The sequence below is a fragment of the Variovorax sp. HJSM1_2 genome (genome assembly GCF_049316285.1).
GTDB lineage: Bacteria > Pseudomonadota > Gammaproteobacteria > Burkholderiales > Burkholderiaceae_C > Rhodoferax_B.
The window spans coordinates 115,049-172,052 of record NZ_JBMOXA010000004.1; the positions used below are offsets into that span (position 1 = coordinate 115,049).

Consider the following 57,004-nt stretch of genomic DNA (forward strand, 5'->3'; position numbering starts at 1 on the left):
CCAGACCATAAAGCCCGGCACGTCATATTCGCGACCGCCGTAATGGAAGGCAAACATGCCCGACAGGCCCCACAAAATCCCGACGAAGCTCACCAGCGTGATCAGCGCGTTCAGCAGCCCCATGCTCAGGCCTATGGTGTCGCTGGTGAACTGGTTCAAGTCTTCCTGGATACGCTGGTCCGGGTTGTCCGGCACCACGCTCACACCGTCGGCATGCGGCGTAAAACGTGCCAACTCCAGCCGGTAAAAGGCGCCATGTGCCAGCCAGCGCTGCAGATAGGTTTTGGTCATCCATGCGCGCCAGCGCATCGACAGCAGCTGGGTCAGGTAAAACTTGTAGACCGCCAGAATGATGGAGCCGAAGGCCAGGTAGCTGAAGCGGCCCAGTTGCTCCCAGAACACAGGCTGGTCCTTGTTCTGCAGCGCGTCGTAGAACACGCGGTTCCAGTCATTGAACAGCACCGCCAAGTACACACCGCCCAGGTTGAGCGCCACGATGGCGGCCAACAGCAGCCTGGCGCGCCATTTGTCCTCGGATCTGAAATACGGCGCGGAGAGCGCCCAGACTTTGGCCAACTGTTCTTTGCCCGAGGCAATACGGGAAGCCATGCGCGAGGTGATGGACATGTGGGCTTTGGTTTTGTAACGAATGCCCGCATCGTAGCCCGGCCGCAGCCCTGCGGCTTGCCTGCAGCGTGCTGTTTAAGACTGGCCTAAGAACACGTCGACGATCCAACAAGCCCGCCTCAGGACGCGGGCGAGCGCGCGTCCACATACACCCAGGCGCGCACACCCGAGGCCAGCAGCACACTGTCGCGGCGGTAGTCGGCCACCTCATAGGCATCGGCATGCATCAGCTCGGCGTGGGTGATGGCAAACACCGTGCCGTCCACCCGATCGGCCGGGTTGCCGGTAGAGGCGACCATGGGGTGATGGCTTTTGCCACTGGTGGCCAACACCGCGGGATCGGTGATCTGCAGCATCGTTTGGCCGTAGCCCACCAGTTGGTCCGCCGCGCCTTCGAGCTTGCGGCCGAAGGTTTGGCGCTGCACCGCTTCCAGTTGCAGCGTGCCATACGAGAACAAACGCTCCGAGGTATCGGCTCGGGATGAGTCCATGGTCTTCACTCCATAAAAAAACGCGAACGAAGTCAAATTCGTCCGCGTTAAAAATCATGAACCAAACTGGCCTTTAACGCAATTTGTGCTTGCGTGGCCAGCTATTGTTTTCGGAGTATTCAGCTTGAGAACAAGTTCTTAGAGCATGAATTCTTTAGCCTGGCCCTTGGCTTAGATCCGCACCACGGCAGGTGTTGCGCGCCCTGGGCTGCGCGCGCCCACCAAGGCCATGGCCAAGCGGCCTAGAGCACCCGCCGCCAGACCCAGCGCCACACCCAGGTCGCGCATAGGTTGCGCCACGCTGCCTTGAGCGGACGCAGCCACCAGGCCAGGGCTTCGGTCCGAGCTCCGTGCGGCGGCCCATTCCGGTGTCCAGCTGAAATACGCAGCGGCTTGGCTTGCACCGTTCAGGGCCCAAGGTTCCACCACGGCCTTTTGGCCCGCAGGCAGCTTGATCTGTTCACCCGCGTACAAAATGTGGTCGCCCAAACCGTTGCCAGCCCCCACAGCGGCACGGGGATCGTTGAAGGTGATCCACACCGCGCCGTGCGCCACTCGAAACACGCCTGCTTGTTGCGGCTGCAACGTGGTGGCACGGCCCGCGTCCAGTTTCCAGCAGCCTGCCAGCGCCGTGACGGGCAGGGATTGTTGCGATTCGAGTTGGGTTTGCGCCTCCATGATGGGCTCCAGAAAGTGTGTTTACGGGAATGAATGATCGTCGCCCACCCCCCTTTGGTCCAATGAAATCGAGGCCCGGCATTGATTCCATAAATGCAATAATTGGCCACTTTCTGTCATACGCCCACCTGCCCATAAAACCACGTCCATGGCCACCAGCACCGCCCATTTGCGTACCCGTCCAATTGCCGTAGGCCATCTGCGCACCTTTCTCGCCGTGGCGCGGCATCTCAACTTCCGGGCAGCGGCAGAAGAGCTGTCGCTGACCCAATCAGCGGTGAGCCGGCAAATCCAGGCGCTGGAAGACGAAGTCGGCGTGGCGCTGCTGCTGCGCCACACACGTGCGGTCGATCTCACCAGTGCGGGCGCGCAATTGATGCGCACCGCGCAATCGTCGCTGGAGCAGCTCGACAGCACGGTGCGCCTGATTCGGCGCACCGCCGGGCGCAAAAGCGTGGCCGTCACCACCTGGGCGTCGTTTGCCTCGATGTGGCTGATCTCGCGGCTGGAGGCGTTCCAGACCGAGTACCCGGACATAGACATCCGCATCGACGCCACCGACACCATGGTCGACCTGGAAACCGCCGATGTGGACCTGGCCCTGCGCTACGCCAAGCCCAATGTGGCGCCACGCGGCGCCATCCGCCTTTTTGGCGAGCAATTGACCGTGGTGGCCAGCCCCTGGCTACTGAAAACCGGCAAAAGCCTGACACGCGCCGAAGACCTGGCCAACTTTGCCCTGATCGAGGCCGGTGATGCCCACCGCGCCGTGCACCTGGAATGGCTCAGTTGGCACCGCTGGTTTGAAACCCAGGGTTTGGGCAAGCTGGAACCCAAACGCTGGATGTACTTCAACTACGCTCAACAGATCGCCCAGGCGGCGCTCACTGGGCAAGGCGTGGCCTTGGCCCGCATGCCGCTGGTGGCCGACAGCCTGGCCAACGGCGACTTGATCGAAGTGCTGCCGCACCTGCGCATGGACTCGCCCATGGCCTACTGGCTGGTGGTGGGCGAGCGCAATGCCAACCGCCCGGAAATCAAGGCGTTTTGCCAGTGGCTGCAGGTACAGGCGGCGGCCACCCGGGCGGCAGTTGGCGAAGTGCCTGACCCGGATACGGTGGACAACCTCGACTGACTGGATTCAAGGCGACTACGGCACCACCGGCGCCAACTGCGGCGCTACTTCCGGGTCGCGCAAACGCAGCAGCGCACGCACAAAACCGTGGTCGGAACGGGTGCCATCGCGGCCCTCGTGCAGGTGGTCGTTGAAGTAGTCGACACGCCGCACGTCACCCAGCTGGCGGCGGCTGCCGCGAATGAACTCTTCACTCACCAGCACCTGGTCCAGAACCTCGGGTGTGCCCTGGTAGATGTGGGAATACGCCACGTCCTTCTTCAGTGCCGACTCACCCTGTTCTTCATAAGCGTTGTACAGCGCCACGTCACGCGCCGCGCGGTCGTACAGCGCTTCCGATGTGGCCGCCACCAACTGTGTGGTCACGCTGTGTGGTGCGTCGTTGAAGTCGCCCATCACCACCAGCGGCACCTGGCTGCCTTGGAGCAGGTCAATCACGATGCAGCGCAAGGCCGTGGCCTCGGCGCCACGCATGATCAACGAGCGCAGGGCGGCGTGTGCGGCCACCTTGGGGTCGTCGCGGTCCTCCAGCGACTTGCCCTGGGCATCGAGCAAAAACTTCGGCCGCTTGGACTTGAGATGCGCGGTCAGCACGTTCACCGTCTGACCGTGTTTCATGCGCAAAGTGGCCAGCAGCGGCGGACGCTCGAAACGTGTATGTACACCGATCTGCGGCACGTCCACCTGGATATGCGCAGCAAACGCTTCAAACGACTGCAGCGCTTCGACCTCCAGCCGCGTGATGATGCCCACACGTGGTGTGCCTTGGGCGCCTATGGCCGGGGGCGTGTCTTCTGCGCCGGGCACGGCCACGGTGTCATAACGCAGACCACTGGCGGCAATGGCGTCACGCAGGGCGGACTCATCCCACACCTCTTGCACGGCCAGCACATCGGCATTCAGGCTGCGAAAACGCTCACCCAGCCAAGCGATCTTGCGCTCGTATTCGCGGTCGCTGTAGCTGTCGTGGTTGGGGTAATACATCCGGCCCGCACGGGCCAGATTCAAGACGTTGCAGGTGGCAACGAACAGGGTCGAATAATTGGAGGGTGTGCTTTGCATCATCAGCGCCCGCAAACAAAAATCACAAAGGGCACCCAGTTCACACCGGCCAGACCACTCCGTTGTCGTTCAAGATGGCGTCCAGCGGCATGTCGTGGGCAGCGGGCTCAAAGTCTTCCAGATAACCCTGTGTGTAACCCAGTCCCACGGTAAAAGGCCTGGGTTGCAACGCGGCCAAGGTGCGGTCGTAAAAGCCACCACCGTAACCCAGCCTGTAGCCGCCCGCGGCATAACCCACACAAGGCACAAACAACAAGGTGGGTACCACCACTTCGGTGTCTTTGGGTTTGGGAATGCCATAAGCATCTTCTTCCATCGGGCAGCCGGGGTACCAGGCATGGAAGGTCAGGGTCTTGGTGGTTTTGTCGACCACCGGCAGGCCTATACGCTTGAGCTTGGGGCCTTCGAGCAACTCGCCATCCTCTTTCCAGCGATGTAATGCGGGCAAGGGGTCGAATTCGCCCTTGATCGGCCAATAGGCGCCAATGACTTCGTCGGTGCGCCCAACCAGCCAGATACGCATCACCCGTTGTAACAAATCAGCGCGTTGTAGGCGGTCCGGCAGGTCCAAGCGTTGCGCTACCAGCGCCTCACGCAAAGCCTTGCGGTCTTGTGCCTTGTGGTCTTCAGAGTTGTCCATAATCCCCAACATGCAAGTTCAAGCCATTCTGACATCAATTGCGCTGGCCCTAGGCTTGGCGCAAGCCCTCCCCGCCCAGGCTCAGGTCCAGACCGGACAAGCCGGCGACCAGACCATTCTCGACATGGCCCAAGCCTACAAGGGCCGCGACAGCAAACGCCTCACCGCCCTGCTGCCCGGCACCCAAGGCCACCCACTCGAGCCCTGGGCAGCGTATTGGGAAGCACGGCTGAGACTGGACAGTTTCACCACCGCCGACATGCAGGCTTTTACGCGGCGCTACCCCAACACCTACCAGGAAGACCGCTTGCGCAACGATTGGCTGCTGCTGCTCGGCCAACGCCGCGACTGGGTGAGCTTCGCCGACGAATACACGCGCTACCGTATGCGCGACGACCGCGAGCTGCGTTGTTATGCCGCGCTGATAGAAGAGATCAGCCGCGGCCCGAATGCCATAGGCCCCAGTATGGTGGACGAAATACGCAACACCTGGTTTGCCCAGCGCGACGCCGAGGACGGCTGCACCGAAGCCGCCAGCCAGTTGCTGCTCGATCGCAAATTAAAGGCCGACGATTTCTGGCGCAAAGCGCGCCTGGCCACCGAGGCCAATCGGCCACGCTCGGCGGCCAAGGTGGTGGCCGTGGTGTCGCCCGAATCCCTGCCCCTGCTCAACGAACTCAACGACAAACCCACCAAGTTCCTGCTCGGCAAAACACTGGCCATCTCCAACACCCGGCGCGAGATTATTGTGCTGGGCCTGACCAAGCTGGCCGTGGGTGACCCGGACAACGCCGCCGTGCTGATGGAATCCAAGTGGAACATCCAACTCAACGCCGAAGAGCGCAACTGGGTCTGGGGCGTGATTGGCCGCCAGGCCGCGCAAAAGCTGCAGCCCAACGCCAGCGAATACTACGCCCGCGTCACCAAAGACAGCGACCTGACCGACGAACAACTGGTCTGGAAAGTGCGCGCTGCGCTGCGCACCGGCCAGTGGAAACAGGTGACCAGCGCCATTGCCGGCATGAGTGCCGAGACCCAGAAAGACCCGGCCTGGGTGTATTGGAAAGCGCGTGCGCTGCAAGCCCAGGCCAAGTCTGATCTCGACCGCGTGGAGCCCCAACAGTTGTTCCAAAGCATTGCCAGTGTGCGCGGCTTCTACGAACAACTGGCGCTGGAAGAAATCGGCCAGAAGATCACCGTGCCACCACGCCCACAGCCGCCCACGGAAGAAGAGAAGGCCGCGGCCCGCGCCAACCCCAGCTTTCAGCGTGCGCTCTACGCGATTCAGCTCGGCCTGCGCAGCGAAGGTGTGCGCGAGTGGAACTACGCCACCAACCTGCACGACCGTGGCGGCCTGAGCGACCGCGAGTTGCTGGCGGCGGCCGACCTGGCCTGCCAAAACCAGCTCTGGGACCGCTGCATCAACACCAGCGACCGCACCAAGTCGTTCATCGATTTCGAGCAGCGTTTTCCCACGCCGCACCGTCAGGCCGTGGTCAAGCGCACCGATGAAATCGGCCTGGACCCGGCCTACGTCTACGGGCTGATCCGCCAGGAGTCGCGTTTCATCATGGACGCACGCTCCGGCGTGGGCGCCTCTGGCCTGATGCAGGTCATGCCCGCCACCGCGCGCTGGACCGCGAAGAAGATAGGCCTGTCCGACTTCAGCGTCTCGCAACTCAATGAACGCGACACCAACATCGCCATAGGCACCGGTTATCTGAAGCTGGTGCTGGATGACTTCGACGGTTCCATGGCGCTGGCCGCGGCGGCCTACAACGCAGGCCCCGGACGGCCGCGCAACTGGCGCAACGGCCCGGTGCTGGAAGCCGCCATCTGGGCCGAAAACGTGCCCTTCACCGAGACGCGCAACTACGTCAAGCTGGTGCTCTCCAACACCACCAACTACGCCGCCTTGCTGACCGGCCAGCCACAGTCGCTGAAGCAGCGCCTGGGCATGGTGGGGCCACGCGACACACGCCAACCCGAGCCCTACAAAGACCTGCCATAAATAGCAGTCAGCTCCCATTTAAGGAGCAAGCCAGGCAACCCCAAAGCGCCTGAACGTCAGGTTCTGCGCTTTTGGCTTTTATGGAACACCCTCTTCCGGTTTGCCGGCAAGCGGCGCAAAATGATTCCATGCACCGCATCCTCATTCTGGGCGGCAGCGGTTTTGTCGGCCGCCACTTGTGCGCCAAACTGGCCCTGCTGCCATGGCAGGTCACCGTGCCCACGCGTCGCATTGAAAGCCATAAGGCGCTTGCGATGCAACCGCGGCTGAATCTGCTGCAAGCCGACATCCACGACAAGGCCACACTCGCACGACTGCTGCAAGGCCAGGACGCCGTGGTCAATCTGGTAGCGCAATTACACGGCAGTGAAGCATCTTTTGCCAAAGTGCATGTGGAACTACCGCGTCGCCTGCTGCAAGCCTGCGCCGCCGCAGGTGTGCGGCGCGTGTTGCACGTCAGCGCCCTGAGCGTGCCCAACCAGCAGCCCGACATGGCGCCTTCGCGCTACCTGCGCAGCAAAGCGCATGGTGAATCTCTGCTGCACGCGGCGGCACAGTTTGGCGCCATTGACCTGACCGTGCTGCGCCCCAGCGTCATCTTCGGCGCCGACGACAAGTTCCTCAACCTGTTCGCCCGGCTGCAACACGCTTACCCCGCCGCCCTGCCCCTGGCCGGCGGCAAAGCGGTGTTTGAACCCGTGTGGGTGGAAGACGTGGCCCAGGCCCTGGTGAACGCACTGCAGCAAGCGCAAAGCATGGGCGAGATCTACGAAGCCTGTGGCCCGGAGCGCTACACCTTGACCGAACTGGTGCAACTGGCTGGCCGGCTCAGCGGTGTGCGCGGCGGCCGCGGCCATCCGGTGATCAACATGCCGCCCGTGCTGGCACGGCTGCAGGCCTTGCTGGCCGAATGGGCGCCCGGTCCCACGCTGCTCAGCCGCGACAACCTGGATTCGATGCTGCTACCCAGTGTGGCCAGCGGTGTGTTCCCCGGCCTGCAAGCGCTGGGCATTAACCCCAGTGCGCTCAGCGCCATCGCCCCCACCTACCTGCGCCCGGTGGACCCCGCCACGGCCATTCGCAGCCGCCCGCACAAACATCGCTTCTAGGACTTTTTCTCCCGACACCGAAGGCACACGGGTGGAAACCCGCGTGGGCGCACCACTATCATCGGCGGCTGCACAACCGCTTCGCGCCATGAACCTCAGGCAGCTCAAATACTTCGTCAAGATCGTTGAAACCGGCAACATGACCCGCGCCGCGGCCGACCTATTGGTGGCGCAGCCCGCATTGGGCAAGCAGGTGCGCCAGTTGGAAGAGAGCGTCGGCGTGCCGCTGCTGCTGCGCCATTCGCGTGGCGTAGAGGCCACCCCCGCCGGGCAACTGCTCTACGCCCGCGCGCAAGCCATTCTGCAACTGGTGGAAGACACACGCCGCGATGTCGCCGCACTCGATCCGCACGCCGCCGCCACCATGATCCGCCTGGGCATGACGCCCAGCCTGATGCTGGCCCTGGGCCCCGAGATCGCAGTGCAAACCCGCGAACAACTGCCCCAGGTTTTCTTGAGCGTGGCCGAGGAAATGAGCCATGTGTTGGTCGAGCTGCTGGCGCGCGATGCGCTCGATCTGGCGCTGGCCTACGAAGCGCCCGATGTGCCCCAGCTCACCCGCATACCACTGCAGCAGGAAGACCTGGTGCTGGTCACCCTGCCCGGGCCGCTGGCCGGCCAACCGATCACGCTTTCTGAGGCATTGGAAGAGCGCCTGGTGCTGGCCGAACGCCGCGACGTGGTGCGTGAACTGGTAGAGCGCGCGGTGCACGAAAACGGCCTGGAGATGACGCTGGCCTACGAGGTGCGCTCCATCGCCGCGTTCAAAAGCCTGATCCTGCGCGGCGAGGCCACCAGCATCATGCCCTACGCCTCGGTGATCCAGGAAGAGCAGCAAGGCCTGCTGCAGGTGCGTCCCATCGTCGAACCCACTCTGCGCCGCACGCTCTACCTCGTCGCGCCGCAACGGCGCGCCGCGCTGCGCCACGAAGACCAGTTGGTGGCCATCATCCGCAAAGCGCTGGCCGCATTTGCCGCGCAACTCGGGGCCCAGGTGCACCCGCTGCACGTGCCCCACTGATCCCTTTCGGCCGCCTGCGCAAAGAAAAGCTTTGCGCAGCCCTCGCCTAAAAAGTATTGGACGCAGGCCCCCCTGCAAAGCTCCAATAGCGCTTGCCGAAACTGCTATCCCGCGCGGCACTTTTTCAAGAGACAACGGTCCCGATGCCGCAAGATTTATTACCCGAAGCGCTGACGCGCGACCTGGCCCTGGCCAACCGCATCCTCTACGACCAGGGCGTGGTCGACGCCATGGGCCACGCCAGTGTGCGCCATCCCGAACATCCCGAACTGTTTTTGCTGTCGGCCAACCGTGCGCCGGGCCTGGTACGGCGTCGCGACATCTACTGCTACCGGCAGGATGGTTCACCGGTCGACACAGAGGGTCCACGCCCTTATCTGGAACGCTTCATCCACGCCGAAATCTACCGCTCGCGCCCGGATGTGCAGGCGGTGGTGCATTCCCACTCGCCCAACGTGATTCCGTTCGCCTGCACACACACGGCCTTGCGCCCGCTGTTCCATATGTCGGGTTTCCTGGGCAGTGGCTCGGCCCATTTCGACATCCGCGACGAAGCCGGTGACACCGACATGCTGATACGCAATAGCACGCTGGGCCGCTCACTGGCCAGCGCGCTCGGTGCGCAGAGCTGTGTGCTGATGCGCGGTCATGGTTCCACGGTCGTTGGCGATTCATTGCCGCAAGCCATTTACCGCGCGATCTACACCGAGATCAACGCCCGGCTGCAACTCGCGGCCAGCGGATTGGGCGAGGCCCAGTTCCTGAACCAGACCGAAGCACGCCTGGCTTCAGAAGCCAACGACACCCAGATCCCACGCTCATGGGCGCTGTGGGTACAGCGCCTGGGCGCCACCGACGTTGACGAATAAAGAATTCATTAAAACCACCAGGAGACTATGCAATGCCATCTTTGAAATCAACCGTCTGCAAAGCCATCACCGGCATCGCAGCGCTGGCCTCGGTGTTCTTCACCGTAGACCACGCGTCAGCACAGGGCGACACCTACCCCACACGCGCAGTACGCATCGTCGTGCCCTACGCCACCGGCGGCGGCTCTGACATCCTGGCGCGGCAAATCGGCGCCAGCCTGCAAACCATCTGGGGCCAGGGCGTGGTGGTCGACAACAAGGCCGGTGCGGCCGGCAACATCGGCAGCCTGGAAGTGGCACGCGCGCCGGCCGACGGCTACACCCTGGTGCTGCAGAACAACACCATGATCACCAACCTCGCGGTCAACGGCAAACTGCCTTACGACGCCGAGAAAGACCTCACGCCCATCATGCTGCTGGGCGTGACGCCCTTGGCCTTGGTCGCCCATCCCAGCCTGCAGGTCAACAACATCAAAGAGTTGCTGGCACTGTCCAAGGCCAAGCCCGATACGCTGGCCTACGGCTCGTGCGGCATAGGCTCGCCACACCACTTCGCCATGGAGTTGCTGAAAGAAAAAACCGGCATCACCGCCGCACATGCGGGCTACAAAGGCTGCTCGCCCGCCGTGACCGACGTGTTGGGCGGACAAATCCCGCTGGCGGTGGTGAGCGCCAACCTGGTCGTGCCACATGTCAAAAGTGGCAAGCTCAAGGTGCTGGGCGTGACCACCCCACGCCGCTACAGCCTGCTGCCCGACACCCCGACATTTGAAGAACAAGGCTACAAACCGTTCGACCTGGGCAACTGGTTCGCGCTGATGGGGCCAGGCAACCTGCCACCCGCCGTCGTGAAGAAGATCGCCACCGATGTGGAAAAGGTGCTGGCCGATCCGGCGGTGCAGAACAACCTGACGCTGGCCGGCGTCGAGATCACCAAGGGCTCGGCGCCCGAGCTGGCCAAGCTGATTCAGGCAGATACGGTGAAGTTCAAGCAGGTGGCGAAGAGCGCCAACATCAAGCCTGAGTGAGGGGAGCTTCATTTGCGCTGTCGGCCGGGTCTCGCCCCGGCGGGCGACTGACTTCTTTTGCTTCGCCAAAAGAAGTCAGCAAGAAAAGGCGACCCCACTATCTGCGACCCTTCGCTGCGCTACGGGCGACCTGCGCTGGGGGTTTTAGGCGGGGTTCCGCGCAACTCGCTGCGCTCAGACATGCCCGGAACTGATCCCGCCTAAAACCCCCAGCGCAGGCGCAGCTAGAGGGGAGGGGGACACCAATACCGCCCTGCTCGCTGCGCATCGCGGGCCGAGCGCAGCAAAGGCCCGTTGGGTTTCACCCCGTGTGGCTGGGCCTGGGATGGGTGGCGCCGGTGGGATCAGAGCTGGAGCATGTTTGAGCGCAGCGAGTTGCGCCAGCTCCCCGCCGGCGCCAGCCGGCACAGGTTGCCCGCAGGGCCCCAGACTTCGGGTCGCCTTCTCTTTGGTTACTTTCTCTTGGCGAAGCAAGAGAAAGTGACTCGCCGCCGGGCGACTCCCGGCCAGCAGCGTCAATCAACAAGCCCTCTCAAGCAGGATCGCGCCCCAAACTGCGCACCTTCTCCACCAGCCGATTCGACACCGCAGGCGACACAAACTTGCCCACCTCACCACCCAGCGTCGCAATCTCACGCACAAAGGTGCTGGAGATGAACTGGTATTTGTCGCTGGGTGTCAAAAACACCGTCTCCACATTGGGCATCAACGAGCGGTTCATGCCCGCCAGCTGAAACTCGTAATCGAAGTCGGTCACCGCGCGCAGGCCGCGCACCATGGCTTTGGCGCCGCGCGCCACCACAAAATCGCGCATCAGGCCGGAGAAGCTTTCCACCGTGACGTGTGGATAAGGCGCCACCGCCTCGCGCACCATCTCAAGACGCTCGTGCAGGTTGAACATGGTCTTCTTGTGGTGGCCCGCCGCCACGGCGATGATCACCTGGTCGAACAACTGCGTGGCGCGCCGCACCACGTCTTCATGCCCCAGGGTAATGGGATCGAACGTGCCGGGGTAGACGGCGATGACAGGTTGCTTGTCCATGGCTTGGTTTTCTCTACTGAAGTTCGGAATTGGGCGCGATCATGCCACGCGTTGCAACAGGTGCGCTTGCACCACACCGGCCTTCATGTGGCGGCGTAACACCAGGCCTACGGCAGCCAGGGCCTCTTCCGTCCACGGCACCGAAGCTTCAAGGTAGACAAAACCATCGGCCTTGAGAGCGGCAGCCGCGGCGCGCAAGGCGGTCTCGTACAGCGGCGCGTCAAACGGCGGGTCGAGCAGCACCAGGTCCATGCTGGCCGGCGCCAACTGGCGCAGAGCCGCCACACCATCGCCGCGGCGCACCTGCACCGTCGTGGCTTCTAGCTTGGCTTGCAGGGTTTGCAACTGCGTCACCAGCGCGCCCTCTTGCTCGACCATCAACACCTCGGCGGCACCGCGCGAGGCGGCCTCAAAACCCAAGGCGCCGGTGCCGGCAAAGGCATCCACACAGCGCCAGCCGGTGAGGTCCTGGCCCAGCCAGTTGAACAGGGTTTCGCGCACACGGTCGGGCGTGGGGCGCAGGCCGGGGCGGTTGGCCACGGGCAGCTTGGTGCGTTTCCACTGGCCACCGATGATACGAATCTCGCCCGGCGGCGTGACGCCGGGGCGTTTGGTTGCGAGTTTGTTGGCGGGCTTTTTGGCCGCGGCGCCGGTTTTGCCAGGGGCCGCTGCGGCGCGTGAAGAAGATTTGCTCATGCGCCGAGCTTAACGGAGACTGAACCGCAGTTCAGTCCCCGTGGCATTAGTAGCGGCTGAGGCGCGGCAGATTCGATCCGCCGCCGGGCAGTTGAAAGGTGCCGACCACTTCCGACAGGCGCAATGCCTGTGTCTTCAAGCTGTCGGCTGCCGCCGCTGCCTGCTCCACCAGCGCGGCGTTTTGCTGCGTCATCTGGTCGAGTTGGGTGACGGCCTGGTTGACCTGTGCGATGTCGTCGCTCTGCTCGCCGGCGGCGGCGCTGATGTCGCGGATGATGCCGCTCACACGCTGCACGGCGGTGACGATTTCGCTCATGGTGCTGCCGGCGTCGCGCACCAGGGCCGAGCCCGACTGCACCTTCTCGGCGCTGGCGCCTATGAGCTCCTTGATTTCTTTGGCGGCCTGCGCCGAGCGTTGCGCCAGGCTGCGCACTTCGCTCGCCACCACCGCAAAGCCTCGGCCTTGTTCACCCGCGCGCGCGGCTTCCACCGCCGCGTTCAGGGCCAGGATGTTGGTCTGGAAGGCAATGCCGTCGATGACGCCGGTGATGTCGGCGATCTTGGCCGACGAGGCGGCAATATCGTCCATGGTGGCGACCACACGCGCCACGACCTCGCCGCCGCGCCCGGCCACGCCGGAGGCGGTGGTCGCCAGGGCATCGGCCTCGCGTGCCGAGTCGGCGCTTTGGCGCACGGTGGCGGTCAAGGTTTCCATGCTGGCCGAGGTCTCCTCCAGGCTGGAAGCGGTTTGCTCGGTGCGCAGCGACAGATCCTGGTTGCCCGAGGCGATCTCCGAGCTGGCGGTGCGTATCGATTCGCTGGCCGACTGCACACTCAGCACCACTTCGGCAAGCTTGTCCTGCATGCTGCCCAGATCGGCCACCAGGGTTTGCACTTCGTCGCGGCCGGCGTCGCGTACACGCGGCGTGGTGAGGTCGCCACCGGCCACCCGGCCGGCGAGTTGCGAGGCCTCGCCCAGCGGCGACAGGATGGAGCGTGACAAGGACCAGGCCAGCCAGACACTCAGCAGCAGCCCCAGCACGGAGCCGCCAACCAGCAACGAGATGCCCTCTTTTTCGCTAGCGTCGGCAGCGGCGCGGGCTTCAGCCACACGTTGTTTCTGGTACTCGGCCAGCGCATCCACGGCCTGGGCATAACCATCGGCGGCCGGTCGCAGCACGCTGCGTATGGCGTCATCGGAGATCGGCTGGCCCTGCTCCTTGCGCTTGACCAGGTCGTTGCGCGCGGCGCGGAATTTGTCGCCCGTGGCATCGATCTGTTTAAACAATTCCCGGGTCTTGTCGGTATCGGCCAGGTCTTCCAAGGACTTGCGCACCACTTCGGATCGAGCCGAAGTGGCCTTGCGGTCGTCGTTGATGCGTGTGGCAAAGCCCGGGTTGTCTATGAGCAACAGGGTCTCGGCACGCATGGAACTCAGCACCACGATGGCATGGAGTTCGCGCGCCAGCAGTGCGCGCTGCGCGGAGTTCCCGCCCAGATCGTCGGCAATATCCTGCAGCCGGTGCAGGCGCCAGACACCAATGCCCGCAGCGACCGAGGTCACCAGGATCACCAAGGCAAAGCACAAGGCCAAGCGTGGTGCCAGACGCATGCGCTCAAATAGTTTTTTCATGATGCGAAGCCAATGGGGTGGCGCAATATACAAATAGACACAACCTTAACCGCTTCTGATGACAAGCAGACAGCTAGCTGTCAAAGCGGCGCTAAAACTGTGCGGGCCCTAGCCCCGTCCCTCTTGCACGGCGTGGCAGGCCACCTGGGTTGTGCCAGCGTTGTGCAACACCGGGCGTTCACTGCGGCAGCGCTCATTGGCCAAGGGGCAACGCGGGTTGAAGGCGCAGCCGCTGGGCGGGTTCAGCGGATTGGGCACTTCGCCCTGCACCGGCGTACGCGCGCGGCCCGTGGCATGCATCTTGGGAATGGCGTCCAGCAGCATGCGTGTGTAAGGGTGGCGCGGCGCGGCGAACAGCGTGGCCTTGTCGGCCACTTCGATGAGCCGCCCGAGGTACATCACGCCGACAAAATCGCTGACATGCCGCACCACGGCAAGATTGTGCGAGATGAACAAATAGCTCAGGTCGCGCTTCTTCTGCAGCGCCTTCATGATGTTGAGCACCTGCGCCTGCACCGAGACGTCGAGCGCCGAGGTCGGCTCGTCACACACCAGAAACTCGGGTTCGGTGGCCAGCGCGCGGGCAATGGAGATGCGTTGGCGTTGGCCGCCAGAAAACTGGTGCGGGTACTTGCTGCGGTCGCCCTCGGCCAATCCCACCTGCACCAGCAACTCGGCCACACGCTGGCGCAGCGCGCCGGGGTCGGTGATCAGGCCGTGCTCCGACAGGGGTTCACCAACGATGGCCTCCACCGTCCAGCGCGGGTTCAGGCTGGCGTAGGGGTCCTGGAAAATCATTTGCACCCGGCGGCGCAGCAGATTGCCTGCGGGTGTGTTGAAGGCCGCATGTGCGTCCTGCCCGTCAAAGGTGAAGCTGCCGCGTGTGGGCGTGTACAAACCCAGCAGCAGGCGCGCCACGGTGCTTTTGCCACAGCCCGACTCGCCCACCAGCGACAGGGTTTTGCCCTTGGGGATGTCGAAGCTCACACCGTCCACCGCCTTGAGTAACTGGCGTGGCCTGCGCTCGAGCACGCGGTTGAGCCAGGGCGCGGAGACGTCGAAGGTCATGGCCAGGTCACGCACCTGAACCAACGGGGCAGCGCTTGCAGGCTGGGCCACGGGCTGAGGCATAGGCTGGGGCAGCACACTTTCGGCGACGGCGCTCATACCGTGGCCTCCTGGCTCAGCCAGCAAGCGGCACGTGTAGGGCCGGCGTCCAGCAAATCGGGGCGCTGCACATGGCAGCGGTCAAACACTTGTGGGCAGCGTGGGTGGAAAGCACAGCCGGTGGGAATGGCGTTCAGGCGCGGCATGCTGCCATCGATCTGGTTGAGCATCTCGCGGTCTTCCATAGGGTCGGGAATGGCGGCCATCAGGCCGGCGGTGTAGGGGTGCGCGGGGTGGTTGATGACCTCGTGCACCGGGCCGATTTCGGCCACACGGCCGGCATACATCACGGCCACACGGTCGCAGGTTTCGGCGATCACGCCCATGTCGTGGGTGATCAGCATCACCGCCGCACCGCGCTCGCGGCAGACCTTTTTCAGCAACGTGATGATCTGCGCCTGTATGGACACATCCAGCGCGGTGGTGGGTTCGTCGGCGACGATGAGTTTGGGCTCGGCCGCCAGCGCCAGCGCAATCACCACGCGCTGGCGCATGCCGCCGGAGAACTGGTGCGGGTAGTGGTCTATGCGCTGTTCGGGCGCGGGAATGCCGGTATCTTTGAGCAGATCAATCGCGCGCCGGCGCGCCTCGGCCTTGGTCACCGGCAGGTGCGCGAGTATGGTTTCGGTCAACTGCCGGCCCACGGTGTAGAGCGGGTTGAGCGAGGTCATCGGGTCCTGGAAGATGGCGCCAATGTGCCGGCCACGGATGTGGCGCATGGCCTCGGCGTCGAGCTGGTCTATGCGTTGCCCCTCCAGCAGGATCTGCCCACCGGCGATACGGCCCGGTGGTTCGAGCAGGCCTATGATGGCCGCGCCGGTGAGTGACTTGCCCGCACCGGATTCGCCCACCACACCCAGGATTTCGCCGGGCGCAATGTCGAACGACACCTGGTCGAGCGCACGCAAAGTGCCACGCCGCCCGGGGAATTCAACGATCAGGTTCTGTACTTGCAGCAGCGTCATCGTATGGCGATCTTTATAAAACAGGCCGGTTACGCATAGGGGATATGCGTAAGCAGCTACTTAATGCATAGCAAATACTTCAATCAATTCAAACGCGGATTCAGCGCATCGCGCAGCCAGTCGCCCAGCAGGTTCACGCTCAGCACAATCAGGACCAGCATCAGGCCGGGGAACAGCGTGATCCACCACTCACCCGAAAACATGTAGTCGTTGCCAATGCGGATCAGGCTGCCCAGCGAAGGCGAGGTGACCGGCACACCCACACCCAGGAACGACAAGGTCGCCTCGGTGATGATGGCCGTGGCCACCTGCACCGTGGCCAGCACCGTGACCGGCCCCATGACGTTGGGCAGGATGTGGCGGCGCAGGATGCGCAGCGGCGCCACACCCGTGATGCGTGCGGCCTGCACGTATTCCTTGTTGCGTTCGACCAGCGTGGAGCCGCGCACGGTGCGTGCGTAGTCCACCCATTTGGTCAGCGAGATCGAGAAGATCAACACACCAAAGGCCACGGCGGTGTCGGCATTGGGGAACAAGGCACGCCCTACCCCGGCCATCAACAAGGCGACCAGAATCGGCGGGAACGACAGCATCACATCACACAGCCGCATCAGCGCGGTGTCGACCCAGCCGCCTTTGAAGCCGGCCACCAGGCCGGCCGTGACGCCGACCAGAGCCGACAACACCACCGAGGCACCACCCACCACCAGGGAGATACGCGCGCCATACATCAGCGTGGAGAGGATGTCGCGGCCCTGGTCGTCGGTGCCCAGCAGGTATTTGCTGCTGCCACCCTCTTGCCAGACCGGCGGCAGGCGGGCGTCATTGAGTTCCAGCAAACTCAGATCAAAGGGGTTGTGCGGCGCCACCCAGTTGGCAAACACCGCCGCAAAAATACAGATAAAAGCCACCAGGGCCGAGCCTATGGCCACCGGCGAATGCCGAAAGCTATAGCCCACGTCACCGTCGAGCCAGTTTGCAAGAAGCTTTTTCATCGTAGGGGTCCGGCGCGCAGCCCCACTGCGCCGCCGGACAGTTCAGGAGACAGGTTGATGAAACGGCTTATTTGTTGATGCTCATCCACTTGAACGGCATGTAGTTGTCGGCCAGTTGCACCAGCGTGATCTTCTTGCTCACACCCCAGGCCAGCGCCTGCTGGTGCAGCGGCAGGTGGCCCACGTCGGCGGTGTGGATGTCAAACGCCTCTTTGATCATGGCGCTGCGCTTGGTCTTGTCGGTTTCCGACTGGATCTTCTTGGTCAACTCGTCCAGCTTGGGGTTGCAGTAGGCGCCCAGGTTGAACTGGCCAGCGCCCTTGTCGTCCGGGCAGACCATCAGCGCATTCAGTGCGTTGTGCGCGTCGTAGGTGGTCGGGGTCCAGCCCAGCAGATAGAAGCTGGTGTCGCGGCGCAGTATCTTGGGGAAATAAGTGCCCTTGGTTTCGGCTTGCAGGTTGACCTTGACGTTGATACGCGCCAGGTTGGCGGCCACGGCCTGGCAGATGCGTGCGTCGTTCACATAACGGTCATTCGGGCAGTTCATGGTGACTTCAAAGCCCGCGGGATAACCCGCGTCCGCCAACAGTTTCTTGGCGGCTTCCGCGTCATACGGCAGGCGTTTGTTCTGCTCGGGCAGGAAACCGTTGATGCCCGGGCCAACCATCAACGCGGTGTTGTTGGAGGCGCCGCGCATCACCGTCTTCTGGATGCCATCGATGTCTATGGCCTGGTAGAAGGCCTGGCGTACACGCTTGTCCTTGAACGGGTTCTTGCCCTTCACGCTGGAGTAGAGCAGTTCATCGCGTTTTTGGTCCATGCCCAGAAAGATGGTGCGCAGTTCGGGGCCGGTCACGGCCTTGGTATTGGGGCTGGAGTTGACGCGCGCAATGTCTTGCACCGGTACGGGCTCCATCACATCCACCTCGCCCGAGAGCAGCGCGGCCACACGCGTGGCGTCGTTGCCTATGGGGGTGAAGACCACATCCTGCACATTGCCTTCGATCTTGCCCCAGTAGGTGGCATTGCGTGAGAAGGTGGTGCGCACATTCGGCTGGCGTTCACGCACGCGGAACGGGCCGGTGCCGTTGGCCTTGAACGAGGCGGTGTTTTCAATGCCCTTGCGGCGGTCTACCGGCTTGGTGGCGTTATTGGTTTCGCACCACTTCTTGCTCAGCATGTAGACGGTGGTGAGCACATCGGGCAGGATGGGGAAGGGTTCGCGGGTTTCGATGTCGATGGCGAAATCGTTGACCTTGCGCACTTCCTTGATGTCGTTGGTGTTGCTCTTCAAGTCAGAGCCCTCGCCGCTGACGCGTGCCATGGAGAACACCACGTCGTCGGCGGTGAAAGGCGTGCCGTCATGGAAGGTCACACCCTTGCGCAATTCAAAGCGCCACACCGTGGGCGAAGTTTGTTTCCAACTGGTGGCCAGAGCCGGGGCCAGGCTCAGGTCCTTGTTGCGGCCCACCAGGGGTTCGTAGACGTTGCCCGTGACGCTGAGTTGCAGACTCTCGTTCAGCGAGTGTGGATCCAGCGACAAGGCGTCGCCCTGGTTGGCCACACGGATGGTTTGTGCGTTCACACCGGCCGCCGCCAGTGCGCCCACCAGAGCCAATACGGTTGCAGCGGATTTTGTTCTCATCGTCATCACAAGTCCTCTCGTCGTTGGTAAACAGGGGTCAAGAATCAGGGTTGAGTTCGCTGGCCAAGGGCATGTAGCGCTCGGCCAGGCTGGCATGCATGGCCGCACCCAGGGGCAAGATGTCGTCGTTGAAGTCGTAGCGGCTGTTGTGCAGGTAGCAGGCGCCGACACCGTTTTCGGCGCCCTGGCCGATGCGGAAATACGCGCCCGGCTTGACCTGCAGCATGAACGAGAAGTCTTCAGCGCCCATGCTGGGCTCCATATTGCGCACCACGTTCTCCGGCCCCACCAGGGCCTCGGCGGCATCGCCCGCAAACAGCGCTTCGGCGGAGGTATTGATGGTGGCCGGGTAAATGGTTTCGTAGTGCACCGCGGCCGTGCAGCCAAAGCCCAGGGCCACAGCGCTGCACACCTCGTTCAAGCGCCGTATCACCATCTCTTGCACCGATGGGTTGAAGGTGCGCACCGTACCGACCATGTTGGCCTTGCCGGGAATCACACTCATCGCGCCCAGGTCGCCCGCCTGCACGGCGCAGATGCTGATGACCGCGCTGTCGATAGGCCGCACGTTGCGCGACACAATGCTTTGCACCGCAGTGATGATGTGCGCCGAGGCCAACACCGGGTCTATGGTCTGGTAGGCGTGTGCGCCGTGGCCGCCGCGCCCCGTCACTTCAATGGTGATGCGGTCGGCCGCCGCCATCATGGCGCCGGGGTTGATGCCCACGGTGCCCGGACGCATGCCGGGCCAGTTGTGCATGGCGTAGACCGACTGCACCGGGAAGCGGTCGAACAAACCGTCCTTAATCATCTCCTTGGCGCCGGCGTAGCCTTCTTCGCCGGGCTGGAAGATCAGCACCGCCGTGCCATCGAAATTGCGTGTCTCGGCCAGGTAGCGCGCGGCCCCCACCAGCATGGCGGTGTGGCCATCATGGCCGCAGCCGTGCATCAGACCGTTCTTGGATGACTTCCAGGCGAAGTCATTGGTCTCTGTCATGGGCAGGGCATCCATGTCGGCACGCAGGCCTATCATCTTGCCGCTGGTGTCGCTGCGGCCCTTGATCACCGCCACCACACCGGTCTTGCCAATGCCGGTGTGGATCTCATCCACACCACAGGCCTTCAGCGCCTGCACCACACGGCCAGAGGTATAGACCTCTTCAAAACCCAGCTCGGGGTGGGCATGCAAGTCGCGCCTAAAGGCCGACAACTCAGGATAAAACTGGGCGATGTGCGCAAACACGCGTCCATTCGCCTTCAGGGTGCTTCCCTGCATTTCAATGACCTCCAGAGCGGCCCAGGCGCAAGCGTGGGTCCACTGCAAAATACAAAAGATCAACCACCAGGTTGATCACCACAAACACCAAGGCGATGAGACACAGATACGCGGCCATCACCGGGATATCGGCATAGGTCACCGCCTGAATGAATAACAGGCCCATGCCGGGCCATTGGAAAACGGTTTCGGTGATGATGGCAAACGCGATCAAGCCGCCCAATTGCAAACCCGTGATGGTCAGCACCGGCACCAGCGTGTTCTTCAACGCGTGGCCGAAGTGGATGGTGCGGCTGGGCAAGCCGCGCGCACGTGCGAACTTGATGAAGTCGGTGCGTAGCACTTCCAGCATTTCAGAGCGCACCAAACGCATGATCAAGGTCAGTTGGAACACCGCCAAGGTGACCGCCGGCAGCACGATGTGCACCCAGCCATCGCGCGTCAACAAGCCCGAAGTCCACCAACCGAGCTGCACCGTTTCGCCCCGCCCGAAACTGGGAAACCAGCCCAGCCAAACGGAGAACACCAGGATCAACAAAATGCCGATCAGGAAAGTCGGTAGCGACACACCGAGCAGCGAGAACATCATGAACAGATGGCTCAACATGCGCCCGCGGCGCAGCGCGGCATAAACACCCATAGGCACACCCACCAGCAGTGCCAGCATCGCGGCCACCAGGGCCAGCTCCAGCGTTGCGGGAAAACGTTCACCAATCAGGCGTGAGACCTTGGCGCCCAAACGCAAGCTAAGGCCAAATTCACCCTGCGCGGCATTCGCCAAGAAGAACCAAAACTGCACGAAAAACGGACGATCCAGTCCCAAGGACGAACGCAGTTCACGGATCTGCTCGGGCCGCGCATCCTGACCCAGCAAGAAAACCACCGGATCTCCGACGTATTGAAACAGCAGAAAGGCAATAAACGCCACAGCCACCATTACCAACACGGCCTGCATCAAGCGCCGCAGAATAAACGTCAGCATCGAGGGATCAATCCTTCCAAGGAAACACGCGAAGCCCCGATCGGTGGGGAACACAAACTAATTTAGCTCTCAAGCAATTTTCGATCCAGCTTGGACCAGCCCATTGCATGGCGCTCTTTGAATGTGTTTTGCAACAATCGATCATCGTACGCGCCCCAGGCGCGTTTTCGGTGCATTCGCTCTACGTGAATTCCCCAGCCAGGATCAATCGTTTTTCGACGTCAGCTCTACCGCACCGTACCAGGAACGGCTGCGCGTGCGGGTGTTGTCGGTGTCGGTCATGATGCCAACGCCTATCAGCGCGCCCGGTGGCTCGCCGAACGCGGCTGCGTAGTCGGCACGGATGTCGCGCTTGTAATCCAGCCATTGGTTCAAATGCGCCGGCCCGTGCTCGACCACCATGGAACGAATCCGCCCGGTGCGCGGGCTGTGGATGATGTGTCCGACCTGGTTGCGGTTGCACCAAACGTACATCAGCGTGGCATAGGGCATTTCTTCGCCCGTCAGCGTCAGGGCCAGCTCGGACAACATCTGGTCTTTGAGCGACAAGCGGCTGCGGTCACCCTCAAATGCCAACACCACGCGCACCACCGCATCGTCCTTGTCACGCAGGCTCATATCGGCCACCGTATTCAGCTGCGGCACCATCCACGAAAAGGTGATCTGATCTAGATCGCCTGGCGCCACACGCAATTTGCGCCGCAGCATGCTGGCCGACGAAGCCGCATAAGCCGCGACAACGTCTGAGCGCCCTGCATGTTGCACCATCTGGAATTGGGTCGCCGTTTTTCCGGGGAACGGCACATGCTGCCAACCCGGCAGCGCCGCGACAGTGGCCGCCTCTTGCGCATCCGCATCTGGCGAATCCTCCAGCGCAGCCGCGTTTCCGGGTGCAGCCGATGGCTGGCCAGAGCCCGCTTGCGGCGCATCGGTCCCCTGCATCGAAGCACAACCCATTAACAACGCTGGCAACAAAACCGCCAGTCTTAAACAATTAGTCATCCGCCGTCCTTGGGGCAAAAAAAAACCACCAGTCCGAAAACTGGTGGTTTTTGCATTCAACTTGCAGTTGGTACAGGACCAACTAACAAATTAGAAAGCGTGACGGATACCAACGGCGAACTTGCTGTTGCTGTCGTCGTTCAGCAATTCCTTCTTCGTTTGAGCGTAAGAAGTGTAAGCGCGGGTGCGCTTGCTCAGGTCGTACCAGGCTTCCACGCCGAAACCTTGGTTCTTGCCCAGGTCGTCGCTCTTCGAGTAAGCGTATTGGCCAACCAGCGTCAGAGCGCCGAATGGAACGGATGCGCCCAGCGAGTATTCGTCAGCTGCGTCCAGGCCAGAGAACTTGGCTTGGTTGTAGTTGGCGAAGAACTTGGCGAAGCCAGCGTCAAACGAGCCACCCAACAAGGTGTTTTGCAGCTTCAGCTTGTTGGCACCAGCCGTTGCGTTGGCGAATTCGGTTTCTTGGTAAGCCAAAGCAACAACCACAGGACCGTTGGCGTACTTCAGGCCAGCGGAAACGTCGTACGTAGCGTCGCCAGAGTTGGCGGTCGTGTTCTTGTTTTCGCCGAAGCCGTAGGTAGCGGAAGCGGAGAAACCACCGAAGCTAGCGGATTGCAGCTTGATGCTGTTGTCAACGCGGGAGTTGGCATAACCAACCCATGCGCCCACGCCGGACAGCGTAGCGTTAGCCAAGGTAACGCGAGCTGCGATACCTGCTGGGGTGTCCAGACGAGCGGTTTGCAACAGACCTTGGTTCGTGGCGTTGTTGGAGGCGTTGTAGATGCCACCCAAAGACACGTCGTAGTCGTTGTTACCTTGAACGGAGGTCAGACCGTGCAGGTCGTCGTACACGGAGTACTGACGGCCCAAGGACACGGTACCCAGGCTGTTGCTCAGGCCAACAAACACTTGACGGCCATAAGCCAAACCACCTTGAGCGGACGTGCCGGTGTCAGCGTTCAGACCAGCTTCGATCGTGGCAACAGCAGCCAAGCCACCGCCCAGATCTTCCTTAACACGGATGCCCCAACGGCTGCCGTTTTGGCCACCGGTGCCAACACCAGTTTGCGTAGGACGGCCAGCGGTAACCAAAGCCGTGTTGGTAGCGTTAGCGGCAACAACGGTGTTTTTGGTGGCGTTCACGTTCGCATCAACCACACCGTACAGGGTGACGGTCGACTGCGCCATGGCTGCACCGGAGGCTGCCAGCACGGCCAGAGCGATGAGGGACTTTTTCATTCAATATTCTCCAAAGATTGATACATGCCGGGTGAACAGTCCTGCCGTTACCTCGACGCCGCCTCTTTGTTTCAGAAGCTTTCTGGATTACACCAGAGCCCAAGCGGCAATCCCAGAACCGAGGGCGAAAAAAGGCTTTTCTGTTGACGATAAACAACAGTTGAAGCGCTAGCGCAAGTCTTGTGCGCTCGCAACGCAGAGGCTCAACTTTTGTTCATCAAAATACACAAAACGTCACAACAGATTGCCCCATTGGTCAAGCACGTAAGTGATTCAACAAAATCCCATGTAGTGAAAAGCGCAACATGCGGGTGATTCCCATATTTGGGTGAATTCACGGCGTCCTAGTATTTGCGTCACTGACCGGCGGATACCTTTAAAGGCAAGGCGGGCAGCACTGAAATGAAATCGAAGCGAGCGCTGATGGCCTCCACAACCTTGTTCAACCCCTGTGTTTGTACAGAACCAAGAACGCTATGAAAAAATTAAATTTGCTCACCCTGGCAATGTTGGCAGGCACTTCCTCGTTTGCCATGGCCCAGGGCACGCCGATCAACAACGTGACGCTTTACGGCATCTTGGACGCCGGTATCACCCACGTCACCGGACTGCCTGGTGGTTCACAAACCATGCTCTCCAGCGGGATCATGGAAGGCTCGCGCTGGGGCTTGCGCGGCTCGGAAGATCTGGGTGGCGGGTACCGCTCGATCTTCACCATGGAAGCACGCGTGGAGGCCGACACCGGCAACAACTCTAACCGCCCACCTTCGGGCAGCAAGTTGCCCGACCGCCTGAGTTCGGCCACATCGCTCGGACTGCCCGCCACGCTGCAACCCGCCGTCAACGCCGTGTCGGCGCTGATCGGCAGCAGTGTGGGCGTGAATTTGAACAACGCTGCTTTTGACCGGCAAATTTTTGTCGGCCTGGTGACGCCTGTCGGCGCCATCACTGCAGGTCGCCAATACACACCCGGCTACCTCGCTTCCGCCGCATTTGATGTGATGAAGACCGAGTCCAGCCTAGCGCTCGGCCAACTGGTGGCGATTCCAGCATCGTTTGACATCCGGGTCAGCAATGCATTGCAGTACGGCATCAAGAAAGATGGCTTCAGCGCCACGGCCATGTACGGCCTGGGCGAGGTCGCCGGCAACACCTCGGCCAGCCGCCTGCTGGGCGTGATGGCCATGTATGAAACCCCGGCGTTCTCGTTTGGCGGTGGCTACAACACCCGCAACAACGAATTGGGCGACAAATCGCTGACCAATGCGATTGCTGGTGCAAATGTGAAGCTCGGTGAGTTCGGCACCTTGTCGGCGGTCTATGCCACCATCAAAGATAACAACCCAACCGGCCTGTCGACGATAGGCGCAACGCTGAGCGGCACGATAGGCGCCACAGCCGCAGCCGCCGTGCAGAACGCCTACATCAACGGCTTCAAGCAAGACGCAGCGCTCTACCAAATTGGCTACCGCTTCATGACGGGTCCACACACCATGACCGTGGCCTATAACAACATGAACGACAAGCGCCCTTTTAATGCCGATCGTTTTTCCTACGGCGCGGCTTACGGTTACGCGTTCTCCAAGCGTACCGACATGAATGTCATCGTGACCCGCTTCAACAACAAAAACACGTCACAAGATGCCCCTGGCGGCAACGGCTATGTCGGTGGCGTCACGGCCTCTGCTGGAACCGATGCCACCAGCTTTGCCTTTGGCATTCGCCACCGCTTCTAAGCGGCTCACTCACCTCTCTCCTGACTCCCCCGCAAGGGGGATTTTTTATGGGCGCTTTAAGAACCGTGTGCAAGGCCGCATGGCGGGGCCGGACTGTCCACCGCGAAAAGACTTGAACAGGTTCTAAGCGCGCAGCAATGCCGTTACAGTTCATCGATCTGAAATGGAGGCCATTGGCATGCAAAAACCTTCCCTTCCAACACTCGATCAATTGCTCAGCACGGCCGACAGTGCTCTGCGCACCGTTTTTTCACTGCCGCACGCCAGCCGAGAAAATCCGGCGCAACAAAGCGAAACCACATCACTTTCGGCCACGGAAAAAAAACACGCTGCGGCATTGATGCGCGTCAACCATACCGGCGAGGTCTGCGCGCAGGCCCTTTACACGGCGCAGTCGCTTGCCACGCAGGACCCCGCCCTGCGCCGCCATTTCGACCACGCCGCAGCCGAAGAAACCGACCACCTCGCCTGGACGCGCCAACGTCTGAACGAACTCGGCGCACGCACCAGCCTGTTGAATCCGCTGTTTTACGCCGGCGCCTTCGGCTTGGGACTGCTGGCGGGGAAACTCGGTGGCGACAAGGTCAGCCTAGGCTTCGTGGCAGAAACCGAACGCCAGGTCGAAGCCCACTTGCACAGCCATCTGCGGCGCCTGCCGCCCGCGGACCACGCCTCACGCGCCATCGTCGCGCAGATGAAAGATGACGAGGCGCGCCATGCGGATGAAGCCTTAGAGGCCGGCGGTGTGCTGCTACCCAAACCGGTGCGCTCATTGATGCATGCGGCCGGGCGCGTGATGACACGCACGGCGCATTACATCTAAGCCGACAAGGGAGATCAGGCCTCCAGCACCTCAAAGCTGGTCGTGATCTCGGCGGTTTTCGCCAGCATGATGCTGGCCGAACAATATTTTTCGTGGCTCAACGCCACCGCACGTTCCACCGCCTGGGCCGGAATGCCCTTGCCCGTAACCGTGAAGTGCATGTTGATCTTGGTGAACACCTTTGGATCCACGTCCGCACGCTCCGACGTGAGCTTGACCGAGCAGCCGCGCACATCATGGCGGCCACGCTTCAAGATCAGCACCACGTCATAGGCCGTACAGCCGCCGGTGCCGGCCAGCACGGTTTCCATGGGGCGCGGCGCCAGGTTTTGGCCACCGTTTTCAGGTTTGGCGGCATCCGGTGCGCCATCCATCATCAGGACATGGCCACTGCCGGTTTCGGCCACAAAACCCATGCCAGAGCGCGTTCCCGAGGCGCCCGTCCAACTCACTGTGCATTCCATTGCTTTTCTTTCGGTTAATTAATCCGGCTTACCGCCATCCACAATTACTAATAATGCGAACTAAATCACAGTCGTATTTGCGCAACATGTTGCAACGCAGCAAACAATAGCTATACTCTATCCCATCGCACAGACACTTTGGTTTGTGCACCGTTTGTCTCCTCCACCCTCCGAAAAGGTGGATTTAGCCCCGAGTTGCAAGACTCGGGGCTTTTTTCTTTGTGCCGCGTTTTCATGCATTCGGGTCGGGTTTCGGCGGCGTTCTATGATCGAAGGCTCGTTCAGCCCTCAGATTGTCTCGTTTCGCCCAAGACCATGAAGCCCGCATCCTCTTCCGCCCCCCGCGCCAAAGCCGCACCCCGCACCACTGCACGTGCGAAACCACTGACCCCCGCCGACTATCTGAAGAAGATTCTGACCGCGCGCGTGTACGACGTGGCCATTGAATCGGCGCTGGAGCCCGCGAAAAACCTGAGCAAGCGTATCCACAACACGGTGCTGCTCAAGCGCGAAGACCAGCAACCCGTGTTCAGCTTCAAGCTGCGTGGTGCCTACAACAAGATGGCCCACCTCACGCCCGAGCAATTGAAGCGCGGCGTGATCTGCGCCTCGGCCGGCAACCACGCCCAGGGCGTGGCCATGAGTGCACACAAGCTGGGCTGCCGCGCGGTGATCGTGATGCCCACCACCACCCCCAGCGTAAAAGTGGACGCGGTACGCGGACTCGGCGGCGAAGTGGCCTTGTTCGGCGACAGTTACTCCGATGCGTATCAACACGCCCTGGTGCTGCAAAAGAAGCAAGGCCTGACCTTTGTGCACCCGTTTGACGACCCCGACGTCATCGCCGGCCAAGGCACCATTGCCATGGAAATCCTGCGCCAGTTGCAAAGCCTGGGCTCACAAAAGCTAGACGCGGTGTTTGTTGCCATCGGCGGCGGCGGACTGATCTCCGGCGTGGCCAACTACATCAAGGCCGTGCGTCCCGAAATCAAAGTGATTGGTGTGCAGACCATTGATTCGGACGCCATGCTGCAGTCCGTCAACGCCAAAAAGCGCGTGACCTTGCCCGACGTGGGCCTGTTTGCCGACGGCACGGCCGTGAAACTGGTGGGCGAAGAAACCTTCCGCGTGGCACGCCACCTGGTGGACGACTATGTGACGGTGGACACGGACGCCGTCTGCGCCGCCATCAAGGACATTTTTGTCGACACACGCAGCATCGTCGAGCCCTCGGGCGCGCTGGCCGTGGCCGCCATCAAACAATACGCTGCCACACACAAGACCAAGGGCGAAACCTATGCCGCGATCCTGTGCGGCGCCAACATGAACTTCGACCGCCTGCGCTTCGTCGCCGAGCGCGCCGAGGTGGGTGAAGAGCGTGAAGCCCTGTTTGCCGTGACCATTCCCGAAGAACGCGGCAGCTTCCGCCGTTTCTGCGAGGCTGTGGGTTCGTTGCCCGGCGGCCCGCGTAACGTGACCGAGTTCAACTACCGCATCAGCGATGCACAACGCGCGCACCTGTTCGTCGGCTTGACGACACACGGTGCGGGTGAATCGACCAAAATCGCGCGCAACTTCAGCAAGCAGGGCTTCAAGACCCTGGACCTGACTCACGACGAACTGGCCAAAGAACACGTGCGCCACATGGTCGGCGGCCTGAGCGGCCTGGCGCACGACGAACGCCTGCTGCGCTTCGTTTTCCCCGAGCGGCCGGGCGCGCTGCTGAAGTTCCTGTCGATGATGCGGCCCAACTGGAACATCAGCCTGTTCCACTACCGCAACCAGGGCTCGGACTACGGCCGCACCTTGGTTGGTGTGCAAGTGCCCACGGCGGACCACAAGGCGTTCCAGAAATTCCTCGACTCGCTGGGCTACCCCTACGTCGAAGAAACCAACAACCCGGCTTATCAACTGTTTTTGCGGAGCTGAGCCGCGCGTGTGTGAACCCAGCGGCAACTTCGTGCGCCACTACCTGCTGGCGGTGCAGTTCTTCACGCGTATTCCGGTCACGGGGCGCTTGGCCGCGTGGGTGGGTTTCAGCCCGGCGATGTTGCGCGCCAGCGCGGCGCATTTCCCGGGTGTGGGCTGGCTGGCTGCGATTTGGGCCTGTGGTGTGGCAGCGGTTTGTAGCACCCTATGGGGCCACTTGCCCTACGGTCCCTTGCTCGCTGCGGTGCTGAGCACTGTGGCCACCGTTTGGCTTACCGGCGCCTTCCACGAAGACGGCCTGGCCGATGTGGCCGATGGCCTGGGCGGCAGCGCCGACAGAACACGCGCGCTCGACATCATGAAGGACTCGCGCATCGGCGCCTATGGCGCCATCGCCCTGGTACTGGCCTTGCTCACCAAGGTGGCGCTGCTCGCGCTGTTGGGTGCACACAGCCTCAGCGCGTTGTTGGCAGCCTTGGGCGCGGGCCACGTCTGGTCGCGCTGGTGCCCGCTGGTGCTGGTGCACACCCTGCCGCACGTGGGCGACACCGCCACCTCCAAGAGCAAACCCCTGGCCGACCAAATGAGCAAGGCCGCGCTGGCGGTGGCGCTTTTATGGTGTTTTGTGCCGCTGGCGCTTGCAGTGGTTGCGCAAGGCGCTCTCTTTACAGGAGCAGGCGTGGTCTGCGCCCTGCTCGCCCTGGTATGGATGCGCCGCCTGTTGCAGCGCCGCATCCGGGGCTTTACCGGCGACGGCCTGGGCGCCACGCAGCAGTTGTGCGAAATCGCCTTCTACCTCGGCGCGGCCCTCACCGTTTCTTCGTTGGCAGCTTGACATGCCCCGCTTATGGATCGCCCGCCATGCCGTACCGCTGATCGCCGCCGGCACCTGCTACGGCCAGCTTGACGTGGCCGCCGATAAGGACGCCACCCAACAAGCTGCGCGCCACTTGGCCGAGGACCTGCCGCAGGCTTTGGTCGTGACCCACTCACCGCTACAAAGATGTGAGCAGCTTGCGCTTGCGCTGAAAGCCCAAAGGCTTGATTTGCCATCCATGCCGGATACACGGCTGATGGAAATGCACTTTGGCGCTTGGGAGGGCATAGCCTGGGATGTCATAGACCCCCAGGCCCTGGCCGCCTGGACAGCGCAGTTCGCCAGCCATGCGCCGGGCGGCGGCGAAAGTCTGCAGATCTTCATGGCGCGTGTGGCCTCGGCATTGGATGACGTGCGCCGCAGCGGTCGCGACAGTCTGTGGATCAGCCACGCCGGCGTGGCACGTGCGGCATCGTTGGTGGCCACAGGCCAACCAGTCACCCAAGCCCACGAGTGGCCGAAAGAAGGACCAGGATTCGGCGAATATGTTGTGCTGAATCTCGCATAACACTGGCCGCTGCAGCGCAGCGCAACTTGCGCCCCACCGGCGACAGGCTTATGGTGGGCCTCCAACGCTCAGGAGCTAACTGGCCGTGACACTCTTCCGGCCCCTTTTCCGTACTTAACTGCCGGTGGTCACTTCCGCTGGAATAGGAATGGCCTGAGGCCCAGGCATGGCCGCAGGCACGGGCACCGCTACCGGCATCCCGCTTGGCCCGGTGTTCTTGGGCAAAGGCACCTCCAGCGTGGCCACCGCCGGGCCATCCATGCTGCGCGCCAGCACCGCACGGCGTGGCGACACCGATTGCAGCAGCAGGTCTTGCTCCAGCGCAGCACCGACCCGGAAGGGCTTGGCCGCTTGGCCGTCGATGGCGATCAACGCGGCGCCGTGAGGCGCGCCGGTGATCACGCCAACCAGCGCAAAACGATTCGGCGCGGCCACGGCAGCCGTTGACACCGCGCGCGCGCCAAGCAGCCGGGCGACCTGGTTCGAGTCCACGGGTGTCACGGCAGCGGGCATCACGGCCGCCTGCGGGCCACCCGGCGACGAGGTCGCTTTCAGCCCCCAGAACACCACGCTGGCCAATGCCGCAGCCCAAACCACGAAGGTCACGCCGCGCACCCGCCAGCGTGCGCCAGCGCCATCCTGCATATTCAGTAACATGCGCCGATTATGATGGAAGGCAATGACCATTTTGTTGCGCCCCACCATCGCCCATTCCCACATGCCAAACTCCGTTTCCTCCAGCCTGCGCCAACGCCTCCAACGCGGCTTTACCTTGATCGAATTGATGGTGGTGCTGGTCATCATTGGTGTCCTGGCCGCGCTCATCGTGCCCAATGTGCTGGACCGCGCCGACGACGCACGCACCACCGCCGCACGCACCGACGTCAACAACCTGATGCAAGCGCTCAAGCTCTACCGTCTCGACAACCAACGTTATCCCACGGGTGAACAAGGCCTGCAGGCGCTGGTCGCCAAGCCCAGCACCAACCCCGTGCCGGCCAACTGGAAGCCCTACATCGACAAGCTGCCCAACGACCCCTGGGGCCGCGCCTACCAATACCTCAACCCGGGCATCAAGGGCGAGATTGATGTGATGTCGTTCGGTGCCGATGGCCAGTCTGGCGGTGAAGGCAAAAACGCCGACATCGGCAGCTGGCAATAAGCCAGCGCCCGCCAAGTTCCTCCACAGCTTTGCCCGCCTCAGGGCAGAACGCAGCTTGCGCCACCTACACCGCACCATCGCCAGGACCCGCGGCTTCACTTTGCTGGAGCTGATGGTGGTGGTCGCCATCGTGGCGCTGGCCAGTGCCGGTGTCGGTTTGGCGATCCGCGACAACAGCCAGACGCTGCTCACGCGGGATGCCGACCGTCTCGCCGCCTTGCTGGATGCGGCGCGTGCCCAGTCACGGGCCAGCGGTGTGCCGGTGCGCTGGCGCGTGTTGCCCGAAGGTTTTCGTTTCGAAGGGCTGGCGGGCGGCAACCCGCCCAGCCAATGGCTCGCCGCCGACACCGTGGCCACACCCGGCGCGGTGCTGGTGCTAGGGCCCGAGCCCATCATCGCGCCACAAGAAGTGCGTTTGGCGTCAGCGCAACAGCCCGGGCAGATTCTGCGCGTGGCCACCGACGGTGTACGGCCGTTCAAAGTGCTGCCGCCATGAAAAGCCCAAAGCGCATGCTGCGCGCAGGTGGCCGCTACGCTGGCTTCACGCTGGTCGAAGTGCTGGTGGCGTTGGGCATCGTTGCCGTGGCGCTGCTCGCCGGCCTGCGCGCCAGCAGCGCCCTCACCACCAATGCGCAACGCCAGTCGGATGTGCTGCTGGCCCAGCTGTGCGCCGAGAACGAATTGGTCAAGGTACGCCTGTCGACACAAATGCCCAACGTCGGCGACAGCACCCAGGCCTGCGAACAGGCGGGTCTGGCGCTGCAGGTGAACATCGCGGTGCGCCCCACGCCCAACCCGAGTTTTCGCCGGGTCGACGCCGTGGTGCTGAACGGCGATTCGCCGGTGCTGCGCCTGACCACCATCGTGGGGCGCTTCTGATGCGTCAGCTTTCCATGCCTAGGCCCTCAAATTCGCGCGGCTTCACCTTGGTCGAGTTGCTGGTGGCGCTGTCCGTCATGGCGATACTGGCGGTGCTGAGCTGGCAGGGCCTGGACACCATGCTGCGCACCCAGCAGCAAACCCAACAACGTGCCGACGACGTGTTGTCGTTGCAGGCGGGCCTGTCCCAATGGAAGGCCGACCTAGACGCCGTGGTCGACCTGGCCGGCACCAGCCCCATGGAGTGGGACGGCCGCAGCCTGCGTTTGCTGCGCCTGAGCAGCAACCCGGCCGACAACGGCGCGCTGGTGGTGGCCTGGGCGCGGCGCAACATCGACGGCCAAGACCAATGGCTGCGCTGGCAAAGCCCGCCGGTGCTGACCCGCGCCGAACGCGCCCAAGCCTGGGAACAAGCCACGCTGTGGGCGCAAAACCCCGGCGCAGAACAAAAGCGCCGCGAGGTGGTGGTCACACCCATGGCCGACTGGCGCATCTTCTTCTTCCGCGACAACACCTGGAGCAACCCGCTCTCCAGCACCGGCAACACCAACACCGGCGGCAATAGCGGGCTCGCCGCTCAGCTGGACGCGGCCATTCCACGCGGTGTGCGGCTGGAGCTGTCGCTGCCTGCCGGCCTGCCGATCTCGGGCAACCTCACCGTCGACTGGGTCCGCCCCACGGTCGGCGGCGGCAAGTCATGAACGCTGGTCGTTATCACCAGCGCGGTGCGGCCCTGCTCATGGCCATGCTCACCGTGGCCCTGGTCGCCACACTGGCCGCCGCGTCGCTGTGGCAGCAGTGGCGCAGCGTAGAGGTGGAAAGCGCCGAGCGCTCGCGTGTGCAGACTTCCTGGGTGCTCACCGGCGCACTCGACTGGGGTCGGCTGATCCTGCGAGAAGACGCGCGCGCGCGTGGCAACAATGCCATTGACCACCTGGGTGAGCCCTGGGCCGTGCCGCTGCAGGAGTCCCGCCTGTCGACCTTTCTGGCCGCCGACCGCGAACACGTGGTCAGCGACGACGGTGGCGACGATGCTGCCAACGCGGCTTTCTTGTCGGGTCAGATCATCGATGCCCAGTCGCGCATGAACGTGATGAATCTGATCGATGGTGCCAAACTCTCAGAAACCCAGCTGGCGCATTTCGAGCGCCTGTTCAGCAGCCTGAACCTGCCGGTAGGTGAGCTCACCATGATGGCTGAAAACCTGCGCCTGGCGAAAGTGTCTAGCCAAACCAGCAGCAGCACCGGTGCCCCTGCCAGCGCCGCCAGTGCGGCATCCGCCGGTAGCGCAGGCAGCGACGCCACAAGCGCCAGCACCGCCCCCCTGCTGCCCCAGCGCATTGCGCAGCTCACCTGGCTGGGACTGTCCAGCCGCACGCTGCAGGCCTTGCAGGCCTATGTCACCGTGCTGCCCAACGCCACACCGGTGAACCTCAACACCGCCCCCGCGGAAGTACTCGCGGCGGTGCTGCCGACGCTGGGCCGTGACGGCGCGCAACAAGCCGTGGCGGCACGCGCGCGCAACCCCTTCAGCAGCCCATCGGACGCCGCCACCCGGCTGGGTATCGAGAACATAGACGCCAACAACCTGGGCGTGGCCTCGAGCTATTTTGAAATCTACGGCCGGCTGCGTCTGGGCGACCTCACCGTGGTGGAACACTCCCTGGTGAACCGCAGCGGCTCCACGGTGACCACGCTCTGGCGCGAGCGCACTGCGGCAAACCCTAGCAGTGCCGCCGGCCCGTAAGCAACCGTCATATCCCCTCTCTACAATGGCCGACCAATTCCGTTCATGAGCACCCTTATCGTCCTGCTTCCGCCGCTTGCCGCGGAAGCCTTCAGCCCCGCCACTGCGTTCGACTATGTCTGGACGGAGGACGACCGCGCACCTGCCCAACACGACCGCGCACCCGCCTCGGTGCTGCCCTCGCGTGGCAAAAATGCGGCGGCGGCCACTGCCGTGGTGGCGGTGGTGCCGGTGCAAGCCTTGTCGTGGCACCGGCTGGAGTTGCCGCGTGGCAGCCTGCCGCGCAGCGCCTTGTCCGGCAGCAGCGGCACGCCGCGCCTGCGCGCGGTGCTCGAAGGCCTGCTCGAAGACCGCCTGCTCGAAGAACCCGAAACCCTGCACTTCGCCGTGCAACCGGGGGCGGTGGATGGTGCGCCGGTGTGGGTGGCGGTATGCCAACGCGCCTGGTTGCGTGCCGCACTCGCCACCCTGGAGTCCGCCAAGTGCCAGGTGCTGCGCATCGTGCCCGAGTTCGCGCCCGCTGCCGACGACACACCCCAGCCGCTGCAAGCCCTGGGCACACCCGAACACGCGCAGTTGGTTCACACCAGTGCGCACGGCGTGCGCCTGCTGCCGCTGAGCGCCACCACCCTGGCGCTGACCGCTGCAGAAGCCGCACCACCGCCGCTGGTGGCCGAGCCGCTGGTGGCCGCCCTCACCGAACAACTCAGCGGCCACCCCGCCGTGTTGCGCACCAATGCGCAACGCTGGGTCGATGCCGCACATTCGCCATGGGATCTGGCGCAGTTCGAATTCAACGCCTCGGGCAGCAATCGCCTGATGAAGCGCGGCACGCAGTGGCTGCAGCAAGGCTTGCGTGCACCGCAGTGGCGCGCCGCACGCTGGGGCATAGGCCTGTTGGTCGCCGCCCAGGTGATAGGGCTCAACGCCTGGGCCTGGAAAGAATCCGCCAGCCTGGAAGCACAACGCAACGCCGTGCGCAGCACGCTGGTGCAAACCTTTCCGCATGTGAAGGTGGTGGTCGACGCACCGGTACAAATGGAGCGTGAACTGGTGCTGTTGCGCCAGGCCACCGGCGCCTCCACCGGCCACGACCTGGAAGGCATGTTGTCGGCCTTGGGTACGGCCAGTGTATCGGTGGAAAGTTTTGCGCTCACCGGCGTGGAGTTCAACGGCAGCACCGGCGTGTTCCGTGGCACCGGCCTGGAGCCGGCACGCGAGCAGTTGGCCGGCCTGCTGGCCACCATGGGCTTCCAGGCCAAAACCGAAGGCGACCAGCTCACCCTGCAACCTGCCGTACCCAAACGCGCCCAGCCATGAGCGCCCACAACCATTCGGCCATGCCCTCAGCCCTTTCTCAAACACTTCAGCCACTGCAAACCCAATGGACACGCTTGGCGCCACGCGAGCGCCGCAGCGTGGCCCTGGCCGGCGCCTTGTTGCTGCTGGCCCTGGTGTGGTGGCTGGCTTTGGCCCCGGCCCTGGCCACGCTGCGCAACGCCGAAGCCCAGCACCACACGCTTGATGCGCAGTTGCAAACCATGCAGCGCCTGCAAGCCGAGGCGCAAACCCTGCAAAGCCAACCCAAGATGGGTTTTGAAGAAGCGCTGCGTGCCCTGGAAGCCTCGGTACGCCAGCGCCTGGGCAGCACGGGCCAGTTGCAGGTGGTCGGTGATCGCGCCACCGTCACCCTGAAAGGTGCATCGGCCGACGCCCTGGCGCGTTGGCTGGCGCAAGCCCGCATCAACGCGCGGGCCTTGCCCTCCGAGGTGCGCCTGGTGCGCAGCCCAGGTGCCGTGCCCGCCGGCGGCCCCACCTGGGATGGCAGCTTGGTGATGAGCCTGCCCTCACGTTGATGCACATGCTTTTGCTGACATGCCTTGCTTGAAGCCGTGAACCCGATGCGCCGTACCGTTTCGTCTGCCACACCAACGCCGCCGGTCGCACCCTGGCGCTGGGCCGGCGCGGGTGCCGCCGTGGGATTGCTGCTGGCCCTGCTGCTGTTTGCGCCGGCACGCTGGCTGGCCTCGGCCGTGGCCAGCGCCAGCGCCGGCCAGGTACACCTGGCCGACCCCCGCGGCACGGTATGGGATGGCTCGGCCCAGCTAGTATTGACCGGCGGCGCCGGCAGCCGCGACCAGACCGCACTGCCCGAACGCCTGAGCTGGCACATACGCCCAGGCTGGGGGCTCAGCGGTCCGGCCATTCGCACCGTGTGGCAAGCCCAGTGCTGCATGGCCCAGCCACTACAGGCGGCCTTGGCACCGCGTTGGGCCGGCCTGCAGCTGATGTTGAGCGATGCCAGCGCGGCGCTGCCCGCCGCCTTGCTGGCGGGCCTGGGCACACCCTGGAACACCTTGCAGCCCGAGGGTGTGTTGCGTCTGTCGACCCGTGCCATGGCAATAGAGGTCAACGCCGGCCGTCTGCAGATGAGCGGGCTGGCACTGCTGGAAGCAGAGGCCATCTCTTCGCGCCTGTCCACCGTCAAGCCCATGGGCAGCTACCGTGTCACCATGACCGGCGGCCAAACCCTGCGCCTGAAACTTGAAACTCTTGCCAACAGCCCCCTGCAACTCAGCGGCAACGGCGAATGGGTGGGCGGGAGGCTGCGTTTTCGCGGGGAGGCCACGTCCGCCCCCGACAATCTGAACGCGCTCTCCAATCTTTTGAACATTCTCGGCCGCCGCGAAGGCGACCGCTCTATTCTCCAAGTGGGTTAACCGCATGACCAAGCCAGATTCCAGCCGCCACCCACTCGCTATGACTTCCATAGCCGCTTGCGCATTGGTAGCGTGCCTGACGGGCACTTTTTCCTTAAACGCTGTGGCGCAAGCCAACGGCCGCGCCGCCGCACCTGCAGCACGCACCGAGCCCGTCACGCTGAACTTTGCCAACGCCGACATCGAAGCCGTGGCGCGCACCATGTCGGCCATCACCGGGCGCAACGTGGTGGTTGATCCGCGTGTCAAAGGCAGCATCACCTTGAACACCGAGCGCCCCGTGGCGCCTGGCGTGGCCTACAACCAGTTCCTGGCGGCGCTGCGCCTGCAGGGCTTCACCATGGTGCAGTCGGCCGGGCTGGACAAAATCGTGCCCGAGGCCGATGCCAAGCTGCAAGCCGGCCCTGAAACGGTGTCTGCCGCCGGCACACCGGCTGGAGCCGCAGGCAACCAGATCGTCACACAGATCTTCAAACTCAATTACGAGTCGGCCAACAACCTGGTGCCGGTGCTGCGCCCGCTGATCAGCCCGAACAACACCATCAACGTGAACCCCGGCAACAACTCGCTGGTGATCACCGACTACGCCGAAAACCTGAGCCGCATCAGCCGCATCATCGCGGCGTCGGATGTGTCCAACGCCACCGACCTGGAAGTCATTCCGCTGCGCCACGCGATTGCGTCCGACCTCGTGCCCCTGCTCACGCGCCTGCTGGAATCGGGCGCTGCCACGGCTGCAGCGGCCGCCACCGCCGGGCAAAGCGACTCTTCCTATAAAACCACGCTGCTGGCCGAGCCGCGCAGCAACGCCGTGATCCTGCGCGCCGCCAACCCCGCACGCCTGAGCCTGGCACGCAGCCTGATCGCACGCCTGGACCAACCCGCGGCCCAAAGCAGCGACGGCAAAGGCGCAGACACCGGCAACATCCACGTGGTTTACCTGAAGAACGCCGACGCGACCAAACTCGCCGTGACCTTGCGCGCAGCCATCAGCAGTGGCAGCCTGGGCAGCAGTGGTGGCACCAGCAGCAGCACCAGCAGCGGCCTGAGTTCCAGCAACAGCAGCAGCGGCCTGAGCAACACCAGCCTGAACACCGGCTCCACCAGCAGCACCAGCAGCGCGGGCAATTCCGGCCCCACGCTCAACAGCAGCAACAGCAACCAGCCGTCCACCGGCGGGCAGATCCAGGCCGACCCGTCAACCAACTCGCTGATCATCACCGCGCCCGAGCCGCAATACCGGCAGATCCGTGCCGTGATCGACCAGCTCGACGGCCGCCGCGCACAGGTGCTGGTGGAAAGCCTGATCGTCGAAGTCAACGCCGAGAAGGCCGCGCAGTTCGGTATTCAGTGGCAGGGTGTGCTGGGCAACTCGAACAGCAAGACCATAGGTGTGCTAGGCACCAACTTCAGCACCGGCGGCACGGCCAACATCATTGACTTGGCGTTGAACGGCTCGAGCATTTCCACCAGCACCACCCTGCCTTCTACCGGCGCCAACCTGGGTGTGGTGCGTAAGACCGCCGGCGTCTATGTGCTCGGCTTCCTGGCCAACTACCTGCAGACCAACGGCGACGGCAACGTCTTGTCCACGCCCAACCTGCTGACGCTGGACAACGAAGAAGCCAAGATCGTCATCGGCGAAAACGTGCCCTTCGTCACCGGCTCGTACACCAGCAACAACACCAGCAACGGCTCGGTCAACCCGTTCACCACCGTGGAGCGCAAGGACGTGGGCCTGACGCTGCGCGTGAAACCGCAGATCAACGAAAACGGCACCGTCAAACTGGTGATCTACCAGGAGACTTCGAGCGTCAAGTCGGGCACCGAATTGAACAGCAACGGCCCCACCACCACCAAACGCTCGATTGAATCCACCGTGCTGGTGGACGACGGCAACATCGTTGTCATCGGTGGCCTGCTGCAGGACGAATACGCGGGCAACCAGGACAAGGTGCCCTACATCGGCGACGTGCCGGTGCTGGGCCAACTGTTCAAGAGCGAGGCCCGCTCGCGCAGGAAAACCAATCTGATGGTGTTCCTGCGCCCGGTCGTGATGCGCGACACCAGCGAAACCAACGCCATGTCGATGGACCGCTACGACCTGATGCGCGGCGTGCAGGAGCGCAACCAGCCGGCGCAAAACGCCATGCTGCCGGTAAACGAGGCGCCCATACTGAGCACCGTGAACCCCGCCGCGCCCAACGTCAACACCCCCGGCACGCGCCCCGCGCTGAATCCGCCCAAACCCATGGGCATCAGCACCGAGGTGCGCCTGGATGGCAGCGTGCCAGTACCTGCAGCAGTGCCCGTAGCCCCTGTGGTCCCAGTGGCCCCTGTCGCCCCCGCCGCCGAGCCCCTGCGTTAAACCATGCGCCACCCACTTCCCTACGCTTTTGCACGCGGCCAGCAACTGCTGCTGGAGGACAACCTGGGCACACTCACCCTGTGGTTGCACGCCGGCACACCACCCAGCGCCTTGGGTGAGGTCATGCGCAAGTACGACGTGCGCCAGGTGGAAACACTGCCGGCCGACGCCCTGGCGCAACGCATCAGCGCGGCCTATGCGCAGGGTGAGTCGAGCGCAGCGTCCGTGGTGAGCGAGGTCGAAAGCGACGCCGATCTGTCGCGCATGATGCAGGAGCTGCCCGCGGTGGAAGACTTGCTGGAGATGAGCGACGACGCGCCCATCATCCGTATGCTCAACGCCCTGTTGACCCAGGCCGCACGCGACGGCGCCAGCGACATCCACATCGAACCCTATGAGCGCCATTCCAGCGTGCGCTTCCGCGTCGACGGCACACTGCGCGAAGTGGTGCAGCCCAACCGCGCCTTGCACGCGGCTCTGATCTCGCGCCTGAAGATCATGGCCGACCTCGACATCTCCGAGAAACGCCTGCCCCAGGACGGCCGCATCAGCCTGCGCATAGGCACCCGTGCGGTCGACGTGCGCGTGAGCACGCTGCCCAGCGCACATGGCGAACGCGCGGTGCTGCGCCTGCTGGACAAAAGCGGTGGCACCTTGCAACTGACCTCGGTCGGCATGCAGGGCGACGCGCTGCAGCGCCTGCAAAGCCTGATCGGCCAGCCACACGGCATCATCCTGGTGACCGGCCCCACCGGCTCGGGCAAGACCACCACGCTGTACGCCGCCCTGAGCGAACTCGACGCGCACAGCAGCAACATCATGACGGTGGAAGACCCTATCGAATACGAGCTGCCAGGCGTGGGCCAGACCCAGGTCAACAGCAAGATCGACCTCACATTTGCCAAGGCACTGCGCGCCATCCTGCGGCAGGACCCGGACGTGATCATGATCGGCGAAATCCGCGACTTCGAGACCGCGCAGATCGCCATCCAGGCCTCGCTCACCGGCCACCTGGTGCTGGCCACGCTGCACACCAACGATGCCGCCAGCGCCATCACACGTTTGACCGACATGGGTGTTGAGCCCTTCCTGCTGAGCAGTTCGCTACTCGGCGTGCTGGCCCAGCGCCTGGTGCGCAAACTCTGCACGGCTTGTGGCGGCCCCGGCTGCGAGGCCTGCGGCCACACCGGCTACCAGGGCCGCACCGGTGTGTTCGAGCTGCTGGTGACCGATGACGCCATACGCGCGCAAATCCACAACCGCGCCGCCGAGGCCGACATTCGCGATGCCGCGCGCAAAGCCGGCATGCAGTTGATGCGCGAAGACGGTGCCCGGCTGGTGGCGGCCGGCATCACCTCACCGGAAGAGCTGCTGCGCGTGACCCGGGACTGACGGCCGGGCTTGCGCGGCCTGCGGGATAGGCCGCAACCACGCGGTCTTTTGCCATGTTGGGCGAGAAACCAACGCCGGACTGCACCAAACGGCGATTCAGACGTTAACCTAGGCGGCTGTGATTGAATTACAAAAAATTACTTTTCACCGCAGCCCTATGACGAGCACAACCCGCCGAACGCTTCTCCGTACCGCCAGTGCTGCTGCGGTGGCCGTGGCCTTGCCCCTGCGCGCGCAAGCCAGCATCACACTCAAATTACACACGTTCTGGCCCGAGCAAGCCGGTGTATGGCGCGAAATCATCCGGCCCTGGATCACCCAGGTGGAACAGGAATCCAACGGCCGCCTGCGGATTGAAGCCACCCCCAGCATGAAGCTGGGCGGCACGCCAGCCCAGCTGTACGACCAGGTACGCGAAGGCAAGATCGATCTGACCATGAACCTCACCGGCTACACGCCGGGGCGTTTTCCACGCGTCGAAGCGTTCGAGTTGCCCTTCATGATGACGCAGCCCGAAGCCACGTCCAAAGCCCTGTGGGAATACGTGCAGACCGCCGCCCCCCATGAGTTCAAGGAAGTGCAGTTACTCGCCACCTACGTGCACGGCCCTGGGGTGATCCATGCCGCCGACCGCGCCGTGCTGAAAGTGGAAGACATGCGCGACCGCAAACTGCGCAGCCCCACGCGCCAGGTCAATCGCCTGCTGACTTTTCTGGGCAGCACCTCGCTGAGCATGCCGGTGACCGAGATCCCCGACGCCATGGGCAAAGGCCTGATCAACGGCTGTGTCGTGCCGTGGGAAATCCTGCCGTCGTTCAAGGGCCAGCAGCTCACCAAATTCCACGCCGAATTTGCCAGCGCGGGTGGCAGCCTCTACACCAGCACCTTCATGTTTGTGATGAACAAGGCGCGTTACAGCGCCCTGCCGGCCGACCTGCGCAAGGTGATAGACAACAACTCCGGCATGGGCCCGTCGGGCCGCTTCGGCAAAACCATGCAGGCGCTGGACGTGATCGGCCGTGAAGCGGCGGTGAAGAACGGCAACAGCATCGTCACACTGAACGTGGCCGAAGCGCGCAAGTTCCGCAGCATGTCGCGCCTGGTCGAGGTGGAGTGGGCCGAGGCCATGGATCAGTCCGGCGCCAGCGGCTACCGCCTGCTGGACACCGCGCGGGGCCTGATCGACCAGCACACACGCAGCACAAGCTGACGGACAGCGGCCTCGGCCGCTGTTGCGCGGTGGCCATGAAATACACATGGCGCAACACCCGCAAGGCCACGACAAGCCCAACACCCACACGGTGACGATATTGGCCGTCGGCGCTTGACCGCCGAATTGCATCAGCTCGCGGTTTAAGGGCTACGCTGAAACCATTGCAGCAACGGCCCCACTAAAACCAACTTGCTTTCTCAAATACCCGGACAAATTCAAATGAATAGTCATTAAGCTTTCATGGCGATTGCAAAGACTGCGCGGCTACCCATTTTTTCTTCTAGCTCGCGTATGCAAATTTCTGTTCGGTTTCCCACACATCAAAAAAAATTCGCACTGCACGCCACCGCCCTGGCAACCTTGTTGACCCTGGCGGCCTGCGGTGGCGGCGGTGAACAGATGATCGCGCCGGAAGCTGCCGCATATGCCATTCCCGGCCCACCAGCAGGGCTAGGCACCGAGGTGATCAACGTGACGCCGCAAGCGGCCACCAACATGCCGGCGTCGCGCACCGACGTGCCCAAGTTCCGTGAAGATGCCACCGTCTACAACTCCGGCAGGCATGACGCAACACCTGCGGGCAACAACGCCTGTTATGGCGACAACACCACCAACTCCACGCTGCGCTTTTTGTCGGGCTTCCTTGATATCTGGGAACCTTCCGAACGCAAGATGAACGGTTTCAGAGCGTCGGACTACGCGGGCATCTTTGCCAACGGTTCCAGCACCGCGGATTTGAATGTGGCCGGCCTGGAAGCGTGCGACATGTTTGCGCTCACCAGCTGGAACGGCATCTGGCATGTGCTCACGTCGGACAACACCAACGGCACACTGGGCCAAGCCCCCAGCGGCGGCACCACAGGGACGATTAAAAACAATGCCCTGTTCCTGCAGAACATGGCGTACTCCTCCAAGCTGACCACGCAAACCAGCTATACCGCGGCGCAGAAAACAGAGATCGTGCAGGATGACACCGGCAACAAGATCACCCGTACGGTGATGGGCGGATCGCTGGGTCCACTGGGACAAGCCTGGAACGATCTGGCGAAAAATCCTGCGACCGGATGGGGCACCACAAATAGCGTCGCCAACCCCGAGTTCGGTGCCGTGCTCACCTTTGTCGACAACGCCACCGTTGGCAACATTGCTTCTGACAATGGCCCCAAGGGCTTCTACAAGTTCGCCCGCCCCTATCGCTGGTCTGCGGCGGACAGCAGCCTGCCTGTGGTCACCGTATTGCCCGAACTGCTGACACGCCGCGCAAACGGCGCCAATGCGGCAGCCGCACAAACCAGTGCGCAACAAGACTCCGACTTCCCCAGTGGCCACACGGCCGAATTCGTGCGCTACTCGACGGCCATTGCCTACGTGGCGCCGCAGCGCTTCCACGAAGCGGTGGCACGTGGCCTGGAAGCCGGTGAAAACCGCATCCGTGCGGGCATGCACTCGGCACTTGGCGTCATGGGCGGTCGCATGCTCGGCTCGTCGGTCTGGATGCCGTTTTTGAAAGGCGCAGGCGATCGCGGATTGGTCTATACCGAAGCGCAACGCCTGGCGGTGTTCACGCAAGCGCAAGCGCAGCTGCGTGCCAAGGTGGGCGCAAGCGACGGCGTGGAACTATGGAATGTGGCGCACTCGGCAAGCGTCAGCGACGACCGTTTCGCAGATTTTGCCGCCGCCAAAGCCGACTACTTGCGACGCCTGACCTTCGGCTTTGCACAAGACAGCAGCAAGGTCGGCAAGCCTGCCGTGGTGCCCAAGGGCATGGAAACACTGCTAGAAACCCGCTTCCCCTATCTGAGCGCAGACCAGCGGCGCGCCGTGCTGAAAACCACCGCCATTGGTTCGGGCTACCCGGTGCTGGATGACGAAGAAGGCTTTGGTCGCCTGAACCTTTTTGACGCAGCCAGCGGCTACGGCAACTTCGAGGCCGACGTGACCGTCACCATGAACAACAGCACTGAAGGCTTTTGTGTCTCGGGCTTTTGCACCTTCGACCGCTGGCGCAATGACATCGGCGGTGCAGGCAAGTTGACCAAACGCGGAACCGGTACCTTGGCATTAACAGGCGCCAACAAGTACAGCGGCGGGACCATTGTGTCGGCAGGCACCTTGCGTGCTGACTCGGCCAGCGCCATGGGCACGGGTGCGGTGTATGTCGATGGCGGCACGCTGGCCACCAACGGCACCCAAGTCAATGTGACGGGCAGCTACACACAAAAGTCCGGCACGCTGAACTTAGCGCTCTCCAGCAACACCGCTGGCACCCTGGTGGTGGGCGACCACGCCGCATTGGCAGGTGCGCTGAAGCTGACTTTTGCCAATGGCTACACACCCAAGGCTGGCGACCAGATCGTGGTGCTGACCGCCAAGGGCGTGCACAACAAGTTCGACAGCGTGGCTGTGGACGGCTTTGCCAAGTCCACCGTCACCTATGGCGCGACCAGTGTGACCATTACGCTGGCCAGTTAAACAAGCCTAAGGCTCAAGGGCCTGTGCGGCTTTGCCGCGCAGGCCCTTTATGCATGCTGCACCTTTGAGACACGCAACCCCTTGTGCGCACGATGGGCCAGAGGGGAATTCGCCACATCTCCCCGTGCGCTAACATCACGGCTCCTTCACGCGACATCCGCCATGCCTGCCTACGCCTTCGAAGCCCTTGACACCAACGGTCAGCCCCGCAAAGGCGTGATGGAGGCCGACACCGCCAAAGCCGTGCGCAGCCTGCTGCGCGCCCAGGCCCTGGTGCCGCTGGCGGTGCAGCCGGTGAACACTGGCGCCACAGGTGCCGGCGCCAGCGCCACGGCTTGGCTGCAGCGCCGCGTCTACAGCCCCTCCGGCCTGGCGATCTGGACTCGGCAACTCGCCGGGCTGGTGGGCTCGGGCCTGCCGCTGGAACGCGCGCTCACGGCCCTGGCCGATGAAGCCGAAGAAGAAAACCAACGCAACCTGCTGGCCGCCCTGCGCGCCGAAGTCAACGCCGGCGCCTCGTTTGCCAAGGCGCTGGGCCAGCATCCACGCGAGTTCTCCAGCATCTACGTGGCGGTGATTGGCGCGGGTGAACAAAGCGGCAGCCTGGCCGTGGTGCTGGAGCGCCTGGCCGACGACCTGGAAGAGCGCCAGGCGCTCAAGGCCAAGCTGATTGGCGCATCGCTTTACCCGGCCATCGTCACCTTGGTGGCGATTGTCATCGTGCTGTTTTTGGTGGGTTACGTGGTGCCGCAAGTGGCCAACGTGTTTGCCGGCACCAAACGTGCACTGCCCTTTCTCACCGTGGCCATGCTGGCCATCAGCGACTTTGTGCGTAACTACGGTTGGGCCTTGTTGATTGCGCTGGTGCTGTTCGGCATCTTCGCCAGGCTGGCGCTGGCCAGACCGACCATACGCGAAAAGTTCGACGCCGCTTTTTTGACTTTGCCCCTGGTGGGCCGCCTGGCACGCGGCTACAACGCCGCGCGTTTTGCCGGCACGCTGGCCATGCTGGCCTCGGCGGGTGTGCCCATGCTGCGCGCCTTGCAGGCCGCAGCCGAAACCCTGAACAACACCGCCATGCGCGCCGACGCCTTGGACGCCTTGGTGCTGGTGCGTGAAGGTGCGCCGCTGGCCTCGGCCATGGCGCAGAAGAAACGTTTTCCCGGCCTGGTGAGCATGTTCGCGCGCCTGGGTGAACAAACCGGCCAGTTGCCGCTGATGCTGCAACGCGCCGCCAACCAGCTCAGCACCGAAGTGCAGCGCCGCGCCATGGCCTTGGCGACGATTCTGGAGCCGCTGCTGATTGTGGTCATGGGCCTGGTGGTGATGCTGATTGTGCTGGCGGTGCTGATGCCCATCATCCAGCTCAACCAATTCGCCCGGTAGTTGTTAAACACCCCAGGCTTGCCCACTGCGTGTGGCCTGCTTGCCCTTGCAGGGGCGCCGCCAGCGGCCCGACGTAAGACAAAATCAGCGCAACCTGGCATCTAAAGTTACGAGAACTTCTTATGGCCGTCTCACTCGACAACAAGCTGGTGGTGGCGATTTCCTCGCGCGCCCTGTTCAACTTTGAAGAAGAAAACCGCGTGTTTGAACGCGGCAACGACCGCGCCTATGTGGAGTTGCAACGCCAGCGTCTGGATGTGCCCGCAGCGCCCGGCGTGGCCTTCTCCCTGGTGCACAAGCTGCTGGCCTTCAATACACCAGAGGTGCAACGCGTAGAAGTGGTGGTGCTGTCACGCAACGACCCGGTCAGCGGCATGCGCGTGTTCCGCTCGTGCAAGGCGCATGGCCTGGCCAGCGTGCAGCGCGGCGTGTTCACACAGGGACGCAACCCCTTCGGCTACCTGCGGCCATTGGGCGCGCACCTGTTCCTGTCGGCCAATGAAGACGACGTGCGCCACGCGCTGAGCCTGGGCTTTCCGGCTGCGCGGGTGTTGACCGAATCGGTGCAAGCGGGCGACGAAAACCCGACCGAAGTACGCATTGCCTTCGACGGTGATGCGGTGCTGTTTTCTGATGAGGCGGAGCGCATTTACCAGGCCGAGGGCCTGGACGCCTTTCAGCGCCATGAAACCGACAACGCAGCGCTGCCCTTGCCCGACGGCCCGTTCAAACCCCTCCTGGCCGCACTGCACCGCCTGCAGCAGACGGAAGCCACCGGCATGCGCATCCGCACCGCACTGGTCACGGCACGCAGCGCACCGGCACACGAGCGCGCCATCCAGACGCTGATGAGCTGGAACATCGCGGTCGACGAAGCCATGTTTTTGGGCGGACTTTCCAAGGGTGCATTTCTGCGCGAGTTTGAGCCCGATTTCTTTTTTGATGATCAGACGGGACATGTGCAGTCGGCGGCCGCACATGTGCCTTCGGGGCATGTGAACAGCGGCATTTCCAACGAGCCGCGTTAGGAATGTGGCGGAGCTTGGGTTTTCAACAGCGCGGTCGGCCGGGTCTCGGCCCGGCGGGCGAGTGGCTTTTGCAGAAATCGGCGAAGCCGATTTTCTTGTGCGTACAGGCGTGCCTTGCACGCGGGGTTTGCTCACTTCGCAAAATGAAAACGCCCCAAATCCCCGCAGCAGGTGCAGCCGGAGGAGAGTGAAGCCTCGGGACCATTGCTACGCTAGGCCCAGGTCAGGCGATGCGTAGCGAGCCGGGTTGGTATTGCATTTCCCCCTCTGACTGCGCCGAGGAGCACAGGGGGCAGCGGATCAGGGCTGGGGCATGTCTGAGCGCAGCGAGTTGCACCAGACCCCGCTGGCCCCGAGCACCGCAGGTTGCCCTTCGCAACGCGAAGGGACGCAGGCAGTGGGGGCGACTTCTCTTTGGTTACTTTCTCTTTGCGCAAAGAGAAAGTAACTCGCCACCGGGCGAAACAGGGACGTGCCGCCACCCACAACGCCAGCCAAAGCCCCGACATCAATCAACCCCAAAAAGCGCATCAATCAACCCCAGCTTGCACGCTAGCATCGACAATTCCCCGTTCAAGCCCCTCCAGGAAACCCCATGCTCAAGCTCTACATCGCCAACAAAAACTACTCCTCGTGGTCCATGCGCCCGTGGGTAGTGCTCAAACAAGCCGGCATTCCGTTCGAAGAAGTGATGGTGCGTTTTGACTCACTCGAAGAAGGCTCGGTTTTCAAAAACACGGTCACCGCCCTCAACCCCCTGGGCACTGTGCCGGTGCTGGTCGACGATGGTTTTGCGGTCTGGGATTCGCTCGCCATCGCCGAATACCTGGCCGACAAATTTCCCGAAAAAAACCTCTGGCCGCAGGACCGCCTGGCGCGCGCACGGGCCCGCAGCATCTGCGCTGAAATGCACGCCGGCTTTACCGCCTTGCGCAGCAGTTGCACCATGAACATCGAAGCCAGCCTGCCCGAAGTCGGTGCCATTGTGTGGCGCGACAACCCAGGTGTGCGCGCCAACGTGGCGCGCATCGTCGCCATGTGGACCGAGTTGCTGGAGCAGGCCGGTGGCGACAAATTCCTCTTCGGCGACTTCAGCATCGCCGACGCCTACTACGCGCCGGTGTGCATGCGCCTGCGCACCTATGCGCTACCGGTCACGCCGCTGATCAGCGCCTATATCGACCGCGTATGCGCCGCCCCCGGCGTCAAGGCGTGGATTGCCGATGCGCTCGAAGAACACGACTTTGTGGTGTTCGACGAACCATACCGCCTGCAGCCCTAAGATCGTCAGCACGTTCTTAACGCCTTCAAGGTCTACACTGCCCAGCATGCAAATTTACTTGGTGGGTGGTGCGGTGCGCGATACCTTGCTGGCGCGGCCAGAAGGTGCGGGCGACCGTGATTGGGTGGTGGTGGGCGCCAGCCCTGATGACTTGCTGGGCCAGGGCTTTGTTGCGGTCGGCAAAGACTTTCCGGTGTTTCTGCACCCCAGGACCAAAGAAGAGTTTGCACTCGCCCGCACAGAGCGCAAAACCGCGCCCGGCTACCGTGGTTTTGCCGTGTATGCCGCGCCCGATGTGACACTCGAAGAAGACTTGGCACGGCGCGACCTTACTATTAATGCGATAGCTGCCTACGCATTGCCAACAAGCGTCACCGGCCAATTTGACGTAGATTTCTCGCGCCTCACAGACCCTTATAACGGCCAGGCCGACTTGCAGCAAAAAGTGCTGCGCCACGTCACCGACGCCTTCCGCGAAGACCCCGTGCGCATCTTGCGGCTGGCGCGTTTTGCGGCACGTTTCGAGGACTTCAGCGTCGCCCCGGAAACCATGGCCTTGATGCGCGAGATGGTGACCGAAGGCGAAGTCGACGCACTGGTGCCCGAACGCGTGTGGCAAGAAATCGCGCGTGGCCTGATGCAGCCCCGTCCGTCGCGTATGTTGGAAGTGCTGCGCGACTGCGGCGCACTGAAACGCCTGTTGCCCGAGGTGGAGCGTTTGTGGGGCGTGCCGCAACGCGCCGACTACCACCCCGAGGTCGACACCGGCTGGCACCTGATGCTGGTGCTCGACATGGCCGCCCAATTAAAAGCGCCGCTGGCCGTGCGTTTTGCCTGCCTGACACACGATCTGGGCAAGGGCACCACGCCCGCCGACGTGCTGCCACGCCATATCGGCCACGAACAGCGCAGTGCCCAGCTGCTCAAAGGGGTGTGTGAACGCCTGCGTGTGCCCACCGATTGCCGCGAGCTCGCCGACGTGGTGGCGCGGGAACACGGCAACATCCACCGCAGCAGCGAATTCGGCGCCGAGGCCCTGGTGCGCCTGCTGGAGCGTTGTGATGCCATCCGCAAAAGCGAACGCTTCGCCCAGGTGTTATGGGCCTGTGAATGCGATGCACGTGGCCGCCTAGGCCTGCAAGACCAGCCCTACCCGCAACGCCCGCGCCTGCTCGCGGCACAGGCCGCGGCTTTGAACGTCGACACGGCCAGCAGCGCCAGTGCAGCCGTGGCCTTAGGCGCCAAAGGAGCACAGATTGGGGAATGGGTGCAGCGTGCGCGGGTAGAGGCGGTACAGCGCTGGCTGCAAAGCACTGGAGATGCTGCGCTGGGCTGAGCCGCTGCCGAGCCGCGTCTGAGCCACGCCTAGCCATGACCAGGGGGCGCAGCAGCGCTCACCCCCCTCACAGAAAAAGGCTTACTCCAGCCCGCGCTTCAAGCGCATTTCTTCAATCTTGATATTGCCCAGCGGCACGGTCTTGGCGGTGGTGAGTTCGCGCTTGAAACCGGCCAGGTCAAAGAAGCGCATGGCGCGTTCGTTGCGCAGCGGGATCCACACTGTCACCGAGGTGCAGCCTTCTTCGACCAGCGCTTCGCGCGTGGCGTCCCACAAGGCCAGGCCAACACCTTGGTCCAGGTAGCCTGGGTCGACGTAGATGTACCAGATTTCGCCAACGGTGTTCTTCGTGCCTTTGTCGCGCGAGCGGTCGTAGCCGACGAAGCCGACGATCTGGTCGCCATCGAGCGCGATTTGCACTTGCGGGTCGCCAAACTCGATGGCGTCTTGCCACATCTTCAACCGCTTGGCCATGGGCATGGCCGTGAGCACTTCTTCGGGCACGATGCCGTGGTAGGCCGCGTGGCTAGAGGTGGCGTGCAGGTCAGCAATGGCTTGCGCCTCGTCCATTTCAGGAGGGCGAACTTCGAAAGCGGAAAAACTATTGGGCATGGAAAAACGGTCTTCAGACCGTGGGTCACAAAATTTCGAGGGACAAGGATTGTCGCCGCAAATCGATTTCACGTCTGTAGCCAGCCCAACAGCCCCGCTCCACGCTTTGAAAATGAGCCCTGGCGAGGGCTAAACTTGTCCCGCCATGCCTGCCCACACCCGCCCCTTCAGCGCCGCCGCCGAGCGCAACCTGCCACCGATTCTGGACGCGCTGCGCCCCCACCTGGCGCCAGCCGGACTGGCGCTGGAAATCGCCAGCGGTACCGGCCAACATGCGGCGGCTTTTGCCCAGGCCCTGCCACAGTGGACCTGGCAGCCCAGTGACAGCCAGCCGGCAGCCCTGGACGCCATCCGCGCCTGGACGGCTGATAGCCCTAACGTACGCCCGCCACTGCTGCTGGACGTGTGCCACAGCGTCTGGCCATGCCCCGGGCTGGCGCCAGTGGATTTGCTGTACTGCGCCAATATGCTGCACATCTCGCCGTGGACCACATGCGCGGCACTGATGCACGCGGCCAGCAGCCAACTCAAACCGGGCGGCTTGCTGGCGGTGTATGGCCCTTTTCTCGAGTCCGATGTCAGCACCGCCCCCAGCAACCTGGCCTTTGATGCCGACCTGCGCCAGCGCAACGCCGCCTGGGGCATTCGCACACTGGAAGCCGTGCGCCAAACCGCCAGCGCCGCCGGCCTGACGCAGCCCACGCGCCTCGCCATGCCCAGCCACAACCTGTTGCTGCTGTGGCGCCAGCCGGGCGAGGTCGCATGAGCTCTCCCGCCGCACCGTGGAGCCAGGTGTTCCAGGCCACCGACAGCGTCACGGGCTGCAGCTTCCCCGCGCCCTCAGACCTGCCCCTGCTGGTGGCGGCCGAACACGCAGGTTTGCGCCCGGTGAGTTCCTGCCGCAACGGCACCTGCCGCAGTTGCATCAGCCATTTGACCCGCGGCGAGGTGTATTACAGCGTCGCCTGGCCGGGCTTGAGCCCGGACGAAAAAGCCGCCGGCTTCATCTTGCCCTGCGTCGCCTGCGCGGCCAGCGATGTGACGCTGCGCTTCGGCGCCTGGGATGCCTTTGACTGAGCGTGGACCAAACCCTCTTTAAAGCGTGAAGACGGGCAGCGCTCGCTTTGCGGGCTACTTGTTACAAGTTGTGTTCATAAGGATACAAATCTTCTTTAGCGCTGTGCGTGCACCTTTGGCGCCCACATAATCACCCGCGGGTCCCCACCAACATCCGTGCTTTCCAGCCAGCGGCTTCAAATGATTCGTCGTCCTTTTTGCTCCTTTAGTCGCCACCCCTCAGCATCTACCCGCAGCGGGCTGCGCGCTTGAAAAATGTCAGCTGACATGCCTACGCCCATTTTGCTCATAGACCCGGATGGCGCGCGCGCGCAATCCGTGGTGGCGGCAGCAGCCAGCCTGCAGTTGCCGCTGGAGGTGGTCGCCGCCAGTTCGCTGGCACAGGCCAAACTATCCCCGGCATGGCCTTTGATCGATGTGGTGTTGGTGCACCATGGCGCGCTGGGCCGCAGTCCGGCCGAGTGGATCGCCCATCTGCAGCCGCACCAGAGCGCGGTGTTGTGTATTGCAGCGGGTGAGGAAATGGCTGCGGTGCAGGCGCTGGAAAGCGGCTTCGCCGACTACCTGCTCACAGATCAAGCGCTGGCCTACGTGCTCACGCTGCCCGCACGCATCGCCTTGCTGCGCCAAAAAATGGCCGCCATGCGCAATGTGCAACAGCGCCAGCAGCAACTCGACATGGCCACCCTCAACGGCCACATCGGCCTATGGCACTGGGATGCCCACACCGGCGACTGCGTGGTCAATCCGGCCTGGTGCCGCATGCTCGGCTACCCCGAGGTCGAGATGGTGATTCCGCGTGACGCCTGGAAAGACCTGATGCATCCGCAAGACCAACAGCGTCTGCTGATGGCAGTCCCAGGCATGGCCCACGCTACACCCGAAGACGTGGTGGAGCTGCGGCTGCGCCACAAGGCCGGGCACTGGATCTGGGTGCTCAGCCGGGGATGGGTGGCGCAGCGCGACGCCAGCGGTGCCGCCAGCCACATGGCCGGCACCTTGGTGGATATCACGCGGCGCAAGGAGACCGAAGCCACGCTGCAGCAGCAGAACCAATTGCTGCATGCCATGAGCCGCACCCAGACCGCGTTCATGCAAGACATGAACGAAGGCCGCGCCTTTGACTACATACTGGAAGACATGCTCGCCCTCACCGGCAGCACCGAAGGTTTCATCACCAAGCTGCTGACGCCCTCCGGCAGTCGCCTGTTGGCCGCGACGCCGGCTTTTGCGCAGATGGCCCTGGCCGACCAGGGTGTCGACGGCAACAACCGTGGCGCCGGCGCAGAGCCAGCACCGGTGTCGGCGCAACAAGGCCGTCTCGATGACATTCTGCACACGGCCAGCACCACGGGCCAGGCTTGGACTGGCCGCCTGGAAGCCTTGGGCGCGCCTGAGGCTTCATGGCTGGCTTGTATGCCAGTGTTGATCAATGGCGAGGGGGTCGGACACGTGGTGGTCAGCCGCCCCGCAGACGCCGCGCACCTCGGCCACGGCTACAGTGCCGCCGACCTGGCCACCGCCGCGCCGCTGCTCGGCACCCTGAGCCACTTCATCCGTGCGCAACGTGCCGAGCGCCTCAAGCTGCAAGCCCAGCAGGCCTTGAACGAGACTAGCCTGCTGCTGGAGCAGAAGTCGCGCACCATGAGCGACATGCTCAACAGCATCTCGCAAGGCATCTCGCTGGTCAGTGCAGACCAGCACATGATCGCCTACAACACGCGGCTGCGCGAATTGCTGGACTTGCCGGACGAACTGCTGGCAGCCCGGCCCCATGTGTCCAAAATTGTTGATTTCCAGAACCAGCGCGGCGACTTCGGTACCGACCTGAACCTGATCGCACCACACGCGCGCGATTACGTGCAAAAGGCCACCAGCGGAATCGCCAAGCCCAGCGACGTCCCCACCACTTATCTGCGCCGCACCCATACCGGCAAAGTGCTGGAGGTGCATTCACGCATGTTGCTCTCGGGTGAACGGGTGCGCACCTTCACCGACGTCACCTCGTACATCCAGGCGCAAACCGACCTGCGTGAAAGCGAGGCCCGTTTTCGCAGCCTCACCGAGCTCAGCAGCGACTGGTTCTGGGAACTGGAAGTCCAGGCTCCGGCGGGCGTTGTGGGGAGTACGGCCCACAGCGTCACGCCAGCGCCAGCCACGTCGGCGCATCCCTTGGGCACGGTGGTGGGCTTGTCCTCCGACGACTTGCCCAAGGAAATCGGTGCTTTCCACAGCCCCGCGGAACTGACGCGGTGGGAGGCCCTCATCGCCTCGCGGCAAGAATTTCGCGACCAGGTCTTCACCCTGCAAAACACCACAGTGCCCGGCCTGATGTATGTGTCGGTCTCGGGCCTGCCGGTACTGGATGAGAACGGTCGCTTCACCGGCTTTCGGGGCACCGGGCAGGACATCACCGCCCGCAAGCTGGCCGAGGCCGAAATCGAACGCCTGGCGTTTTACGACGCGCTCTGCGACCTGCCCAACCGCCGCCTGCTGGAGCTGCAACTCGCCGAAGCCTTGGTCCGCAACATGACCACCGGCGCCAGTGGCGCCTTGTTGTTCATCGACCTGGACAACTTCAAGGACCTGAACGACACCCACGGCCACAGCGTAGGCGACTCGCTGCTGGTGCAAGTGGCGCAACGTCTAAAAGCCGCTGCGACAGACGCCGCCATCGTGGCGCGCTTTGGCGGCGACGAGTTCGTGGTGGTGCTCGACAACCTCGGCCGCCCCCATGGCGACGCCAACGCCTTGGCCGAGCAAACGGCGCGCCGCATCCTGGGCGCACTGGCCCAGCCCTACCACCTGGGCTCCACCACACACCACAGCACACCCAGCATAGGCATTGCGCTGTTTCAGGGCAGCACCCACAGCATCAACGAACTGTTCAAACAGGCCGACGTCGCCATGTACCAGGCCAAAGCTGCGGGCCGCAACACCCTGCGCTTCTTCAATCCAGAGATGCAGGCCGAGGTGCAGAATCGCGCCGAACTCGAAGCCGACCTGCGCCACGGCATACACCACCAACACCTGCTGCTGCACTACCAGCCCATCGTCAACAGCGCGGCGCAGATCGTCGGTGTGGAAGCCTTGGTGCGCTGGCAACACCCCAGCCGTGGCCTGGTGTCGCCGGCGGTGTTCATTCCGATTGCTGAGCAGACCGGACTAATCCACGAGATCGGCGCCTGGGTGCTGGAGACCGCCTGCCACCAGTTGGCCAGCTGGAGCCATTCCTCCGACACCTCTCACCTCAGCATCTCGGTCAACGTGAGCGCCCGTCAATTGCGCCAGCCCGACTTTGTGGTGCAGGTGCTCAGCGCCCTGGCACGCACCCAGGCCAACCCGCGGCGCCTGAAGATAGAGTTGACCGAAAGCATGCTGCTGCAGAACGTGGAAGACGTCATCGAAAAAATGGCCGCGCTCAAAGACCACGGTGTGGGCTTTTCGCTCGACGATTTTGGAACCGGCTACTCGTCTCTGAGCTACCTCAAGCGCCTGCCGCTGGACCAGTTGAAGATAGACCAGTCATTTGTCAACGACGTGCTCACCAACCCCAACGATGCGGCGATTGCGCGCACCATACTGGCGCTGGCCCAAGCACTCGACCTGCAGGTCGTGGCCGAAGGTGTGGAAACCGAAGGCCAGCGCAATTTCCTGCTACTGCTGGGCTGCAAAGCCTTCCAGGGCTACCTGTTTGCCCGGCCCGCACCGGTCGAACAACTGTTCACCCAGTTGGCGCGCGCGCCGCGCTGAAAGCCGGGCCTGGGGCAAAACGCCCAAGCGGCGCCACAGGCTGTTTCTGCTAAGGTTGCCTCACTACAAAAGAGACAACACCCCGCCGTGAAAACAGCTCCCACTTCGTGGCCATGTTTTGCCCGCCTTCTGTGCGTTGCCGTCTGGCTCGTGGGCAGTTTGCTGGGCGACTTGGCGAGTGCACAAGCCCAACCCCTGCACTTTGAAGACAGCATGGCGCAACGCACCATGGCCTGCACCGCCTGCCACGGCCGTGAAGGCCGCGCGGCAAGCGATGGCTACTACCCGCGCATCGCCGGCAAACCCGCAGGTTACCTGTACCACCAGCTGCTCAACTTCCGCGACAACCGGCGCCACTATGGGCTGATGACACAAATGGTCGACCCGCTGAGCGACGCCTACCTGATGGAAATCGCGCAGTATTTTTCGGCGCTAGACCTGCCCTATCCGCCGCCGCAGCCCACTGCCGCCCCCGCTGCCGTATTGCAGCGCGGCCAGCAGTTGGCGCTGCACGGTGACGCGGCACGTGGCCTGCCCGCCTGCGCCCAATGCCATGGTGCCAAACTCACCGGCGTAGCCCCCAACACACCCGGCCTGCTGGGCCTGCCGCGTGATTATTTAAACGCCCAGCTCGGCGCCTGGCGCGCGGGGGCACGCCGCGCCCATGCGCCCGATTGCATGGCCGATATCGCACGCAAGCTCAGCCCCGAAGACGTTTTTGCCGCCACCAGTTGGCTTGCCGCACAAGCCTTGCCCGCAGACCCGCACCCGGCCAAAGCCGCACTGGCTTCAGCGACTGGCGCAGCAGACATGGTGTGTGGCAGCGCGCCGCCACCGACGCCGAATGTGGCGGCACGGCCATGAAAAAGCACCTCCCTGAAGCCACACCGGTGCGTCCGCACCGCGCCTTGATCTGGGTTGCGCTGTTGCTGGTGTTTGTGCTGGGCACCAGCCGCCAGTGGCTGGCCCTGATGGACGACGAAGCGCCGCGCGAGGCCCCGCCCGCGATCGACACGCCCGCGGGTGCGGCCAATGTGGCGCGCGGCGCCTACCTCGCACGCGTGGGCAATTGCGCCGCCTGCCACACCAGCCGCGGCGGCACAGCTTACGCCGGTGGGCGCGGCATAGACACGCCGTTCGGCACGGTCTACAGCAGCAACCTCACGCCCGACGACGACACCGGCCTGGGCCGCTGGTCGTCCACCGATTTCTGGAATGCACTGCACCACGGCCGCTCGCGCGATGGCCGCAGGCTGAACCCGGTATTCCCCTACACCAGCTACACCGTGGTCACACGGGAGGACAGCGATGCGCTGTTCAGCTACCTGCAAAGCCTGCCCGCCACCACACAGGCCAACACCCCCGATACCTTGCGCTGGCCCTACGGCACGCAGGCGGCGATGGCGGTGTGGCGCGCCTTGTATTTCACACCGGGCGGCCAAAAAGATGAAATCGCGCCGCCCGCCAATCCTTCTGCTCGATCTGCCGAATGGCAACGCGGCGCCTACCTCGTCACCGGCCTGGGCCATTGCGCTGCCTGCCACAGCCCGCGCAACCGGCTCGGCGGGCTGGACAGTGCGCAGTTCCTCGCGGGTGGCCAGATCCCCATGCAGAACTGGTACGCGCCCTCTTTAAGCGACCCGCATGAAGCCGGCGTGGCCGACTGGCCGCAGGCCGACATCGTGCGCCTGCTGCAAGCCGGTGTGTCCCCCGGCGGCTCGGCTCTGGGGCCCATGGCCGAGGTGGTATTGCAAAGCACGCAGTACCTGAACACCGAAGACCTGAATGCTGTCGCGACCTATTTGAAAGCCCTGCCGCCAAGCCCGCACAGCCAGCCCGGCAACACTGCGCCCAAGGTCGACAGCCGCGTCGCCGCCAGCGGCGCCCAGCTCTACACCCAGCATTGCAGCGTGTGCCACGGCATGAACGGCAAAGGTGTGCCCGGTGCCTACCCGCCGCTGGGCGGTAACCGCGCCGTGACCATGCCGCAGATCACCAACCTGGTACAGATGGTGCTCAAAGGCGGTTACGCCCCGGCCACCGCCGGCAACCCGCGACCCTACGGCATGCCGCCCTTTGCACTGCAATTAAACGATCGCGACATCGCCGCCGTGTTGACGCACTTGCGCACCAGTTGGGGCAACCAGGCGGGCGGGGTGAGCGAGTTGGACGTGATCCAGGCACGTGGCGTGCAGTCGCCTTAGCCGCTGAAGACCCTTAACAAATGATGCGGTTTTCGCCCACTGAGAATGCGACACCGGCTGCACAATTCATAACATGACCAGCCCACCCCAACGCCTGCGTATTGCCGCGGCCCAAACAACTTCGCAGCCCAGCAACGTGGCCGCCAACCTCATCACCCACATGCGCTTCATCGCGGCCGCACAAGCCGCCGCGGTGGATGCGCTGGTGTTCCCCGAGTTGTCGCTCAGCGGCTACGAACCTGCCTTGCTGCGCGAGAGCCTGCTCAAGCCCCAGGACCCCTGGCTGCTGCCGCTGCGTGCTTGCGCCAAACAGGCCCGCATGAGCATCATCGTGGGTGCGCCGGTGGCCAGCGCTGATGCCCAGCGCCCACACATCGGTGCGCTGGCCTTCTTCGCCGACGGTCGCCACGCGGCATTCCTGAAGCAGCATCTGCACGCTGGTGAAGAAGTCTTTGCCACGCCGGGCGGCGATCTCACGCCCCACCGCTTTGCCATTCAGGATACCGCTGCCGCGCTGGCCATCTGTGCCGAATCCATGCATGCACCACATGCGGCGCGTGCCGCAGAAGCCGGCGCGGCACTGTACCTGGCCAGTTCCTTGGTATCGGTGGGCGGCCATGCAGCCGAAGTCGCGCAACTCAGCGCCCACGCACGTGACTTGGGCATGGGCGTGCTGCTGGCCAACCACGGCGGCCCATCAGGCGGCTACACCTGCGCGGGGAA

52 protein-coding genes (2 of these 52 cut by a window edge) are annotated in these 57,004 nt (G+C 63.4%); 33 read left to right on the forward strand and 19 right to left on the reverse strand.

From position 1 onward, the window contains the following. The 3 genes from ACFQ95_RS06085 to ACFQ95_RS06095 all read right to left on the reverse strand — a co-directional run. Window positions 1-627, reverse strand: the beginning of a protein-coding gene (locus ACFQ95_RS06085) for an ABC transporter ATP-binding protein/permease (protein ID WP_422829943.1). It extends 1,185 nt beyond the left edge of the window; 627 of the gene's 1,812 nt are visible here — the first part of the coding sequence; its start codon is at window positions 625-627; its stop codon lies off the left edge, out of view. A gap of 119 nt (window positions 628-746) precedes the next feature. Further along, the gene (locus ACFQ95_RS06090; protein WP_422829944.1) at window positions 747-1,118 is read right to left on the reverse strand and encodes a gamma-glutamylcyclotransferase family protein; all 372 of its coding nucleotides are present in this window, start codon (window positions 1,116-1,118) and stop codon (window positions 747-749) included. Window positions 1,119-1,289: 171 nt separating this feature from the next. After that, window positions 1,290-1,796, reverse strand: a complete 507-nt coding sequence (locus ACFQ95_RS06095; protein ID WP_422829945.1) for a DUF2917 domain-containing protein — start codon at window positions 1,794-1,796, stop codon at window positions 1,290-1,292. A 148-nt stretch (window positions 1,797-1,944) separates the two neighbouring features. Here ACFQ95_RS06095 and ACFQ95_RS06100 point away from each other — a divergent pair, with 148 nt between their 5' ends. Then, window positions 1,945-2,931 carry a LysR substrate-binding domain-containing protein gene (locus tag ACFQ95_RS06100; protein WP_422829946.1) on the forward strand — a complete coding sequence of 329 codons (987 nt, stop codon included), beginning with the start codon at window positions 1,945-1,947 and terminating at the stop codon, window positions 2,929-2,931. A 15-nt stretch (window positions 2,932-2,946) separates the two neighbouring features. Here the strand turns inward: ACFQ95_RS06100 and ACFQ95_RS06105 are convergent, their stop codons facing one another. Further along, the gene (locus ACFQ95_RS06105; RefSeq protein WP_422829947.1) at window positions 2,947-3,993 is read right to left on the reverse strand and encodes an endonuclease/exonuclease/phosphatase family protein; all 1,047 of its coding nucleotides are present in this window, start codon (window positions 3,991-3,993) and stop codon (window positions 2,947-2,949) included. Between the two features lie 40 nt (window positions 3,994-4,033). Next, entirely contained in the window at window positions 4,034-4,633 is a 600-nt protein-coding gene (locus tag ACFQ95_RS06110) for a 5-formyltetrahydrofolate cyclo-ligase (RefSeq protein WP_422829948.1), read from the reverse strand. A gap of 10 nt (window positions 4,634-4,643) precedes the next feature. Between ACFQ95_RS06110 and ACFQ95_RS06115 the strand changes: the two genes are divergently transcribed. The 5 genes from ACFQ95_RS06115 (at window position 4,644) to ACFQ95_RS06135 (ending at window position 10,671) form a co-directional block, all read left to right on the forward strand. Next, the gene (locus ACFQ95_RS06115) at window positions 4,644-6,644 is read left to right on the forward strand and encodes a transglycosylase SLT domain-containing protein (protein ID WP_422829949.1); all 2,001 of its coding nucleotides are present in this window, start codon (window positions 4,644-4,646) and stop codon (window positions 6,642-6,644) included. Between the two features lie 128 nt (window positions 6,645-6,772). After that, window positions 6,773-7,753, forward strand: coding sequence for a complex I NDUFA9 subunit family protein (locus ACFQ95_RS06120; protein ID WP_422829950.1), 981 nt, complete (start codon window positions 6,773-6,775; stop codon window positions 7,751-7,753). A gap of 88 nt (window positions 7,754-7,841) precedes the next feature. Continuing rightward, on the forward strand, window positions 7,842-8,774 hold the full coding sequence (locus ACFQ95_RS06125) for a LysR family transcriptional regulator (RefSeq protein WP_422829951.1): 933 nt from the start codon (window positions 7,842-7,844) through the stop codon (window positions 8,772-8,774). Between the two features lie 143 nt (window positions 8,775-8,917). Continuing rightward, window positions 8,918-9,643 (forward strand): class II aldolase/adducin family protein, encoded by a 726-nt coding sequence (locus ACFQ95_RS06130; protein ID WP_422829952.1) that lies wholly within the window; start codon window positions 8,918-8,920, stop codon window positions 9,641-9,643. A 32-nt stretch (window positions 9,644-9,675) separates the two neighbouring features. Continuing rightward, on the forward strand, window positions 9,676-10,671 hold the full coding sequence (locus tag ACFQ95_RS06135) for a Bug family tripartite tricarboxylate transporter substrate binding protein (protein ID WP_422829953.1): 996 nt from the start codon (window positions 9,676-9,678) through the stop codon (window positions 10,669-10,671). Window positions 10,672-11,203: 532 nt separating this feature from the next. Here the strand turns inward: ACFQ95_RS06135 and coaD are convergent. The 11 genes from coaD to ACFQ95_RS06190 form a co-directional block, all read right to left on the reverse strand. Beyond that, entirely contained in the window at window positions 11,204-11,713 is a 510-nt protein-coding gene (gene coaD, locus ACFQ95_RS06140) for a pantetheine-phosphate adenylyltransferase (RefSeq protein ID WP_422829954.1), read from the reverse strand. 39 nt (window positions 11,714-11,752) lie between these two features. Then, complete coding sequence (gene rsmD / locus ACFQ95_RS06145) at window positions 11,753-12,409, reverse strand: 16S rRNA (guanine(966)-N(2))-methyltransferase RsmD (protein ID WP_422829955.1); 657 nt, start codon at window positions 12,407-12,409, stop codon at window positions 11,753-11,755. A 46-nt stretch (window positions 12,410-12,455) separates the two neighbouring features. Then, window positions 12,456-14,042: a methyl-accepting chemotaxis protein gene (locus ACFQ95_RS06150; protein ID WP_422829956.1), complete on the reverse strand. Its 1,587-nt coding sequence runs from the start codon at window positions 14,040-14,042 to the stop codon at window positions 12,456-12,458. A gap of 108 nt (window positions 14,043-14,150) precedes the next feature. Further along, entirely contained in the window at window positions 14,151-15,173 is a 1,023-nt protein-coding gene (locus ACFQ95_RS06155; RefSeq protein ID WP_422830093.1) for an ABC transporter ATP-binding protein, read from the reverse strand. Between the two features lie 32 nt (window positions 15,174-15,205). Beyond that, on the reverse strand, window positions 15,206-16,174 hold the full coding sequence (locus tag ACFQ95_RS06160) for an ABC transporter ATP-binding protein (protein WP_422829957.1): 969 nt from the start codon (window positions 16,172-16,174) through the stop codon (window positions 15,206-15,208). A gap of 83 nt (window positions 16,175-16,257) precedes the next feature. Then, window positions 16,258-17,169 carry an ABC transporter permease gene (locus ACFQ95_RS06165; protein ID WP_422829958.1) on the reverse strand — a complete coding sequence of 304 codons (912 nt, stop codon included), beginning with the start codon at window positions 17,167-17,169 and terminating at the stop codon, window positions 16,258-16,260. Window positions 17,170-17,236: 67 nt separating this feature from the next. Continuing rightward, window positions 17,237-18,814, reverse strand: a complete 1,578-nt coding sequence (locus ACFQ95_RS06170; protein ID WP_422830094.1) for an ABC transporter substrate-binding protein — start codon at window positions 18,812-18,814, stop codon at window positions 17,237-17,239. 37 nt (window positions 18,815-18,851) lie between these two features. Beyond that, on the reverse strand, window positions 18,852-20,090 hold the full coding sequence (locus ACFQ95_RS06175) for a M20 aminoacylase family protein (protein WP_422829959.1): 1,239 nt from the start codon (window positions 20,088-20,090) through the stop codon (window positions 18,852-18,854). Window position 20,091: 1 nt separating this feature from the next. After that, window positions 20,092-21,072 carry an ABC transporter permease gene (locus tag ACFQ95_RS06180; RefSeq protein WP_422829960.1) on the reverse strand — a complete coding sequence of 327 codons (981 nt, stop codon included), beginning with the start codon at window positions 21,070-21,072 and terminating at the stop codon, window positions 20,092-20,094. Window positions 21,073-21,276: 204 nt separating this feature from the next. Continuing rightward, a complete protein-coding gene (locus ACFQ95_RS06185) occupies window positions 21,277-22,014 on the reverse strand; it encodes a DUF3047 domain-containing protein (RefSeq protein WP_422829961.1) in 738 nt (245 codons plus the stop codon). A gap of 150 nt (window positions 22,015-22,164) precedes the next feature. Beyond that, window positions 22,165-23,313, reverse strand: a complete 1,149-nt coding sequence (locus tag ACFQ95_RS06190) for a porin (protein WP_422829962.1) — start codon at window positions 23,311-23,313, stop codon at window positions 22,165-22,167. Between the two features lie 476 nt (window positions 23,314-23,789). Here ACFQ95_RS06190 and ACFQ95_RS06195 point away from each other — a divergent pair, with 476 nt between their 5' ends. Then, the gene (locus ACFQ95_RS06195) at window positions 23,790-25,049 is read left to right on the forward strand and encodes a porin (protein ID WP_422829963.1); all 1,260 of its coding nucleotides are present in this window, start codon (window positions 23,790-23,792) and stop codon (window positions 25,047-25,049) included. A gap of 178 nt (window positions 25,050-25,227) precedes the next feature. Then, a complete protein-coding gene (gene coq7, locus ACFQ95_RS06200; RefSeq protein WP_422829964.1) occupies window positions 25,228-25,872 on the forward strand; it encodes a 2-polyprenyl-3-methyl-6-methoxy-1,4-benzoquinone monooxygenase in 645 nt (214 codons plus the stop codon). A gap of 14 nt (window positions 25,873-25,886) precedes the next feature. Here the strand turns inward: coq7 and ACFQ95_RS06205 are convergent, their stop codons facing one another. Then, window positions 25,887-26,336 (reverse strand): OsmC family protein, encoded by a 450-nt coding sequence (locus ACFQ95_RS06205; RefSeq protein ID WP_422829965.1) that lies wholly within the window; start codon window positions 26,334-26,336, stop codon window positions 25,887-25,889. Window positions 26,337-26,651: 315 nt separating this feature from the next. Between ACFQ95_RS06205 and ilvA the strand changes: the two genes are divergently transcribed. Genes ilvA through ACFQ95_RS06220 form a run of 3 tightly spaced genes read left to right on the forward strand, consistent with a single transcriptional unit; the run spans window position 26,652 to window position 29,650 of the window. Next, the gene (ilvA, locus tag ACFQ95_RS06210) at window positions 26,652-28,265 is read left to right on the forward strand and encodes a threonine ammonia-lyase, biosynthetic (protein ID WP_422829966.1); all 1,614 of its coding nucleotides are present in this window, start codon (window positions 26,652-26,654) and stop codon (window positions 28,263-28,265) included. 7 nt (window positions 28,266-28,272) lie between these two features. After that, on the forward strand, window positions 28,273-29,100 hold the full coding sequence (locus ACFQ95_RS06215; protein WP_422829967.1) for an adenosylcobinamide-GDP ribazoletransferase: 828 nt from the start codon (window positions 28,273-28,275) through the stop codon (window positions 29,098-29,100). A gap of 1 nt (window position 29,101) precedes the next feature. Further along, window positions 29,102-29,650, forward strand: a complete 549-nt coding sequence (locus ACFQ95_RS06220) for a histidine phosphatase family protein (protein ID WP_422829968.1) — start codon at window positions 29,102-29,104, stop codon at window positions 29,648-29,650. A 114-nt stretch (window positions 29,651-29,764) separates the two neighbouring features. Here the strand turns inward: ACFQ95_RS06220 and ACFQ95_RS06225 are convergent, their stop codons facing one another. Continuing rightward, complete coding sequence (locus ACFQ95_RS06225) at window positions 29,765-30,307, reverse strand: type II secretion system protein N (RefSeq protein WP_422829969.1); 543 nt, start codon at window positions 30,305-30,307, stop codon at window positions 29,765-29,767. A gap of 61 nt (window positions 30,308-30,368) precedes the next feature. Here ACFQ95_RS06225 and gspG point away from each other — a divergent pair, with 61 nt between their 5' ends. From gspG to ACFQ95_RS06305, 16 genes are all read left to right on the forward strand, one after another. Further along, window positions 30,369-30,812 (forward strand): type II secretion system major pseudopilin GspG, encoded by a 444-nt coding sequence (gene gspG, locus ACFQ95_RS06230; protein WP_422829970.1) that lies wholly within the window; start codon window positions 30,369-30,371, stop codon window positions 30,810-30,812. 55 nt (window positions 30,813-30,867) lie between these two features. Beyond that, window positions 30,868-31,308: a prepilin-type N-terminal cleavage/methylation domain-containing protein gene (locus ACFQ95_RS06235; protein WP_422829971.1), complete on the forward strand. Its 441-nt coding sequence runs from the start codon at window positions 30,868-30,870 to the stop codon at window positions 31,306-31,308. Then, entirely contained in the window at window positions 31,305-31,691 is a 387-nt protein-coding gene (gene gspI / locus ACFQ95_RS06240; protein ID WP_422829972.1) for a type II secretion system minor pseudopilin GspI, read from the forward strand. The genes ACFQ95_RS06235 and gspI overlap by 4 nt, the downstream gene beginning before the upstream one ends. Before the next feature lie 14 nt (window positions 31,692-31,705). Then, window positions 31,706-32,392: a PulJ/GspJ family protein gene (locus ACFQ95_RS06245; RefSeq protein WP_422829973.1), complete on the forward strand. Its 687-nt coding sequence runs from the start codon at window positions 31,706-31,708 to the stop codon at window positions 32,390-32,392. Continuing rightward, the gene (gspK, locus tag ACFQ95_RS06250; RefSeq protein ID WP_422829974.1) at window positions 32,389-33,438 is read left to right on the forward strand and encodes a type II secretion system minor pseudopilin GspK; all 1,050 of its coding nucleotides are present in this window, start codon (window positions 32,389-32,391) and stop codon (window positions 33,436-33,438) included. Before ACFQ95_RS06245 ends, gspK begins: the two co-directional genes overlap by 4 nt. 45 nt (window positions 33,439-33,483) lie before the next feature. Continuing rightward, a complete protein-coding gene (gene gspL, locus ACFQ95_RS06255) occupies window positions 33,484-34,758 on the forward strand; it encodes a type II secretion system protein GspL (protein ID WP_422829975.1) in 1,275 nt (424 codons plus the stop codon). Next, complete coding sequence (gene gspM, locus ACFQ95_RS06260) at window positions 34,755-35,294, forward strand: type II secretion system protein GspM (RefSeq protein WP_422829976.1); 540 nt, start codon at window positions 34,755-34,757, stop codon at window positions 35,292-35,294. Before gspL ends, gspM begins: the two co-directional genes overlap by 4 nt. A 45-nt stretch (window positions 35,295-35,339) precedes the next feature. Further along, the gene (gene gspN / locus ACFQ95_RS06265) at window positions 35,340-36,158 is read left to right on the forward strand and encodes a type II secretion system protein N (protein ID WP_422829977.1); all 819 of its coding nucleotides are present in this window, start codon (window positions 35,340-35,342) and stop codon (window positions 36,156-36,158) included. A gap of 4 nt (window positions 36,159-36,162) precedes the next feature. Further along, a complete protein-coding gene (gspD, locus tag ACFQ95_RS06270; RefSeq protein ID WP_422829978.1) occupies window positions 36,163-38,526 on the forward strand; it encodes a type II secretion system secretin GspD in 2,364 nt (787 codons plus the stop codon). 3 nt (window positions 38,527-38,529) lie between these two features. Then, window positions 38,530-39,918, forward strand: a complete 1,389-nt coding sequence (locus ACFQ95_RS06275; RefSeq protein WP_422829979.1) for a GspE/PulE family protein — start codon at window positions 38,530-38,532, stop codon at window positions 39,916-39,918. Window positions 39,919-40,075: 157 nt separating this feature from the next. Beyond that, window positions 40,076-41,128 carry a TRAP transporter substrate-binding protein gene (locus ACFQ95_RS06280; RefSeq protein WP_422829980.1) on the forward strand — a complete coding sequence of 351 codons (1,053 nt, stop codon included), beginning with the start codon at window positions 40,076-40,078 and terminating at the stop codon, window positions 41,126-41,128. Between the two features lie 294 nt (window positions 41,129-41,422). Further along, window positions 41,423-43,603 (forward strand): autotransporter-associated beta strand repeat-containing protein, encoded by a 2,181-nt coding sequence (locus ACFQ95_RS06285; RefSeq protein WP_422829981.1) that lies wholly within the window; start codon window positions 41,423-41,425, stop codon window positions 43,601-43,603. 162 nt (window positions 43,604-43,765) lie between these two features. After that, complete coding sequence (gene gspF, locus ACFQ95_RS06290; protein ID WP_422829982.1) at window positions 43,766-44,989, forward strand: type II secretion system inner membrane protein GspF; 1,224 nt, start codon at window positions 43,766-43,768, stop codon at window positions 44,987-44,989. Window positions 44,990-45,111: 122 nt separating this feature from the next. Next, window positions 45,112-46,017 (forward strand): 5'-nucleotidase, encoded by a 906-nt coding sequence (locus ACFQ95_RS06295; protein ID WP_422829983.1) that lies wholly within the window; start codon window positions 45,112-45,114, stop codon window positions 46,015-46,017. Between the two features lie 595 nt (window positions 46,018-46,612). Further along, window positions 46,613-47,299, forward strand: coding sequence for a glutathione S-transferase family protein (locus tag ACFQ95_RS06300; protein WP_422829984.1), 687 nt, complete (start codon window positions 46,613-46,615; stop codon window positions 47,297-47,299). A 46-nt stretch (window positions 47,300-47,345) separates the two neighbouring features. After that, window positions 47,346-48,635, forward strand: a complete 1,290-nt coding sequence (locus ACFQ95_RS06305; RefSeq protein WP_422829985.1) for a multifunctional CCA addition/repair protein — start codon at window positions 47,346-47,348, stop codon at window positions 48,633-48,635. 81 nt (window positions 48,636-48,716) lie between these two features. Here the strand turns inward: ACFQ95_RS06305 and ACFQ95_RS06310 are convergent, their stop codons facing one another. Next, window positions 48,717-49,247 carry a GNAT family N-acetyltransferase gene (locus ACFQ95_RS06310; protein WP_422829986.1) on the reverse strand — a complete coding sequence of 177 codons (531 nt, stop codon included), beginning with the start codon at window positions 49,245-49,247 and terminating at the stop codon, window positions 48,717-48,719. 145 nt (window positions 49,248-49,392) lie between these two features. Between ACFQ95_RS06310 and ACFQ95_RS06315 the strand changes: the two genes are divergently transcribed. The 6 genes from ACFQ95_RS06315 to ACFQ95_RS06340 all read left to right on the forward strand — a co-directional run. Then, window positions 49,393-50,013: a DUF938 domain-containing protein gene (locus tag ACFQ95_RS06315; protein ID WP_422829987.1), complete on the forward strand. Its 621-nt coding sequence runs from the start codon at window positions 49,393-49,395 to the stop codon at window positions 50,011-50,013. Continuing rightward, window positions 50,010-50,324 carry a 2Fe-2S iron-sulfur cluster-binding protein gene (locus tag ACFQ95_RS06320; RefSeq protein WP_422829988.1) on the forward strand — a complete coding sequence of 105 codons (315 nt, stop codon included), beginning with the start codon at window positions 50,010-50,012 and terminating at the stop codon, window positions 50,322-50,324. Before ACFQ95_RS06315 ends, ACFQ95_RS06320 begins: the two co-directional genes overlap by 4 nt. Window positions 50,325-50,591: 267 nt before the next feature. Further along, window positions 50,592-54,077 (forward strand): EAL domain-containing protein, encoded by a 3,486-nt coding sequence (locus tag ACFQ95_RS06325; RefSeq protein ID WP_422829989.1) that lies wholly within the window; start codon window positions 50,592-50,594, stop codon window positions 54,075-54,077. 150 nt (window positions 54,078-54,227) lie between these two features. Continuing rightward, window positions 54,228-54,941, forward strand: coding sequence for a c-type cytochrome (locus ACFQ95_RS06330; RefSeq protein WP_422829990.1), 714 nt, complete (start codon window positions 54,228-54,230; stop codon window positions 54,939-54,941). Continuing rightward, window positions 54,938-56,281 carry a c-type cytochrome gene (locus tag ACFQ95_RS06335; protein WP_422829991.1) on the forward strand — a complete coding sequence of 448 codons (1,344 nt, stop codon included), beginning with the start codon at window positions 54,938-54,940 and terminating at the stop codon, window positions 56,279-56,281. Before ACFQ95_RS06330 ends, ACFQ95_RS06335 begins: the two co-directional genes overlap by 4 nt. 73 nt (window positions 56,282-56,354) lie before the next feature. Continuing rightward, a protein-coding gene (locus ACFQ95_RS06340) for a carbon-nitrogen hydrolase family protein (protein ID WP_422829992.1) crosses the window boundary here: on the forward strand, window positions 56,355-57,004 show its 5' portion. The gene runs 124 nt beyond the window's last position; only the first 650 of its 774 coding nucleotides appear in the window; it begins with the start codon at window positions 56,355-56,357; its stop codon lies off the right edge, out of view.

Excerpts from the sequence above, each read along its gene's own strand:
- gspF (WP_422829982.1), top strand. The coding sequence starts at position 43,766 with ATGCCTGCCTACGCCTTCGAAGCCCTTGACACCAACGGTCAGCCCCGC.
- ACFQ95_RS06285 (WP_422829981.1), top strand. The coding sequence starts at position 41,423 with ATGCAAATTTCTGTTCGGTTTCCCACACATCAAAAAAAATTCGCACTG.
- ACFQ95_RS06150 (WP_422829956.1), bottom strand. The coding sequence starts at position 14,042 with ATGAAAAAACTATTTGAGCGCATGCGTCTGGCACCACGCTTGGCCTTG.
- ACFQ95_RS06320 (WP_422829988.1), top strand. The coding sequence starts at position 50,010 with ATGAGCTCTCCCGCCGCACCGTGGAGCCAGGTGTTCCAGGCCACCGAC.
- ACFQ95_RS06180 (WP_422829960.1), bottom strand. The coding sequence starts at position 21,072 with ATGCTGACGTTTATTCTGCGGCGCTTGATGCAGGCCGTGTTGGTAATG.
- ACFQ95_RS06110 (WP_422829948.1), bottom strand. The coding sequence starts at position 4,633 with ATGGACAACTCTGAAGACCACAAGGCACAAGACCGCAAGGCTTTGCGT.
- ACFQ95_RS06165 (WP_422829958.1), bottom strand. The coding sequence starts at position 17,169 with ATGAAAAAGCTTCTTGCAAACTGGCTCGACGGTGACGTGGGCTATAGC.
- gspK (WP_422829974.1), top strand. The coding sequence starts at position 32,389 with ATGAACGCTGGTCGTTATCACCAGCGCGGTGCGGCCCTGCTCATGGCC.
- ACFQ95_RS06220 (WP_422829968.1), top strand. The coding sequence starts at position 29,102 with ATGCCCCGCTTATGGATCGCCCGCCATGCCGTACCGCTGATCGCCGCC.
- ACFQ95_RS06205 (WP_422829965.1), bottom strand. The coding sequence starts at position 26,336 with ATGGAATGCACAGTGAGTTGGACGGGCGCCTCGGGAACGCGCTCTGGC.
- ACFQ95_RS06195 (WP_422829963.1), top strand. The coding sequence starts at position 23,790 with ATGAAAAAATTAAATTTGCTCACCCTGGCAATGTTGGCAGGCACTTCC.
- ilvA (WP_422829966.1), top strand. The coding sequence starts at position 26,652 with ATGAAGCCCGCATCCTCTTCCGCCCCCCGCGCCAAAGCCGCACCCCGC.
- gspM (WP_422829976.1), top strand. The coding sequence starts at position 34,755 with ATGAGCGCCCACAACCATTCGGCCATGCCCTCAGCCCTTTCTCAAACA.
- ACFQ95_RS06245 (WP_422829973.1), top strand. The coding sequence starts at position 31,706 with ATGCCTAGGCCCTCAAATTCGCGCGGCTTCACCTTGGTCGAGTTGCTG.
- ACFQ95_RS06155 (WP_422830093.1), bottom strand. The coding sequence starts at position 15,173 with ATGCCTCAGCCCGTGGCCCAGCCTGCAAGCGCTGCCCCGTTGGTTCAG.
- ACFQ95_RS06175 (WP_422829959.1), bottom strand. The coding sequence starts at position 20,090 with ATGCAGGGAAGCACCCTGAAGGCGAATGGACGCGTGTTTGCGCACATC.
- ACFQ95_RS06135 (WP_422829953.1), top strand. The coding sequence starts at position 9,676 with ATGCCATCTTTGAAATCAACCGTCTGCAAAGCCATCACCGGCATCGCA.
- ACFQ95_RS06100 (WP_422829946.1), top strand. The coding sequence starts at position 1,945 with ATGGCCACCAGCACCGCCCATTTGCGTACCCGTCCAATTGCCGTAGGC.
- ACFQ95_RS06225 (WP_422829969.1), bottom strand. The coding sequence starts at position 30,307 with ATGTTACTGAATATGCAGGATGGCGCTGGCGCACGCTGGCGGGTGCGC.
- ACFQ95_RS06105 (WP_422829947.1), bottom strand. The coding sequence starts at position 3,993 with ATGCAAAGCACACCCTCCAATTATTCGACCCTGTTCGTTGCCACCTGC.
- ACFQ95_RS06090 (WP_422829944.1), bottom strand. The coding sequence starts at position 1,118 with ATGGACTCATCCCGAGCCGATACCTCGGAGCGTTTGTTCTCGTATGGC.
- ACFQ95_RS06125 (WP_422829951.1), top strand. The coding sequence starts at position 7,842 with ATGAACCTCAGGCAGCTCAAATACTTCGTCAAGATCGTTGAAACCGGC.
- gspN (WP_422829977.1), top strand. The coding sequence starts at position 35,340 with ATGCGCCGTACCGTTTCGTCTGCCACACCAACGCCGCCGGTCGCACCC.
- ACFQ95_RS06305 (WP_422829985.1), top strand. The coding sequence starts at position 47,346 with ATGCAAATTTACTTGGTGGGTGGTGCGGTGCGCGATACCTTGCTGGCG.
- gspD (WP_422829978.1), top strand. The coding sequence starts at position 36,163 with ATGACCAAGCCAGATTCCAGCCGCCACCCACTCGCTATGACTTCCATA.
- ACFQ95_RS06275 (WP_422829979.1), top strand. The coding sequence starts at position 38,530 with ATGCGCCACCCACTTCCCTACGCTTTTGCACGCGGCCAGCAACTGCTG.
- ACFQ95_RS06115 (WP_422829949.1), top strand. The coding sequence starts at position 4,644 with ATGCAAGTTCAAGCCATTCTGACATCAATTGCGCTGGCCCTAGGCTTG.
- ACFQ95_RS06280 (WP_422829980.1), top strand. The coding sequence starts at position 40,076 with ATGACGAGCACAACCCGCCGAACGCTTCTCCGTACCGCCAGTGCTGCT.
- ACFQ95_RS06335 (WP_422829991.1), top strand. The coding sequence starts at position 54,938 with ATGAAAAAGCACCTCCCTGAAGCCACACCGGTGCGTCCGCACCGCGCC.
- coq7 (WP_422829964.1), top strand. The coding sequence starts at position 25,228 with ATGCAAAAACCTTCCCTTCCAACACTCGATCAATTGCTCAGCACGGCC.
- rsmD (WP_422829955.1), bottom strand. The coding sequence starts at position 12,409 with ATGAGCAAATCTTCTTCACGCGCCGCAGCGGCCCCTGGCAAAACCGGC.
- ACFQ95_RS06160 (WP_422829957.1), bottom strand. The coding sequence starts at position 16,174 with ATGACGCTGCTGCAAGTACAGAACCTGATCGTTGAATTCCCCGGGCGG.
- ACFQ95_RS06130 (WP_422829952.1), top strand. The coding sequence starts at position 8,918 with ATGCCGCAAGATTTATTACCCGAAGCGCTGACGCGCGACCTGGCCCTG.
- gspL (WP_422829975.1), top strand. The coding sequence starts at position 33,484 with ATGAGCACCCTTATCGTCCTGCTTCCGCCGCTTGCCGCGGAAGCCTTC.
- coaD (WP_422829954.1), bottom strand. The coding sequence starts at position 11,713 with ATGGACAAGCAACCTGTCATCGCCGTCTACCCCGGCACGTTCGATCCC.
- ACFQ95_RS06315 (WP_422829987.1), top strand. The coding sequence starts at position 49,393 with ATGCCTGCCCACACCCGCCCCTTCAGCGCCGCCGCCGAGCGCAACCTG.
- ACFQ95_RS06310 (WP_422829986.1), bottom strand. The coding sequence starts at position 49,247 with ATGCCCAATAGTTTTTCCGCTTTCGAAGTTCGCCCTCCTGAAATGGAC.
- ACFQ95_RS06325 (WP_422829989.1), top strand. The coding sequence starts at position 50,592 with ATGCCTACGCCCATTTTGCTCATAGACCCGGATGGCGCGCGCGCGCAA.
- ACFQ95_RS06120 (WP_422829950.1), top strand. The coding sequence starts at position 6,773 with ATGCACCGCATCCTCATTCTGGGCGGCAGCGGTTTTGTCGGCCGCCAC.
- ACFQ95_RS06185 (WP_422829961.1), bottom strand. The coding sequence starts at position 22,014 with ATGCAGGGGACCGATGCGCCGCAAGCGGGCTCTGGCCAGCCATCGGCT.
- ACFQ95_RS06295 (WP_422829983.1), top strand. The coding sequence starts at position 45,112 with ATGGCCGTCTCACTCGACAACAAGCTGGTGGTGGCGATTTCCTCGCGC.
- gspI (WP_422829972.1), top strand. The coding sequence starts at position 31,305 with ATGAAAAGCCCAAAGCGCATGCTGCGCGCAGGTGGCCGCTACGCTGGC.
- ACFQ95_RS06170 (WP_422830094.1), bottom strand. The coding sequence starts at position 18,814 with ATGAGAACAAAATCCGCTGCAACCGTATTGGCTCTGGTGGGCGCACTG.
- ACFQ95_RS06095 (WP_422829945.1), bottom strand. The coding sequence starts at position 1,796 with ATGGAGGCGCAAACCCAACTCGAATCGCAACAATCCCTGCCCGTCACG.
- gspG (WP_422829970.1), top strand. The coding sequence starts at position 30,369 with ATGCCAAACTCCGTTTCCTCCAGCCTGCGCCAACGCCTCCAACGCGGC.
- ACFQ95_RS06190 (WP_422829962.1), bottom strand. The coding sequence starts at position 23,313 with ATGAAAAAGTCCCTCATCGCTCTGGCCGTGCTGGCAGCCTCCGGTGCA.
- ACFQ95_RS06300 (WP_422829984.1), top strand. The coding sequence starts at position 46,613 with ATGCTCAAGCTCTACATCGCCAACAAAAACTACTCCTCGTGGTCCATG.